At 45.8% G+C, this 56,823-nt stretch carries 59 protein-coding genes and 1 pseudogene (1 of these 60 only partly in view); 16 read left to right on the top strand and 44 right to left on the bottom strand.

Translation table 11 applies throughout. The annotated features are described in order from the left end of the window. A protein-coding gene (locus ACTRXH_RS07980; protein WP_474262922.1) for a LysR substrate-binding domain-containing protein crosses the window boundary here: on the bottom strand, nt 1–397 show its 5' portion. It extends 476 nt beyond the left edge of the window; 397 of the gene's 873 nt are visible here — the first part of the coding sequence; the start codon lies at nt 395–397; the stop codon falls past the left edge of the window. Nucleotides 398–505: 108 nt separating this feature from the next. Here ACTRXH_RS07980 and ACTRXH_RS07975 point away from each other — a divergent pair, with 108 nt between their 5' ends. Both ACTRXH_RS07975 and ACTRXH_RS07970 read left to right on the top strand, forming a co-directional pair. After that, nucleotides 506–1,498 carry a YeiH family protein gene (locus ACTRXH_RS07975; protein ID WP_474281561.1) on the top strand — a complete coding sequence of 331 codons (993 nt, stop codon included), beginning with the start codon at nt 506–508 and terminating at the stop codon, nt 1,496–1,498. An 81-nt stretch (nt 1,499–1,579) separates the two neighbouring features. Beyond that, nucleotides 1,580–2,449, top strand: coding sequence for a DMT family transporter (locus ACTRXH_RS07970; RefSeq protein ID WP_474281559.1), 870 nt, complete (start codon nt 1,580–1,582; stop codon nt 2,447–2,449). 52 nt (nt 2,450–2,501) lie between these two features. On the opposite strand, the gene ACTRXH_RS07965 is transcribed toward ACTRXH_RS07970, so the two are convergent. From ACTRXH_RS07965 to ACTRXH_RS07955, 3 genes are all read right to left on the bottom strand, one after another. Then, nucleotides 2,502–3,419, bottom strand: a complete 918-nt coding sequence (locus tag ACTRXH_RS07965; RefSeq protein WP_474281557.1) for a manganese-dependent inorganic pyrophosphatase — start codon at nt 3,417–3,419, stop codon at nt 2,502–2,504. 111 nt (nt 3,420–3,530) lie between these two features. Further along, nucleotides 3,531–3,677, bottom strand: a complete 147-nt coding sequence (locus ACTRXH_RS07960; RefSeq protein WP_474279113.1) for a hypothetical protein — start codon at nt 3,675–3,677, stop codon at nt 3,531–3,533. A 145-nt stretch (nt 3,678–3,822) separates the two neighbouring features. Then, nucleotides 3,823–4,071, bottom strand: a complete 249-nt coding sequence (locus ACTRXH_RS07955; RefSeq protein WP_474262913.1) for a hypothetical protein — start codon at nt 4,069–4,071, stop codon at nt 3,823–3,825. Nucleotides 4,072–4,434: 363 nt separating this feature from the next. Here ACTRXH_RS07955 and brnQ point away from each other — a divergent pair, with 363 nt between their 5' ends. Beyond that, the gene (brnQ, locus tag ACTRXH_RS07950) at nt 4,435–5,760 is read left to right on the top strand and encodes a branched-chain amino acid transport system II carrier protein (RefSeq protein WP_474281555.1); all 1,326 of its coding nucleotides are present in this window, start codon (nt 4,435–4,437) and stop codon (nt 5,758–5,760) included. A gap of 42 nt (nt 5,761–5,802) precedes the next feature. On the opposite strand, the gene ACTRXH_RS07945 is transcribed toward brnQ, so the two are convergent. The 7 genes from ACTRXH_RS07945 to ACTRXH_RS07915 all read right to left on the bottom strand — a co-directional run bounded on the left by ACTRXH_RS07945 (nt 5,803) and on the right by ACTRXH_RS07915 (nt 11,646). Then, complete coding sequence (locus ACTRXH_RS07945) at nt 5,803–6,642, bottom strand: formate/nitrite transporter family protein (protein WP_474281553.1); 840 nt, start codon at nt 6,640–6,642, stop codon at nt 5,803–5,805. Between the two features lie 98 nt (nt 6,643–6,740). Then, nucleotides 6,741–7,913 carry an iron-containing alcohol dehydrogenase gene (locus ACTRXH_RS07940; RefSeq protein ID WP_474262907.1) on the bottom strand — a complete coding sequence of 391 codons (1,173 nt, stop codon included), beginning with the start codon at nt 7,911–7,913 and terminating at the stop codon, nt 6,741–6,743. Between the two features lie 167 nt (nt 7,914–8,080). Then, the gene (locus ACTRXH_RS07935; RefSeq protein ID WP_474281551.1) at nt 8,081–9,151 is read right to left on the bottom strand and encodes a hypothetical protein; all 1,071 of its coding nucleotides are present in this window, start codon (nt 9,149–9,151) and stop codon (nt 8,081–8,083) included. A 52-nt stretch (nt 9,152–9,203) separates the two neighbouring features. Then, nucleotides 9,204–9,521: a hypothetical protein gene (locus tag ACTRXH_RS07930; protein ID WP_474262903.1), complete on the bottom strand. Its 318-nt coding sequence runs from the start codon at nt 9,519–9,521 to the stop codon at nt 9,204–9,206. A 204-nt stretch (nt 9,522–9,725) separates the two neighbouring features. Then, nucleotides 9,726–10,004 (bottom strand): SunI/YnzG family protein, encoded by a 279-nt coding sequence (locus ACTRXH_RS07925; protein WP_474262901.1) that lies wholly within the window; start codon nt 10,002–10,004, stop codon nt 9,726–9,728. 110 nt (nt 10,005–10,114) lie between these two features. Continuing rightward, nucleotides 10,115–11,056 (bottom strand): alpha/beta hydrolase, encoded by a 942-nt coding sequence (locus ACTRXH_RS07920; protein ID WP_474281549.1) that lies wholly within the window; start codon nt 11,054–11,056, stop codon nt 10,115–10,117. Between the two features lie 191 nt (nt 11,057–11,247). Next, a complete protein-coding gene (locus ACTRXH_RS07915) occupies nt 11,248–11,646 on the bottom strand; it encodes a VOC family protein (protein ID WP_474262897.1) in 399 nt (132 codons plus the stop codon). Between the two features lie 200 nt (nt 11,647–11,846). On the opposite strand from ACTRXH_RS07915, the gene ACTRXH_RS07910 reads away from it, so the two are divergent. From ACTRXH_RS07910 to ACTRXH_RS07900, 3 genes are all read left to right on the top strand, one after another. Continuing rightward, entirely contained in the window at nt 11,847–12,104 is a 258-nt protein-coding gene (locus ACTRXH_RS07910) for a hypothetical protein (RefSeq protein ID WP_474262895.1), read from the top strand. Nucleotides 12,105–12,323: 219 nt separating this feature from the next. Continuing rightward, complete coding sequence (locus ACTRXH_RS07905) at nt 12,324–13,883, top strand: BCCT family transporter (protein ID WP_474262893.1); 1,560 nt, start codon at nt 12,324–12,326, stop codon at nt 13,881–13,883. Nucleotides 13,884–14,004: 121 nt separating this feature from the next. Beyond that, the gene (locus ACTRXH_RS07900; RefSeq protein ID WP_474281547.1) at nt 14,005–15,297 is read left to right on the top strand and encodes an acetamidase/formamidase family protein; all 1,293 of its coding nucleotides are present in this window, start codon (nt 14,005–14,007) and stop codon (nt 15,295–15,297) included. A gap of 113 nt (nt 15,298–15,410) precedes the next feature. On the opposite strand, the gene ACTRXH_RS07895 is transcribed toward ACTRXH_RS07900, so the two are convergent. Further along, complete coding sequence (locus tag ACTRXH_RS07895; RefSeq protein ID WP_474262889.1) at nt 15,411–16,298, bottom strand: universal stress protein; 888 nt, start codon at nt 16,296–16,298, stop codon at nt 15,411–15,413. Nucleotides 16,299–16,559: 261 nt separating this feature from the next. Between ACTRXH_RS07895 and ACTRXH_RS07890 the strand changes: the two genes are divergently transcribed. Next, the gene (locus tag ACTRXH_RS07890; RefSeq protein ID WP_474281545.1) at nt 16,560–17,450 is read left to right on the top strand and encodes a universal stress protein; all 891 of its coding nucleotides are present in this window, start codon (nt 16,560–16,562) and stop codon (nt 17,448–17,450) included. Nucleotides 17,451–17,562: 112 nt separating this feature from the next. On the opposite strand, the gene ACTRXH_RS07885 is transcribed toward ACTRXH_RS07890, so the two are convergent. The 10 genes from ACTRXH_RS07885 to ACTRXH_RS07840 form a co-directional block, all read right to left on the bottom strand. Beyond that, nucleotides 17,563–18,612: a galactitol-1-phosphate 5-dehydrogenase gene (locus ACTRXH_RS07885; RefSeq protein ID WP_474281543.1), complete on the bottom strand. Its 1,050-nt coding sequence runs from the start codon at nt 18,610–18,612 to the stop codon at nt 17,563–17,565. A gap of 27 nt (nt 18,613–18,639) precedes the next feature. Beyond that, nucleotides 18,640–18,807, bottom strand: a complete 168-nt coding sequence (locus ACTRXH_RS07880; RefSeq protein WP_474281541.1) for a hypothetical protein — start codon at nt 18,805–18,807, stop codon at nt 18,640–18,642. Between the two features lie 122 nt (nt 18,808–18,929). Beyond that, entirely contained in the window at nt 18,930–19,961 is a 1,032-nt protein-coding gene (locus ACTRXH_RS07875; RefSeq protein ID WP_474262881.1) for a zinc-binding dehydrogenase, read from the bottom strand. Nucleotides 19,962–20,015: 54 nt separating this feature from the next. Beyond that, nucleotides 20,016–21,278, bottom strand: a complete 1,263-nt coding sequence (locus ACTRXH_RS07870; RefSeq protein WP_462869034.1) for a galactitol-specific PTS transporter subunit IIC — start codon at nt 21,276–21,278, stop codon at nt 20,016–20,018. A gap of 68 nt (nt 21,279–21,346) precedes the next feature. After that, nucleotides 21,347–21,631 carry a PTS sugar transporter subunit IIB gene (locus tag ACTRXH_RS07865; RefSeq protein ID WP_022794068.1) on the bottom strand — a complete coding sequence of 95 codons (285 nt, stop codon included), beginning with the start codon at nt 21,629–21,631 and terminating at the stop codon, nt 21,347–21,349. Then, nucleotides 21,631–22,119, bottom strand: a complete 489-nt coding sequence (locus tag ACTRXH_RS07860; RefSeq protein WP_474262879.1) for a PTS sugar transporter subunit IIA — start codon at nt 22,117–22,119, stop codon at nt 21,631–21,633. The genes ACTRXH_RS07865 and ACTRXH_RS07860 overlap by 1 nt, the downstream gene beginning before the upstream one ends. 36 nt (nt 22,120–22,155) lie before the next feature. After that, entirely contained in the window at nt 22,156–24,213 is a 2,058-nt protein-coding gene (locus ACTRXH_RS07855) for a BglG family transcription antiterminator (protein ID WP_474262877.1), read from the bottom strand. A 278-nt stretch (nt 24,214–24,491) separates the two neighbouring features. Continuing rightward, nucleotides 24,492–24,674, bottom strand: a complete 183-nt coding sequence (locus ACTRXH_RS07850) for a hypothetical protein (RefSeq protein WP_474262875.1) — start codon at nt 24,672–24,674, stop codon at nt 24,492–24,494. A gap of 237 nt (nt 24,675–24,911) precedes the next feature. Then, nucleotides 24,912–25,226 (bottom strand): L-rhamnose mutarotase, encoded by a 315-nt coding sequence (gene rhaM / locus ACTRXH_RS07845; protein WP_474281539.1) that lies wholly within the window; start codon nt 25,224–25,226, stop codon nt 24,912–24,914. A gap of 100 nt (nt 25,227–25,326) precedes the next feature. Then, complete coding sequence (locus tag ACTRXH_RS07840) at nt 25,327–26,634, bottom strand: MFS transporter (RefSeq protein ID WP_474262870.1); 1,308 nt, start codon at nt 26,632–26,634, stop codon at nt 25,327–25,329. Nucleotides 26,635–26,975: 341 nt separating this feature from the next. Between ACTRXH_RS07840 and ACTRXH_RS07835 the strand changes: the two genes are divergently transcribed. After that, entirely contained in the window at nt 26,976–28,217 is a 1,242-nt protein-coding gene (locus tag ACTRXH_RS07835) for a hemolysin family protein (RefSeq protein ID WP_474281537.1), read from the top strand. Nucleotides 28,218–28,407: 190 nt separating this feature from the next. After that, on the top strand, nt 28,408–29,226 hold the full coding sequence (locus ACTRXH_RS07830; RefSeq protein ID WP_474281535.1) for an undecaprenyl-diphosphate phosphatase: 819 nt from the start codon (nt 28,408–28,410) through the stop codon (nt 29,224–29,226). A gap of 42 nt (nt 29,227–29,268) precedes the next feature. Here the strand turns inward: ACTRXH_RS07830 and ACTRXH_RS07825 are convergent, their stop codons facing one another. The 11 genes from ACTRXH_RS07825 to ACTRXH_RS07775 all read right to left on the bottom strand — a co-directional run bounded on the left by ACTRXH_RS07825 (nt 29,269) and on the right by ACTRXH_RS07775 (nt 39,248). Continuing rightward, nucleotides 29,269–30,174: a type II secretion system F family protein gene (locus tag ACTRXH_RS07825; protein WP_474281533.1), complete on the bottom strand. Its 906-nt coding sequence runs from the start codon at nt 30,172–30,174 to the stop codon at nt 29,269–29,271. Between the two features lie 2 nt (nt 30,175–30,176). Continuing rightward, nucleotides 30,177–31,115: a type II secretion system F family protein gene (locus tag ACTRXH_RS07820; protein ID WP_474281531.1), complete on the bottom strand. Its 939-nt coding sequence runs from the start codon at nt 31,113–31,115 to the stop codon at nt 30,177–30,179. 1 nt (nt 31,116) lies between these two features. Next, the gene (locus tag ACTRXH_RS07815) at nt 31,117–32,526 is read right to left on the bottom strand and encodes a CpaF family protein (RefSeq protein ID WP_474281529.1); all 1,410 of its coding nucleotides are present in this window, start codon (nt 32,524–32,526) and stop codon (nt 31,117–31,119) included. After that, on the bottom strand, nt 32,526–33,350 hold the full coding sequence (locus tag ACTRXH_RS07810) for a CpaE/TadZ family protein (protein WP_474281527.1): 825 nt from the start codon (nt 33,348–33,350) through the stop codon (nt 32,526–32,528). The genes ACTRXH_RS07815 and ACTRXH_RS07810 overlap by 1 nt, the downstream gene beginning before the upstream one ends. Before the next feature lie 3 nt (nt 33,351–33,353). Continuing rightward, a complete protein-coding gene (cpaB, locus tag ACTRXH_RS07805) occupies nt 33,354–34,508 on the bottom strand; it encodes a Flp pilus assembly protein CpaB (protein WP_474281525.1) in 1,155 nt (384 codons plus the stop codon). A gap of 12 nt (nt 34,509–34,520) precedes the next feature. After that, nucleotides 34,521–35,417 (bottom strand): pilus assembly protein TadG-related protein, encoded by an 897-nt coding sequence (locus ACTRXH_RS07800; RefSeq protein ID WP_474281523.1) that lies wholly within the window; start codon nt 35,415–35,417, stop codon nt 34,521–34,523. A gap of 5 nt (nt 35,418–35,422) precedes the next feature. Next, complete coding sequence (locus ACTRXH_RS07795) at nt 35,423–35,794, bottom strand: TadE/TadG family type IV pilus assembly protein (protein WP_474262851.1); 372 nt, start codon at nt 35,792–35,794, stop codon at nt 35,423–35,425. After that, the gene (locus ACTRXH_RS07790) at nt 35,795–36,307 is read right to left on the bottom strand and encodes an A24 family peptidase (RefSeq protein ID WP_474281521.1); all 513 of its coding nucleotides are present in this window, start codon (nt 36,305–36,307) and stop codon (nt 35,795–35,797) included. A 77-nt stretch (nt 36,308–36,384) separates the two neighbouring features. Continuing rightward, entirely contained in the window at nt 36,385–36,564 is a 180-nt protein-coding gene (locus tag ACTRXH_RS07785) for a Flp family type IVb pilin (RefSeq protein ID WP_474281519.1), read from the bottom strand. Nucleotides 36,565–36,615: 51 nt separating this feature from the next. After that, nucleotides 36,616–36,981, bottom strand: a complete 366-nt coding sequence (locus ACTRXH_RS07780; RefSeq protein ID WP_474281517.1) for a DUF192 domain-containing protein — start codon at nt 36,979–36,981, stop codon at nt 36,616–36,618. Between the two features lie 167 nt (nt 36,982–37,148). Next, nucleotides 37,149–39,248 (bottom strand): LuxR C-terminal-related transcriptional regulator, encoded by a 2,100-nt coding sequence (locus ACTRXH_RS07775; protein WP_474281515.1) that lies wholly within the window; start codon nt 39,246–39,248, stop codon nt 37,149–37,151. Between the two features lie 299 nt (nt 39,249–39,547). Here ACTRXH_RS07775 and ACTRXH_RS07770 point away from each other — a divergent pair, with 299 nt between their 5' ends. Together ACTRXH_RS07770 and ACTRXH_RS07765 are read left to right on the top strand one after the other, a co-directional pair. Then, nucleotides 39,548–40,450, top strand: coding sequence for a sulfotransferase domain-containing protein (locus tag ACTRXH_RS07770; RefSeq protein ID WP_474281513.1), 903 nt, complete (start codon nt 39,548–39,550; stop codon nt 40,448–40,450). Between the two features lie 103 nt (nt 40,451–40,553). Next, complete coding sequence (locus ACTRXH_RS07765) at nt 40,554–40,712, top strand: hypothetical protein (protein WP_474281511.1); 159 nt, start codon at nt 40,554–40,556, stop codon at nt 40,710–40,712. A gap of 51 nt (nt 40,713–40,763) precedes the next feature. Here ACTRXH_RS07765 and ACTRXH_RS07760 read toward each other — a convergent pair whose 3' ends face one another. The 3 genes from ACTRXH_RS07760 to ACTRXH_RS07750 form a co-directional block, all read right to left on the bottom strand. After that, complete coding sequence (locus ACTRXH_RS07760) at nt 40,764–41,033, bottom strand: FmdB family zinc ribbon protein (protein WP_474281509.1); 270 nt, start codon at nt 41,031–41,033, stop codon at nt 40,764–40,766. A gap of 1 nt (nt 41,034) precedes the next feature. After that, nucleotides 41,035–42,219 carry a formamidase gene (fmdA, locus tag ACTRXH_RS07755; RefSeq protein WP_474281507.1) on the bottom strand — a complete coding sequence of 395 codons (1,185 nt, stop codon included), beginning with the start codon at nt 42,217–42,219 and terminating at the stop codon, nt 41,035–41,037. Nucleotides 42,220–42,329: 110 nt separating this feature from the next. Then, nucleotides 42,330–43,379: a class I fructose-bisphosphate aldolase gene (locus tag ACTRXH_RS07750; RefSeq protein ID WP_474262835.1), complete on the bottom strand. Its 1,050-nt coding sequence runs from the start codon at nt 43,377–43,379 to the stop codon at nt 42,330–42,332. Between the two features lie 240 nt (nt 43,380–43,619). Between ACTRXH_RS07750 and ACTRXH_RS07745 the strand changes: the two genes are divergently transcribed. Then, entirely contained in the window at nt 43,620–44,453 is an 834-nt protein-coding gene (locus ACTRXH_RS07745) for a GGDEF domain-containing protein (protein WP_474281505.1), read from the top strand. Between the two features lie 235 nt (nt 44,454–44,688). After that, a complete protein-coding gene (locus ACTRXH_RS07740; RefSeq protein WP_474281503.1) occupies nt 44,689–46,386 on the top strand; it encodes a methyl-accepting chemotaxis protein in 1,698 nt (565 codons plus the stop codon). A 44-nt stretch (nt 46,387–46,430) separates the two neighbouring features. Here ACTRXH_RS07740 and ACTRXH_RS07735 read toward each other — a convergent pair whose 3' ends face one another. The 7 genes from ACTRXH_RS07735 to ACTRXH_RS07705 all read right to left on the bottom strand — a co-directional run bounded on the left by ACTRXH_RS07735 (nt 46,431) and on the right by ACTRXH_RS07705 (nt 52,848). Continuing rightward, a complete protein-coding gene (locus ACTRXH_RS07735) occupies nt 46,431–47,972 on the bottom strand; it encodes an FAD-dependent oxidoreductase (protein WP_474281501.1) in 1,542 nt (513 codons plus the stop codon). 22 nt (nt 47,973–47,994) lie between these two features. Next, a complete protein-coding gene (locus tag ACTRXH_RS07730) occupies nt 47,995–48,753 on the bottom strand; it encodes a cytochrome c oxidase assembly protein (protein WP_474281499.1) in 759 nt (252 codons plus the stop codon). Between the two features lie 4 nt (nt 48,754–48,757). Continuing rightward, entirely contained in the window at nt 48,758–49,249 is a 492-nt protein-coding gene (locus ACTRXH_RS07725; protein WP_474281497.1) for a DUF2243 domain-containing protein, read from the bottom strand. Nucleotides 49,250–49,265: 16 nt separating this feature from the next. After that, on the bottom strand, nt 49,266–49,637 hold the full coding sequence (locus ACTRXH_RS07720; RefSeq protein WP_474281495.1) for a DUF2512 family protein: 372 nt from the start codon (nt 49,635–49,637) through the stop codon (nt 49,266–49,268). A 241-nt stretch (nt 49,638–49,878) separates the two neighbouring features. Then, nucleotides 49,879–50,706: a sugar phosphate isomerase/epimerase family protein gene (locus tag ACTRXH_RS07715; RefSeq protein ID WP_474281493.1), complete on the bottom strand. Its 828-nt coding sequence runs from the start codon at nt 50,704–50,706 to the stop codon at nt 49,879–49,881. Between the two features lie 122 nt (nt 50,707–50,828). Beyond that, complete coding sequence (locus ACTRXH_RS07710) at nt 50,829–51,407, bottom strand: cell wall hydrolase (protein ID WP_474281491.1); 579 nt, start codon at nt 51,405–51,407, stop codon at nt 50,829–50,831. A gap of 217 nt (nt 51,408–51,624) precedes the next feature. Then, entirely contained in the window at nt 51,625–52,848 is a 1,224-nt protein-coding gene (locus ACTRXH_RS07705; protein WP_474281489.1) for a hypothetical protein, read from the bottom strand. A gap of 188 nt (nt 52,849–53,036) precedes the next feature. Between ACTRXH_RS07705 and ACTRXH_RS07700 the strand changes: the two genes are divergently transcribed. Continuing rightward, nucleotides 53,037–53,762, top strand: coding sequence for an MBL fold metallo-hydrolase (locus tag ACTRXH_RS07700; RefSeq protein WP_474281487.1), 726 nt, complete (start codon nt 53,037–53,039; stop codon nt 53,760–53,762). A gap of 51 nt (nt 53,763–53,813) precedes the next feature. Here ACTRXH_RS07700 and ACTRXH_RS07695 read toward each other — a convergent pair whose 3' ends face one another. Further along, complete coding sequence (locus ACTRXH_RS07695; protein ID WP_474262813.1) at nt 53,814–55,391, bottom strand: BCCT family transporter; 1,578 nt, start codon at nt 55,389–55,391, stop codon at nt 53,814–53,816. A 405-nt stretch (nt 55,392–55,796) separates the two neighbouring features. Here ACTRXH_RS07695 and ACTRXH_RS07690 point away from each other — a divergent pair, with 405 nt between their 5' ends. Both ACTRXH_RS07690 and ACTRXH_RS07685 read left to right on the top strand, forming a co-directional pair. Further along, nucleotides 55,797–56,231, top strand: coding sequence for a universal stress protein (locus ACTRXH_RS07690; protein ID WP_474262811.1), 435 nt, complete (start codon nt 55,797–55,799; stop codon nt 56,229–56,231). Between the two features lie 404 nt (nt 56,232–56,635). Then, nucleotides 56,636–56,823: pseudogene (locus ACTRXH_RS07685) on the top strand (ectoine hydroxylase); the annotation flags it as partial.

Here is a 56,823-nt window from a genome sequence, read left to right as displayed (position 1 = left end):
TGATTTCCTCTGTATTAGCAATAGTCACTTCAAACTGAATCCCTTCATACTCACCCTGCATTCTGGCCATTACTTTTGGGAGCACGTATTCCCCAATCGTAAAGCTGGCCCCGATATGAATGGTTCCGCTCACTTCCTCGTGCATCGTATATATAGCTTCCTTCATATGGACGTATGTGCCCATCAACTGACGGGCATGATCCAAAAACACCTCACCCTCCCTTGTGAGCATCAATGACTTTGTTGTCCGCTGAAAAAGCGGAGCAAGAAATTCCTGTTCAAGATTTTTTATATGCACGCTTACAGTCGGCTGGGAGAGGGAGAGCACCTCCGAGGCTTTTGTGAAATTTTTTTCCTCCACGACGGTCAAAAAAGTTTTTAATTCGTCAATATGCATAGGCCCTCCCATTTATTAATAATATTAATTAATTTCATTATATATATTTGTTTTTATAATAAAAAGAGCAGGAGTACAATAGCGTTAATGATTAGGAGTTGAAGACTGATGAAACGATTTGTTTCTTCCATTCCCACGCTAACGTCCGGAATTATCTTTACGTTTATTGCTGCTGTGCTCAGCAGCGCACTAGCAGAGTCCGCTCCATTCTCAGCGATGGGCGCGCTTGTTACTGCAATACTTTTAGGCGTATGCTGGCGCTTCACCGCAGGAGTGCCCGATCGTGCGCTCCCCGGAATCACTTTTTCAAGCAGGCACTTGCTTAGGCTCGGCATTATTTTCCTCGGGGCCCGCCTGCATTTAGGAGATATTTACGAATCCGGATTTAACGCCTTTTTTATCGCTGCTTCCGGGTTACTCATTGCGCTTTTTGTCATTTACTTTGCTGCCAGAGCTTTAAAGATAGATAAAACGCTCAGTCTGTTAACAGCCTGCGGTACAGCTATCTGCGGAGCTTCAGCTATCGCAGCCATTGCCCCGATTGTAAAAGCAGAACATAAAACTACTACTGCGAGCATCGCGATTATCGCAGTGGTTGGTACTCTTTTTTCCGTTTCCTATGCTTTTCTGTTTCCGTTTTTGGGGATGAATGCATATGAATATGGCGTTTTATCCGGAGGAACTCTCCATGAAGTGGCTCACGCTGTAGCGGCATCTGAAGCCGGCGGTACAGTTTCGGAAGACCACGCCCTGATCATTAAATTAACGAGAGTTGCACTTCTCATCCCGGTAGCACTTGTAGTTGCCATGCTTCAAAGCCGTAAAGAAAAGCGGGCCTCCCATACAATTCCGGTTCCATGGTTTATTTTCGGATTTTTAGCAGTGAGTCTGGCCAATACCTTTAATCTGCTCAGCGATTCGGCAGCTGCTTTTATGGTCTCAGCTTCATATATTTTTCTTGGCATGGCTATGGCTGGCTTTGGAATGCAGATGCCTGCTGCCTCTTTTAAAACCATTAGTTCAAAGATGTTTATCGTGGCAGTTTGCGGATCGCTTTTATTATCCTTTTTCGGCTACGTTCTTATTGAAGTTATGCTTTAAACTGACCGTTGATGCAAAATCTGTTTGAAGCAGCTTCTTTAAGGGTAAACAATTATATTCACACTACCGCGGAGGCTGACCATGAAATTTTCAGGCACGATTTTAGTCGTAATGGCTGCGGTACTATGGGGTATTTCAGGTGGATTGGCAGATATACTATTACATAAGGGCTGGGACCCGTTAGTTATTTCATTTTACCGAGGGGCTGTAGGTTTTGTCTGTATTTTTATATGGTTCCTTCTACGGCTTCGGCAGACCGGGTCACCCTCCGCCCGCTTATTTATATGGGCCGCTCTTGCCGGGGCAGGCGTCGCCGGCAATTTCACCTTTTACTTTCTTAGTATCGAGGCCTCGAGCGTAGCAATTGCTGCTACGCTAATGTATACCGCACCTATATTTGTATTTTTGATTTCTTTTTTTCTAAAGCAGGAGCCCTCTACTTTTTTCAAATGGGGATGTATTGCAGTAGTGCTTGTAGGAATTTTTCTCCTGACAGGTGCTTATGACACAAGCGGTTCTTCGGTTACACTTGCAGGCGCTGCTGCCGGCCTCAGTGCCGGCCTTTCGTACGCGTTGTTTATTTTTGGATTTAAATACGCCTCTGCAGTCGGTAGACCCGAAACCTCTTTAACGATCGCTTTTTTTGTTTTTTGTGTAATTCTTCTGATGTTTGTCGACCAACAGGAAGCAGTATCCGTTTTAACATCCAGTGATATTGGATGGTTTCTACTGCTCGGGCTCGTTGGTGCAGGCATTTCCTTTGTACTGTACGTTATCGGTATCAAGCTGACTACTCCGGTTACTGCTTCAATGGTTGCCATGGCAGAGCCGGTCACCGCTTCTTTGTTTGGCGTGGTTCTGCTTGGAGATAGTCTGACCATCATTCAGGCCCTGGGTATCGTTATCATCCTTGTTTCTATTACTGCATTTAGCGTGCGCCAGTCAGCCTAAAAAAGCAGCTCCCAAAAGGGGGCTGCTTTTCGTTTGAGTAAAAGGCTTTATACTATATGCTCTGATGCAGGCCCGGAACTACCTGTTTTTTCCGTGATACCACTCCTGGAAGCTCCACCACCCCGTTCTGCAGCTTTTTCCCGAATGCCTCTGCGGCTTTCTCTTTCATTGTACCGGCCGCAAGAAGGGTGGAGTCCGCCTGCAGTACATCAGTGATCATTAATATATAAAGGTCCAATGCTTCTGCTTGCACAGCCTGCTCCATTTTTGCGAGCAGCCCTTCACCCCGGTTTAATATTGCTGCAGCTCCTACCGTATTCACTTGAGCAATACGTACCTTCAAGCCGTTCATATCAAAATCTTTCATGTCGGTCTGTATTAAATCAGTATCTTTCGTCGTACTCCAGTCTGTACCTGCCTTTAAAAGGCTGAGTCCATATGTTTTTATCTCTACCCCGGCAGCTGCTGCCAGTTCTTTCGCAGCCTGCCTGTCTTTTAAAGCAGTAGTTGGGGATCGAAATAACAGGGTATCGGAAATAATAGCTGAAAGCATCAATCCCGCTTCTTTTTCCGGTATCTCAACTCTGTTTTCCCTGTACAACTGGTATACGATTGTCGCTGTACATCCTACCGGCTCCGTTCGAAAGTATATCGGTTCTTTCGTTTCGATATTCGCAATTTTATGATGGTCAATTATTTCTTTAATACGAAAGCTTTCCAGGTCATTAATGCTTTGCTGTCGTTCGTTGTGATCCATTAGTATTACCGGTGTGTCTTCTTTAAGCCCGCGAATTAATTGCGGTTTTTTCTGTTTAAAGTATTCGAGCGCATAAGTGGTTTCGTTATTTATTTCTCCCAGTCTTCCCGCCTGGACCTCTTCGCCCAGCCTCTTTTTTAAATACGCGTAGGCGATAGGTGAAGCAATTGCATCGGTATCTGGACTTTTATGACCAAAAATAAATGTCGGCACAGACCTTACTCCTTGTGTTTTTTGACATTTTATTTAAATGAGTGCTTCTTTCTTTTTAAAATGATAAAAAGCCTCCCGCAGATAAGCAGAGAGGCCTGTATGGCACGTATATTATAAAAAACTGATGGAGGTAATGGATTTCATAATCTGCTGCACACCTGTCAGCATGGTCGGCATTTGCTCAATACTCATAAACGGCACAACAACGTAAAACATAGAAAGACCCATTACCATCATTAATACAATCGGGTTTCGCAAACTGCAGACCTCTTTTCTCCGAAATAATTAATTAAACACTATCATATCAACCCAAATATGATTTTTGTGTTTTATTATTCACTTGTAACGTAAACGTAATTTCTTTAATCTTTTATTCATCAAATGGTTATTTTTGTTACTTATTTTACCCGGAATTCATTCTTTGCTGGCTCCATGGAATTTTAAAACCTACAAGTTCAATCTGCAGTTGATCGATACGCTTGGTCTGACCTTCTACATATCCGTGGTCATGAAGAACATTAATAATTTCCTGTATTTCCTCCCACTGCTCATTGCTTGCTGTATAAGGCACTTCCAGAATAACAATGTCATCATGCTCTTCAACTGTAGAACAAAACTGATGGTTTTTAACCCAGTTTATACCTTTCCCCATAGTTCTCCCCTCCAAGTGATATTGGACCTATGAATATATACCCTTTCACCTATGATATACACTTGAAATTATTAAAAAATCGATTTTTTCTTTGTCTTTTTCCCAGCATTTCCGCGTATCCGTTTACATTTTTTTATTTGTCTTAATGCACGCTGACGGTTTACTTTCAGTCAGATCCGCGTTACATTATAGAATGATTATTAACCTTACATAATGCTTTTCCTTATATAGTCATTTTCTCACAAGATGATCCAGTACAGCATGATACTTCAAGGACTCTCTTAAGAATTTGACTCGTTTCCTTTTTGGGAACGGGTTTTTTGCGTTGTGTGGCGATATTACTTACGTTCAGGAGGTGCCGGCATGAAAAAGTCGCGTATTCTTTTTATTGGCTTTATGCTTTTTTCGTTATTTTTCGGAGCTGGAAATTTAATTTTTCCGCCATTTCTTGGCTATTCTGCAGGAGATAATTTCACACCTGCAATCCTTGGCTTCCTCTTTACGGGAGTGCTTCTTCCCATCCTTGCCATTATGGCTGTTGTGCAGGCACGATACGGACTTATCAGCATGGGCAGCAGAGTTCACCCCATGTTTGGCCTGCTCTTTGCCGCGCTGATTTATCTATCCATCGGAGCATTATACGGTATCCCAAGAGCTGCTAACGTAGCCTATGAGATCGGCTTCGTTCCAGCTGCAGGTATCGGAGCCTGGTGGACACTTTTACTTTTTTCCTTACTTTTTTTCGCAGTCACCCTTTGGCTGAGCTTAAACCCCGAAAAGATAGTCGATCGCCTGGGCCAGTGGCTGACGCCTATTCTATTCGTTACTTTAGCTGTTTTATTTGTACGGGCATTTTTTATTTTCGATACGAATCCTTCTCCAGCCGAGGCCCCTTATAATAGTTCTCCTTTTATTGGAGGATTTCTTGAAGGATACCTGACGATGGATGCTCTCGGCGCTCTTGCCTTCGGAATGGTTATTGTTAACAGCTTGCGTACGCACGGAGCATCCTCTAAGCGTGAACTGATGTCAGGCGCCGCAATAGCTACTATAGTAGCTGGAATTGGTCTTTCTATAGTCTATGTTTCGCTCGGGTGGATTGGCGCCCGGATGTCACAGCAGGAAGGAATTACGGACGAGGCCGGCATTCTTGAACCAGCCGCAGCCATGCTTTTTGGCCCATCCGGCAGCTTCTTTTTTGGACTGATCGTTCTGCTTGCCTGCCTGACCACGAGCGTCGGCCTGATAACGGCCTGCTCTGAATTTTTTCACAGCGTCATCCCTCGTGTCGCCTATAAATCGTTTGTCGTCTTTTTTACAGTCATCGGGATGCTCGTCACTAATTTAGGCTTGTCTTTAATTTTAAGCATCGCAGTGCCTTTACTTGTATTTATTTACCCGCTCGCTATTGTGCTCATTGTACTTTCGCTTCTCAGACCTATTATTGGTGAAGGCTCCCTAATGTATCAGCTCTCGATTACCTTTACAGGAATCTTCGCGCTTTACGAAGGGCTTTCAAGTGTAGGGGTCTCCGCCCCTGCTGTCACAAGTATTCTTCAGACCTCGCCATTTTTTGAGCAGGGGCTTGGCTGGGTGGTGCCTGCGATTATCGGTGCAGCCGCCGGATACCTTCTCGACAGACTGATGCCTTCACATTCCCCGCAAAAGACTTCCTTTAACGAAAAGTAATATTCCATAAAAAAACTGCCCCTTTTCAGGAGCAGTTTTTTTCTATTCAATGCCGTCACCATCGCGAAGCTCTTCCCGGTAGGCAAATAAGAACAGCAGAGAAACCAGGAGTGCACCGCCGATTAGGTTACCAATACTTGCAGGAATTAAGTTAAAAAGCAGGTATTCGTACCAGGCATGCTCAGTATCTGAAAATACGCCCATACTGAAGTAGCCCATGTTCGCGGCGCTGTGCTGAAAATTACCGGCCACAAATAAAATGACTGGAAGCGCAGTTGCCACTACTTTTCCTGTAACGTCTCTCGCGGCTGTAGTAAGAAACGATGCCATGCCGATTAGCCAGTTAGCCAGAATACCGGATAAAACAACCTGGAACCAGCCGATGCCGCCGGACTCTTTGAATTTCATTTTGTCCGATAAATACACCTGCAGCTCTCCGTAAAATTCCGGCGTCAAGGATCCGGAAAGCTGAATAACTGCAGCAACGAATAGCGCCCCGACCATGTTTCCGATGTATGTCGCAAACCAGAACCTTGCAATCGGCATAAAATAGACGCTGGGCTTTCGAAATAAGTAACTCGGGAGCAGAATATTGATTTCTGTAAATAATACAGCACCGGATAAAAACACCATAACATAAGCCGCTGTAAAACCAAGCCCCGAAAGCAGATAGTACAGCCCCTTCGCTTCTACACCTGTTGCAAGGAGAATCGAAAAAACCGCCCCGAAGGTCATAAATGACCCTGCCAGAATTGCCAGCAGAAACTGTGCCTTGAATTCCTTGCTTAAGTGGTTACGTCCATTTTCACCAAACGCCTGCACCACCTCGGGCGGTTCTTTATACTGCCGGTCGGCTGCCCCGAGCTTTTGTTCTTTCGGCATAATACATCTCTCCTTCTCCTGATCTCTGCTACAGGAGCAGTACAAAGGAAAAACCCCGAAGCAATCGGGGTTTCCGGTTTATCTTTTTCCTTTTATACTCAGCCTTTTACCAGAGCTTCTTTTCCGTAATATGAAGCTTTGAACAAGTCCTTCATCTGCTCGAAGGATGTTTCCCTCGGATTGGTGCCGGTGCATGGATCGCTTAGTGCATTCTGAGCCATTGTATCCAGGTGCTCCTCGAAATCCTTTTCAGGGACACCGAATTCTTCAAGCGTAACAGCCAATCCTAAATCTTTATTGAGTTCAAAAATATACTCTATAAGCGAATCTGTCAATTCTTTATCTGTCTGTCCTTCTAGGTGCAGACGGCGTGCAATTTCTGCATAGCGGTCTTCTACCACTGCACGGTTGAACTCAATAACATACGGGAGATAAATCGCGTTGGCATAACCGTGCGGAATATCGAATGTAGGCCCGCTTTTATGAGCAAGGCTGTGCACATTGCCAAGCACCGCGTTCGCAAACGCCATCCCGGCCATCGCCTGGATGCTGTGCATCTGTTTTCCGGCTTCGTGGTCGCCATTATACGATGCTTTCAAATTATCTTTAATCACTTCAGCACCGCCGAGAGCAAGAATGTTAGTATATAAAGTCCGCGGCTTGGCTACGTAAGATTCGATCGTATGGGTAAAAGCATCCATACCCGTGTAAGCGGCAATATGCTTCGGCAGATCTTCCACCATCACTGGATCAATAATAGCTATATCCGGCGTCAGACCAAAGTCTGCAAGTGGATACTTAACGTTTGTTTTTTCGTCTGCCACTACTGAAAGATTGGAAACTTCAGAACCACTGCCGCTTGTCGTAGGAATACCGGCAAATTTCGCCTTTTGGCGGAGACGCGGCAATTCAAAAGGTTTTGTTGCATCTTCAAAGGAAAGCTCAGGGTGTTCATAAAACAGCCACATCGCTTTAGCAGCGTCCATCGCGGAACCGCCGCCGATGCCTATAATCCAGTCAGGTGCAAAGGAACGCATTTCTTCTGCTCCTTCTTTGACCATTTTTGCGGTTGGCTCCGTATTATATCCTTCAAGAACTTCAGTTTCAATATCTGCTGCAGCAAGGTGCTCCTGAATGCGGTCTAAATTGCCGTTTTTTTTCACAGAGCCGCCGCCAATAACGAGCGTAGCTTTTTTTCCTTCAAATGTGCGCAGTACTTCAAGCGCGTTATCTTCAAAATAGATGTCTCTTGGAATCGTAAATCTGCTCATTAGTGAAGCCTCCTTAGTATTTTAAGCTAAACGAAGATGTCTGGTATGATTGATGAACATCTATTTTAACCACAGATTAGGTATTTCCTTTTAGTCCGGAAGATTAAACATGGCAGCCTTCTCTTCCATGTTTATAAGCATAAAAAAAGCCCGGAGACGGGCCTTTTTTATGCGGATTCATCTTTTGCGAGTACACTGTTCAAGTCTTTTTTGACACTTTCCATGACCTCAGACTTAATTTCATCCAACAGGTCACTTTTTGAATCACCGATCAATTCATCATGCAGCTGCTGCACTAATTCCTGCTTTACATCTTCATATAAATCATCTTTTAATTCGTCAATCAGCGAATGCTTTACATCTTCGACAAGCTGGCTGGTTGCTTCTTCGGAAATGAACGACGAACCTTCTTCTGCGTTGTCTTCTTCGGCTGCCGGTTCTTCCTGTTCCACTTCACCGTTGCTTTCTTCTGCTTTTTCTTCGTTGTCTTCTGATGAATTCTCCTGCTCCTGCGAGGAGTCTCCTTCTTCGTTTTCTTCCGCATCGTCGTCTTCTGCAGCCGGCTCTTCCTGTTCTTCTTCACCTGACGCTTCTTCTTCACTGCTTCCCGCTTCTGAAGAATCTTCATCCGCATCTTCCTCACTGTCCGCTGGTTCCTGCTCTTGTTCCCCAGAAGCCCCGTCTGTATTTTCTTCGGGCTGGTCCTCGCTTTCACCGCTGTTAACCTCGGCCATGATTTCATCAATCATTCCTTTTTTATCTGTAGAGGAGAGCTCAAGGCCGCTCTCTTCTGCAAGAGCCTGAATGTCTTCTATACTCTGCATATATAAATCAATTTCCTCATCTTCACCATCTTCATTCGTAATAACGACGTTTGCCTGGTCCTGATCCTTTTCTTCAGATGAGGAATTCTCCTCCTCATTTTCGCTGCTTGGCTCTTCCTGTTCTTCTTCCTCAGGAAGCTCTTCGTCGCTTTCTTCTTCCTGGTCCTGATTTTCTTCGTTTTCTTCGTCCTCCGACCCCTGGTCTCCCCCGCTGTCTCCATTTTCTACTTCTTCCATAATTTCGTTAATCATATCCTCTTTTTTGGTGGAGGATAATTCGAGGCCGCTTTCTTCAGCAAGAGCCTTGATATCTTTTACACTCATCATGTAAAGATCTACTTCTTCATCTTCACCATTTTCGTTCGTAATAACAACATTTGCCTGTTCTTCTGATGATTGGTCTTTTTTAGCCAATGCAATCCCTCTTTTCATTTCTCTCGTCCGAGAATATATTATTGGATTTTGTTCATACAAAATGGATGATAATCTGCCGGATTTCTTTTTGAAATTCTTCAGGAATGCGTTTTTCGTATCTTGTCGAAATTACGCAGTGATCCTCCCGCTGAATTTCTGTAATCGGATATTGAAATATCAGTTGGTCATCTTCATCTTTCACATAGAAAATCATGCGTGCCCGTTTTTTTACGCCGTTAGCATACCGTCCTTTACCCTGCCATTGTGGAAATCGAAACCCAAAGGTGTATTTGCCGTCTTTCTTCTCCCCCGAAGCCTGTTTATCCAATGGAATGCGGATATTTACTATTCGCCCAGGAAGAACTAACACGAGTAACATCTCCTTATTGAAGAGTGATTTTCACCGTGACGGATTTTCCAATTTAATTTTTGGCCTTATTAATATCATTACCTTTCCTGAAGGCTTTTAATCTTCTACTAAGGAACTAATTTTACGCTTCAGCATGTCACAGGCACCCATCTGGTGCTGTTTATAAAATAAAGCCCCCTGCAGATGTCAGGAGGCTTCGGGCTGTCAGACAGTATATTTATTATCTTCGATCATCTTCTGAATTCTGCGGGCATACTGTCTCTCATTATAAGTGAACAGCACATAATTTTTTCCTGTCGTTTCAATAAAAAGCTGACGCATAGTACCTCCCGGGACACCAATTCTTACAGCATCAGCTTCTGTCCCACTGTACGTGTTGTCAAAATAGAGGTTTGTAATAGTATTTTTGGGTATTTTTATTTTAGAAAACATCCACTTGATTACAATATTTTCTTTATCTTCTTTAATTTTAATTCCCAACATTACATTGCCTCCTTTTACAAAACTTTATCATTAACAATATTAGAAATAAATGTATTTAATAATCGGACTCATTAATAAAAATTTCTGCCGTCTATTACTTCATTACTGCTTTATAAATTTCTTTTTAAAGCATCTACATACCCTTTTACGGCCCGCTGGCTGACTTCTGCCTGCGGCGCAATGCCTTCAAAGCCGTGAAAGCACCCTGGATACAGGTGAAATTCTGCCTTTACGCCGGACTGGCTTAACCGAGAGATATATTCTATCGTTTCATCCCGAAACGGATCCACACTCCCCACCATAGTATAGGTAGGTGGAAGGCCGGAAAAATCCTCTGCCTGGGCTGGAGAAGCGTATGCAGGCACGTCCTCAGTAAGATCGCCGAGATAGGCTTGCCATGCCGCCTGGTTGGAATAATAATTCCATACCCTCGTATCCGTAATTTCCTGGCTGGAAACAGTAATATTTCTATAATCAAGCATCGGGCAAAGCGGCATCTGGAAAGCTACTCCCGGGCCGCCCCTGTCTCTTGCCATCAAGGATACAGCTGCTGTCAGTCCCCCGCCGGCACTGTGCCCTGCTACTCCAATGCGCTCTGCGTCTATACCGAGCTCACCAGCGTGCTCTGCCACCCACTTAAGCCCTGTATAGCAGTCCTCCACTCCGGCGGGATAAGGATGCTCCGGGGCAAGCCGGTACGCCACAGAGATAACTACACATCCTGCTTCGAGCACAAACCTTTCGCACAACTCATCATTCATCTCCGGAGTGCCGCTCAAATATCCCCCTCCATGAATCCAGTATAAGCCTGGAGAAATTGTTTTTACCGGCATGACCGGCTCATATATGCGAACCCGTATATTCTGCCCTTCCTCATGGCCGGGGATATGTTTATCTGTGACTCTTACTTTACTCCGGCTGATGGGAGCTTCCCCTTCAAAGGCCTGTTTTGTCAATACACGGCTGTTTCTGATTTCTTCACGCGTTGAAAACTTCATTTCCGGCAGCCCATCCAGTACTGTTTGCAATTCATTCTGAATTTTTTCTTTCATTTCCGGCTCTCCTGCTTTCTGCTGATGACATAAACTGTATTACAATAAACATTAATTGTATGCGCTTTCAAAAAATGCCAGAGGTACTGGCTATGCTGATATTTCAATTATAATGGCTGCTGTATTCATCTACAATCACTAAATGAAAAACAGAAAAAATATTTCAAAGCATAAATTTATTCAGACCTTTGTTAATCAGAAGGCAGGTTCAGCTGCCAGGAGACATTAAATTTATCCTGAATCCAGGCGAAGCGTTTACTGAACCCATAATCCTTTAAAGCCATCAGCTTTTTACCGCCCTCGGAAAGATGATTGTACAAGTACTCAATCTCCTGGTCGGATTCACAGTTAACAAAAAGCGAAAAGGAGGGTGTGAATGTAAAATCGTGCTTCACGTTACTGTCCATGCATATGAATTCCTGCCCCTGAAGAGAAAGTACGGCCTGCATAACATTTCCTTCTTCCCCGGATTCGTGCGGCCCATACCGGCTCAAGCTCACAATTTTTGCTTCATCAAGCAGGCTCGCATAATAATTAAGTGCTTCTTCTGCGTTCCCCTGAAACATAAGAAAAGGTTTTATTGCTGCCATCGGTACCCGCTCCTTTTATTTTAATTCTTTCTGTTTATGTTCCCTTGATGAGAATCTTTGAAGCAGGACTCCAGACTTAGTTTTTCTTTATTAACCAACAGGTATTGTTATCTTTGTAAAAAATTATATATATGGTCCTATCCTCCTTCAGTGCATGCTGCCTTACAATAAAAGAAAATTCAGTAGAATGGAGGGTGGCGGTGAATACGAAGATGACGATGCCATGGATCATAATGGCAGCAGCAGTGGAATTTCCAGTCCTTCTGCTGTCTGTCGGCTGCTTCTTTGCTCTTACGGGATTTCTGCATATCCCAGCCTACATCTCCCTGGTGAGTGTTTTTGTGATCCATTACTTTTACTATGAACAAATATTTCATAAAAAATGGCGGCAGGCCCTGTTCGTTGTCGTAAACACCTGCTGTATTACCGCTCTTCTCTTTTTTCTCGGATCGATTTAATAATAGTTTTTTCAAGCAGCGCTCGTCCCGCGCTGCTATTTTTTTGACATTAAATGCGCAAATAATATTCATGTTTTAGTTTATTCGGCTGTTTTTTGAGGAAGGAGAGGATTATTGATATTTTTCATATGGATATATTGTGATTTATTGCTTGTAGTTTCCTGCGTTTCTTAATTTTCACAGCCATCATGAAAAGACAAAATAAAAAGGGGGATATCAATGAGTGAACAGAAGGACAATCAGCAGTCAAAATTAAAGCTGATTGATTACAGTATTTTTGTACCGGCTCTTTTAATCATTATTGCCATCTGTATACCGCTTGCGTTATACGAAACACGCAGCATGGAAATTTTAAATGGAATTTTTGATTCCATTGTAGAAGTATTTACTTGGGGGTATCTCTGGTACGGTATAATTCTTCTTGCTGCCGGACTTTATTTTTCTTTTTCCAAATATGGAAAAGTCGTGCTTGGAGATCCATTATCAAAACCTCGTTTTTCTCTATTTGAGTACGCCTCGATTCTCATTGCTATGGGGCTCGGCTCCACTATTATGCGTACCGGAATGGTGCAGTGGACCTCCGTAGCAAGCGACCCGCCAAACGGCGTGGAAGTTGGTTCCACCGAGGCGCTCATGTGGGGGAACTCCTACAGCATGTTCCTTTGGAGCTTTCAGACATTTGCTATTTTCGTTATGGCGGCGCCGGCAATGGCGTACATTCTTCATGTGCGCAAACGTCCGTTGATGCGAATTTCCGAAGCGTGCCGCGTACTTTTTGGTGATCGATTCACCGACGGCATTGGCGGTAAATTTTTGGATGTAATTTTCCTGATCAGTATTCTGGCAGGTGCTGCAGTAACGCTTGGACTCGGGTCTCCGATCATTACCAACAACCTCGCAGAGCTGCTTGGAATCGAAATAAGCTTTGGCCTTACGCTGATTGTGACACTCGTTTGGGTGTTCATGTTTTCTGTAAGCGCCTATCTCGGCATTGAAAAGGGGATCAAACGCCTGAGTACGTTTAATATGTACTTAGCGGGGATATTCGCTCTGTTTATTATGATAGCCGGACCGGGAATATTTATCTTAAATTATTTCACAGGCAGCCTCGGCTTTCTTATGACTAACTACATTAACATTTCCTTTTATACTGAAGCCCTTTCTTCCGGTGAGGCCAGTTATATAAAGGGTAACACTGTATTCTGGTTCGCCTATAATGCTACATGGGCTATGCTGCACAGCGTATTTGCCGCGAAAATTTCCCAGGGCCGTACGGTCAAAGAAATGATTTTGACGTATCTGGCGGCTCCAACGATTATCTCCTGGGCAGCTACGGGAGTTCTCGGCGGACTTGGTGTAGACAGATTTTTAAATGGAAACCTCGACGTGCTGAGTATTGTGGAGAATCAGGGCAATATGGCAGCTATTCCGCAAATTTTGACTACACTTCCACTCGCTGGATTTGCATTGGTCATCTTTATGGTGGTCGCATTGATCTTCTTAACAACGACACTTGACTCTACCACTTATACTATCTCAGCGTATGCAAGCACCGAAGATATGAGTAAAAATGAGCCTTCTAAATTTCTTCGTATTTTGGTAGCTGTCATCATCACTACGCTGGCCTTGATCTTAATGAGAATCGGAGGCCTTCCTCCGCTCGAAGTTCTTTCTGGCCTGATGGGGCTGCCGATTATCGTCATCCAGTTTCTGACGATTGCAGCAGCGAAGAAAATGATGGATCAGGACAAAGCATGGATTCACAACGTAAGAGAATAAGAAAGCTTTTGCCGGGCCTCCTTATGGAGCCCGGTTTTTTATTAAGAAGAAGACCGTCAGCTGGGCTAATCCCCTCTTCCGTGTTAAAGTTAGAATATTCTAACATAGGGAGTGAATAGATATGGAGGCAAAGCAAACCGTATATGTTAATACCTTTACAGATGGCATGCTGGACCCGGCTCTTGAGTTGGAATATAAGGTTAAGGATGGTGGCCGGATTGTAGCCAATACCACCCCCGGATGCTGGGGGCCGATGATCACCCCTGCCCTGCGCGGCGGACATGAAGTAACAAAGCCGGTGTATGTCGAGGGCGCAGAAGTCGGCGACGCTGTTGCTATCCGGATCAAATCTATTGAAATCACCTCTCAGGCTACAGCCTCCGGCAATGACAAAGCGGTAGACGGCCGGTTTGTCGGTGATCCATTCGTTGCTGTGCAGTGCCCGGGCTGCGGGCAAATGCACCCAAAAACAGTGATTAAGGGCATTGGCCAGGAGGCGGTCCGGTGCGCCAACTGTAACCAGGATATCACTCCGTTTGTATTTACAAACGCCTATACTATGGCTTTCAACGATAATAAGTCGATTGGGCTCACCCTTTCACAGGAAGCGGCTGAAAAAATTGCCGTAGACGGAAAGAATTACATGAACACTCCCGAAAATTCGATTCAAAACCCAGTAGTAACCTTTGCGCCTCATGACATTATTGGTGCAGCAGCCAGAACCAGACCTTTTTTAGGCCAGCTCGGCACTACTCCATCACGAGCTCTGCCTGATTCCCATAATGCTGGGGACTTCGGACAGGCATTGATCGATGCTCCCCATGAGTACGCTATTACTAAAGAACAACTGGAAGAACGAACAGACGGGCACCTTGATATCAGCCGCGTCCGGGCCGGAGCTGTATTAATCTGCCCGGTTAAAGTCCCTGGAGGCGGCATCTATCTTGGTGACATGCATGCCATGCAGGGAGATGGGGAAATTGCCGGCCATACTACTGATGTTTCCGGCATTGTACATCTTCAGGCCGATGTTTTAAAAGAAGTAAAATTAGACGGCCCGGTACTGCTCCCCCTGATTGAAGACCTTCCCTATACGGCCAAGCCTTTTAGCGGGCAGGAAAAGAAAGAAGCCCTCGAGCTTGCCCAGCAATGGGGGGTTACTGAACTCGAAGAGGCTCACCCAATATCTTTTATTGGCAGCGGAGCGAGCCTGAACGAAGCGACGGAAAACGGAATGGCCCGGGCAGCCAAAGCGCTGGGTGTCACCGTGCCTGAAATTATGAATAGAGCAACCATTACAGGCTCTATCGAGATTGGAAGACATCCCGGTGTAGTTACTGTTACTTTTTTAGCGCCGGAACCACTTCTTGAAAAGGCCGGGCTTCTTCCTACGGTAAAACACACCTACGAGTAATGGCATACGTTTCTGCTTATTAGCAGCTTCCATTAAAAACCCCGGCTGGACGGCAGCCGGGGTTTCCTGTGTTATAAGCAAGCTTCACTGGCAAATTCAATTCGGGAAACATTTTAAATGTGTTCATTTCTGACAACGAGTACGTCGCACTCCGCTCTGCGGACAATGCTTTCCCCAACGCTTCCAAGCAGTAGACGCTCTGCACTGCTGACCCCGGAGGCGCCGGAGACGATTAAGTCTGCCTCGTATTTTTCTGCAGCATCCTTTGGAATCACCATTTTGGGTGAACCGTACTCCAAAGCAAATGAAACGTTGGGAACGTTGCTTTTTAACGCAAGCTCCCGGTATATCTCAAGCAGATTTCTGCCGTTTTTCTTAAATATTTCAATGACGTTGCTCCTGGACTGCTCTACTGACGATACGAGTGGTGTGTGAATAACGTGGGTAACCACAGCCTTTGCTTCTTCCTCCTCTGCCATCGCCAGACCGGCACGAAAGGCATTGGCTGACATTTCTGAGTCATCTACTGCGATCAGAATGCTATTATATTTTTCAATATCGCGTTTATTTCTAACTACCCAGGCGTCACATTCTGCATTCCGTACAATACCTGCAGAAACGCTTCCAACAATAAATCTTTCAAATGTTCCTATTCCTGAAGCCCCGCAGAGAATCAGATCCGCTTTAAATTTTTTCGCTATATCTTTTGGAATAGTAGTTTTAGGAGAGCCATTTTCTAAAAATACGGTTATATCCGTCAGTCCTGCATTTTCGGCTTCCTCTCTGGAGGAAGCGATAATTTCTTCCCCTTTTTCCTTTGAGGCCTGTAATAAATCCGTAGTATGAAGCCGGGCCTGGCTGTAATGGTTATAGTCAATAATGTAGCAGATCCCCAACGAACAATCATAAGCTTTGGCGAGCGCAATACCTTTTTTTAATGCAAATTCAGCTTCCACGGAGCCATCTGTTGCCACTAAAATACGATTGTACCTTTTTTCCATTTTGCCTGCCCCCTATCCATCATCGTCAAAACCAGGTGCTTCCGGAAATAATTTTTGCTTCCGTAAGCCCACCTATCTTCGTTCTCTCTCCATTATAGCATTATCTTCAGTTTTTCTATTGTACTTTTTTTGCCAAATTATACAGTGGAGTTCTTCGCCTATATGTTTCATAATAGACATAGATAGAGAGATATTACGCTTTTGTTTTAGGTCATTTCGTGCTCGACAAATCTATTTCTGTAAAGAAAGCGGGGCGTTATCATGATCAAACATTACCAGAATATTCTCACAGCTGTAGACAGCTCGGATGAATCCATGCAGGCATTCCGCCGCAGTCTCTCACTCGCCAGGAAACATCAAAGCCGGCTGACGGTCGCCCATGTCGTGGAGTACAGAACCTTGAACCGCCTGATTCAATATATACCAACCATTATGGAAACTGCGGGAGAACAGGGAAAAGTACTTTTAGACTTGTACAAAGCAGAAGCTGAAGGGGCTGGCATTGATATTCAGACCATCATGGAGACCGGCGTACCAAAAACCATCATCACTAAAGATCTCGCCCCGGATTATGACACAGACTTGATCATTACCGGCGCCTCCGGGGCTGGAACAGTTGGACGATTCATTATGGGGAGTGTTTCTACAGGGATCGTGCGCAATGCTAAATGCGATGTGCTCGTCGTCCGGAAAAAGGATTCAGACAGTGACTACAAAAGGATTATCATTGCCATTGACGGCTCTAAAGAAGCAGAGCACGCCTTTAACAAAGGAATTGCCCTGGCAATTGAAGAAAATGCAGCCGTGCTGATCACCCATGTAATTGATTCAGTTGTACTCACTTCCATGGAGCAGCATGACACCGGGCTGTTTATCGAAATGGAAAGCTATTCGGAAAAAATGCTCGAAGAATACCGGGAAAAAGCAGTGAAGGCAGGGATCGAACATGTAGAAGCTGAGCTTCATCATGGTGCTCCCAAGGTCGTTATAGCGGAAGATTTGGCTAAAAAGTATAAAGCAGACCTTATCATCGTTGGCGCTTCCGGTTTAAATACTACAGAGCGATTTTTCCTTGGAAGCGTCTCGGAAGGAATCGTGCACCGGGCCGATTGTGACGTTTTACTTGCCCGCCTCCCGGAAGAAGAACAATAAAATATAACCAGCAGGCCTTTCCCGGAGGAATTCCCGGAGAAGCGGCCTGCTGGTTATTTGTTCTTTATACTCTTCCCATGGGTACGCTGGCATTTATGCCTGAGCCTGTTTGTTATTTTTCGGGATGAAAAACAACCTTTACATAATTTCCTTTTCCGTTGATTAAATCATCAAAGGTTCCCGGTCCATCCGACAGCCCTGGCGTATGTGAGATCATCGGCTTTACATTGATCTGGCCGGTACTCATATAATGAAGCGCGGAGGTCCATTCCTTTCCGGGAAACGGTGACGATATCGCGTTCCAGGAGCCGAGTATCCGCAATTCATTGCGCACAATACGCTCGAAATAAAAACGTTCAATCGTAATATCTGCGTACGGGATGCCCATAAATACGACCTCACCGCCCTTCTTTGGAAGAGCAAGCACCTGCGCAGACGTCGCAGGTGCTCCTGCAGATTCCACTGCAAGATCCACCCCGTATCCTCCTGTGTGCTCCTTCACCTGCTCATGAGCCGGGCGCTGACTCGAATTGATCAATACATCCGCGCCTACTTCCCCGGCAGTTTGCAGCTTTACGTCATCGATATCAATCGCATACACCTTTTTCGCCCCAAATATTTTCGCCCACTGAACTGCCAAAAGGCCAATGCTTCCGCATCCCATTACGGCTACTTCCGCTCCGGGCTGGATACTCGTACGGTAAAAGCCATGAGCCACTACAGCTGCCGGCTCCACGAGGGCAGCTGTATCATAATCCACCTGACTCGGCAGCGGCAGAACATTTTCGGCGGGAAGTTTGACGTATTCAGCATAGGAGCCCGGGTGACGGGCACCGATCACAGTCAGATTTTCACAGCGTGAAAGCTCTCCTTTCTGACAGCTCAGACACTTCCCGCACCGAAACGTTGGACATCCTGCCACGCGGTCCCCCTGCTGTATCCCTGATACACCGGGACCGGTCTCCACGACCTCTCCTGCGAACTCGTGGCCAAAGATCATTCCTTCTACGTAAGGGCCCAGCTTTTTGTAGCGGGAAATGTCGGAGCCGCAAAGACCTGCAGCTTTGACTTTAATAACAACGTCATCAGCGTTTTCAACCGCCGGCTTTGACGCCTCTTCGAACCTTAGGTCCTGCTGCCCGTAAAGTTTTAGACTTTTCATGCTCTTCTCCCTTCAAAAGTAACGATATTACGATTCTGAATTCACTGATTCGTTTTTTACTTTTTTCTTTCCAAACAAAATTTTTATTAACGCCGCACCAACAATAATCGGGTTAAAAATCATTTGGTAGTCGTAATAAAATTCACCGATCGCACGCATTGGTCCCAACATAAAATCAAGCATTAATTCTGTCATAGTTTTCCTCCCTGATGCTTTTTCGCTGAGTATATTTCGCCTTTGACGGCGGGCAGGGAGCTCTTCCTTTTCCAGGCTCCCTGCCTTTCCATACATTAGTACCTGCATATTCCCACCAGGTACTAATCCACAGGCGTAAGCAGTACTTTAATAGCTTCTCCGTCTTTAATTTTTTGGTAGGCCTGGTCCCATTGTGTGATGTCAAATTCATGAGTGACCATTGCCCGGGCATTCACAAGCCCACTGTTCATCAGTTCAAGGGAAGGCTCCCAGTCCGCGGGCTTCTGGCTTCGGCTGCCGACCACACGAATTTCCTTTTGAATTACTTTATCAAAATCAAATTGAATATCCGGTGTTGTGAAAATACCCACCTGAGCGTATTGACCTTTTTTCCGCAGGAGGCCAATCGCCTGCTTGGCCGCTGGAACAGCTCCTGAGCATTCGAAAACGATGTCTGCCCCGTAGCCATCAGTTACGCTGTTGACGAATTCATGAAGATCTTCTTCCTGCGAATTCACAACGTAATCAATTCCAAGCTCTCTCGCTTTTTCCAGACGCACTTTATCATTTGTAAGCCCAGTAATAATAACTTTGGCTCCCCTGCTCTGTGCCACCTGGGCAGTAAACAGGCCAATCGGCCCCGGGCCGATAACGACCGCAATGTCTCCGTCCGAGATCTCTGTTTTAGCTACCGCGTGGTGTGTGCAGGCTAGCGGTTCTGTCATCGACGCCGACTGATAATCGACGTTTTCAGGGAGGTGGTGGAGACTCGCTTTCCGGGCGATTAAATACTTGGCAAAGGCTCCGTCGTACTGATTCCCAAGCCCTTTGCGCCAGCTGCATAAGTTGTAGTCGCCAGCCCGGCAATACCGGCACTCGCCGCAGATATAAAATGTCGTTTCGGAGGTGACCCGGTCCCCGGGCTTAAAATCACTGACTCCTTCACCGACTTCTACGACTTCACCGGCAAATTCATGGCCAAGCGTGACCGGCGCATTAACTTTATAATGACCTTCATAGGCATGAATATCAGTGCCGCAGACCCCGGCATATTTTACTTCGATTTTCACCTGGTCCTTCCCAGGTGTCGGCTCCTGTTTATCCTGTACTTCGATACTTCCGTGCTCTAAATCGGTTTTCACCAATGCTTTCATATTCTTTTCCTCCCGATGTGTTAATTTTCATGCATGTTTTGCCTGAGAGGGGAATTAGTTAAACAGCTCGAAGAATCTCCAGATGAGCCAGTTGATCAGGTTTCCGCCCTGGTCAATACTTGAAATTCGTGCGGAATCCTCCGGCATGTCGAAATCAGCGTTTTGAGCCATTGTTGTAAATACGTTGGCGATATCTGTAGCCATGTATAGTGAAAGGGCGATCATCACGGTACCTACCAGCACAGAGTGTATAATGTTACCTCTCGCTGCTCCGACGATAAATGCAACAACAAATGGAATAGTTGCAAGGTCACCAAACGGAAGCAGAGCGTTGCCAGGCAGAAATACTGCCAGTACGACCGTAATCGGCACGAGGATCAATGCAGTAGCGATAACTGATGGATGTCCCAAAAGAACGGCCGCATCCAGACCGATGTAAATTTCTTTGTTGCTGAAGTGTTTGTTCAACCAGTTTCTGGCTGACTCTGATACAGGCATTAAGCCTTCCATCAAAATCTTAACCATCCGCGGCATCAGAACCATAACAGCGGCCATAGCCATACCGATTTCAATTACTTCGCCTACACTGTAGCCAGCCAGGGCCCCAATTGCAACACCGAGGAACAACCCGATAAAGATGGATTCACCGAACACACCGAATCTTCTCTGAATGCTGTCCGGGTCGGCGCTCAGCCGGTTGATGCCGGGGATCTTCTGCAGGCCTTTTACAAGAAAGATACCTGGTGCATATGAAACGGTACTTCCTGTAGCAATCGATACGCCGGGGAGTTCATAGAAATCACTCACCATTGGCGCAGTCCAGTCAGCAATTTTCAAGGTGACAATTTGAAAGATAACTGCAGCGATAAGTCCTTGAATGATACTGCCGGATACGGTGTATACTACAGCAGCCATAAATGTATAATGCCAAAAGTTCCAGATATCCACGTTCATTGTTTTCGTTGTCTTTGTCAGAAGCATAACAACGTTCACAAGCAAGCCTAACGGAATAATAAAGGCTGCTACTGCCGTAGAAGCCCAGGCAATAGATGATGTCGCCGGCCAGCCGACGTCAATTACGTCCAGGTTGACTCCTAATCGATCAACCATTCCCTGCGCTGCCGGGCCTAAGTTATTAACCAGCAGGTCAACTACAAGAAATATACCTACAAATGCTACCCCAATCGTTAAGCCGGACCGGAAGGCTTTTCCCGGCTTCTGCCCGAATAATAAACCGAGCAAAAAGATAACCACTGGTAAAATTACTGTTGCCCCGAGATCTAAAAATCCCTGCACAAGATCTACAAATCCTTGCATGCCACTTCCCCCTCATACCTGTAATAATGAGCCCGGCTTCCCTTTTAAAACAGGAAACCGGAGCACTGTTATTTTTTCAATTCATCCAGAATTTCCTGTTTCGTATCTTCCATACCGATACCTGTCAGGAAGGAACGTGCATTGATTACCGGAAACGGATATTCCTTTTTGATCGTAGCTGTCGTTACCAGTAAATCAGCAGTATCAACATAGCTTTCTACTTCAGCTATTTTAATTTGTTTAAGGTCCACGGATAGTTTGTGTTCTTTAGCCATATCTTCAATAGCGCCGTTAACAACTGTGGAAGTTGCCACGCCTGCTCCGCATGCTACTAGTACTTGTTTTTTTGCCATTATTTTTCACCTCCTTTAAGGGATAACGCATCCAATTTTTCTTCCATGATATGCTTGATCTGTTTTTCATCCGACGTGCTGACAAGCTCATTTAAAACACTCTGATCCTGGAATACCTGCATAAGCTGCTGCAGCAGCTTCAGCTGGGAATGAGCCTCATCCATGGCAAGCATAAATACAATCTTGACCGGAACCGTTTCCGTGTCGTCTCCCATGACGATAAAGTCCACAGGCTCCTTCAGTATTCCTACACTGATTGCTTTTTGCTGTACATGCTCTACATCTGTATGAGGAATGGCAACTGCAATGTCGCCTGTCGGCAGGCCGGTAGCATATTCATTCTCTCTCTGGATCACTGCTTCAACAAAGCTTTGTTTTACCAGTTTGTTGTTCACTAAATTTTGTGCCATTGTCCGCAATACTTCTTCTTTGGATCCCCCGTCCATATCTAAAAGAATCACAGGAGTATCAAAATACAAATCGCTCATCAGGCCCCTCCTTGGTGAATTTGAAATCTTACCTGGTTAGTCTTTGGAATACGACTGAATAATTTTATATATATCTTTGATGGAATCAGCGGCTGTTATTTGATCTCTTGCGGTTTGTGAGCCTGCAAGCTTCATTAACTGCATCAGTGCGTGAATATGCTTCTGCTTATCCACAGCAGCAATGACGATCACCAGATTAATTCGGTATTCTTCGGAAAAAAGAACCCCTTCCTTCAGTCTTAACAAACTCATTCCTACTTCATTCACCCCATCTTCCGGAGAAGCGTGGGGAATCGCAATATTCGGCCCTATGACAATATAGGGATCTTCCTCGGTATAGTGCAGCATACTGTTTACATAGTCGCCCGTGATACTTCCATTTTCAAGCAGCGGAGCGGCAGCCGTTTTGACGGCCTCTTCCCAATTCTCCACGTTGCTCTCCAGGGTAATGGAGGCTGGAGTGATTAATTCATCCAGATTGTATTCAGCCTTGCCCATGCTGTAATTCACTGAGTTTTCATTATCCTTATTAATATAATTCTGAATATCTTCTATAAGTGCACTTTCATTATGAATATGAGCATGGCGGCCAATAATCTGTATGATTTCATCGATATCCAGGTGGTTTGGCAGATAGCCGTAAAGCTCGAGCATTACCTGCTTACGGAGCCGCTGCCGTTCTTCCCTGCCTAAAAATGTTTTTACTACGAACAGCTTCTTGTTGGTTTCAAGAAATGTTGGCGCAAAGACGATGTCATACTCCAGATGGTAATGAAGAAATTCCCGTACCGATAAAGAGTCCAGAAAAACAAATTCCGGAAAAAGCTCACTCAGCTCATTAAGCATCAGTCTTGAAACGGACACCCCTTGAGGGCATACCACGATGGCTTTTACTTTCTTTTCAATACTCTCGCCCTGTCTTTTCATCCAGCCCCCGATCAGCATTGTAATAAAGCTGCTCTCACTGTCCGGGATTCGGCTGCCGATCAACTGTTCAAGCGGTGCCGTGGATTGCTTTACGAGATGGTGCAGCGCTTTGAATTCTTTACTCAGCGGCACCTGTGTGGATGATGTCTCCGACAGCTGGTATTTGATACGGTAATAAGCAGGCTTAATGTGCTGAAGCAGCTTATTAAGCAGCTGGTCGCGCTCGTGTAAATACACACAGGCGCTTTTCTCAAACTGGCGCAGCATATCATCTGTGGCGGCGCCTAAATTCGGGACCACATCGTCCTCCATCGGAAAAGAGATGCTGTAGACACTTGCTGTCAGCAGGTGCAGTGTGACAAACAACCGCTCTTCCATCGGAATGTGTTCATTTTTTTTAAATATCTCTTCTGTTGCCTGATACTCTTTCGTATCCGAAAGCTCTTCATACTGGATGGAAAATGTATTAACAGCAAAGCCTTTTTTAATTCTTTTTAAAATTAAAGCTAATATATAAGGCATTGTTTCCAGCTTTTCATCAGTAAACTTCAGGCTGAGCTTGTTTTCGACATTTTCGATCCGTTGGCGGTAATCGTCGAGCTCTTCCTCGTCAATTCCAGCTATCCTTTTGATCCTCGCCGAGCCGTCCTGCATGAACAGCAGCTGGTACGTAACGTTCATCAACAGCTTCCGGATCTGAAATTCCTTTCCGTCAACCAGATAACCCTCTTTGCGGGAATACTTGATTAAAAGATGAAAGTCATCAAGATACTGCTGGGCTTCTTTCAGCTCATTCAAAACGGTATTTTTACTCAGCTGCAGCTCACTTGTGAAATGATTTAATGAAAGCGGCTCTTCGCTGCTGACAAGCATCATAATGAGATAATAAGTACGCTGCTTCCCAGTGAGTATTGGCTTTTCAGCTGCAATAATTTCTTCATCCATACCGAAGTTTGTGTAAACGGACTGGTCAATAATGAAATGCCCCTGGCGCGTTCTTTCAATAACCGGAAGGTCCTTGCTTAAAAGCCAGTCGTTTACTTTATTAATGCTGTATCCCAGCTGTCTTCTTGTCAGTTGATGCTTTTCTTCAAGCGCCATGCTAGTGACCGACGGATTTCGGATTAGTTCATTTAATATTTCATTATCCCGTTCACTTAGCGGCATTTCCTTCCCCCCTTTGGTTAATTTTTATTCTATCAGCCGTCGCAATCAAAATGTATACGTTTTCATCACAGTCTTTTGAACATTTGCTGTACAATATTGTGATTTACATTCCACAAACCAACTTCGTACATTGATACATTAGGCTTACTGGTATATGTATGTACTTGAATGGTTTAACAAATTCGGCGGCCTTCAATGTTTCTTTCAAGCAATAATTGTATATTTTTATCGACAAAAAGAACAGCCACCCGCGGCAGCTGTTCTTCTCACTACTATATTTATGCTTTTTCTTTAGAATCATCAGCTTCTTTTTTCTGCTTCTCCTGAGTGCTTTCATTTTTTTCCCTGTTAACTTTAGCCCGTTTTTTTATAAAATCCATTTCCACAGGAATATAGCCGCCTTCGTTCACCATGCGGTCTATTTCACGTTCATACTCTTCATCAATCAATCGGCGGTTCATTGGTACTCCCCCTTTTTACAGCTGAGTTTTATCACACGACTGAACCAGGGTTTTCTGCACCATTTACTTTATGATCTTCCATTCACAAAAGTGGCTATTCATCCGCATTCCCCCTCATGTCTTATATGTGGGTTTGAAGGCTATCATCTTTATACTTTTCTATTCCCGTTTTTCGGGATTTTGAACAAAAAAACTCCGCTGATAGGTTTTTTTCAGCGGAGAGAAGTCTGTGATTTTTCAATCGAGATGAAATACTTCTTCAAGCGGAGTGGTAATTGGGCTGTTATCTTCGTTTGTTTCCATTAACGGCGCCATTGCTTCCCACCACTTTTGATTGATGGAGGTCGATGCCATCTGCTGCCATCGTTCTTCACTCTCTATTTCAAGATAAGCAAACAGCCTGCTCGTTTCTTTTTCAAGGAAAATCGAATAGTTGGATGCCCCGTGCTCCTTTAACGCCTCTTTCATTTCCGGCCAGAGCTGATCGTGCTTTTTAATATATTCTTCTACTTTTTCCGGGTACACGTACATAATGAACGCCAAACGCTTCATATTCATGGTCCTTTCTTCAGCCGTTTTATTTCGGGAGATTCCTGCCGCTAACAATAGAAGGAAGGAAAAAATAAATTCCCCTTCCTTCAGTAACACTTGCTTATTTAACCAGGTCTTCTTTTATTTCTGCTTCTTCGGTTGTCCCGTATCGTTCGAGCTGTATTTCCTCAAGCGATTTGTTGCGTGTTTCCGGTGCAAGGGTTAATCCCACCACCATGTGCACTACCAAAAATCCGATCATAATCGCCCCGGCTGTCTGAAAACCAAACACCGTAATCAACGTTGGGATCGCGAGCGAAATCAAACCGACAAATACCCGGGCAGTACAGAAGAGAAGTCCCTGGGCTGCTGCACGGTATTTTGTATGAAACAGCTCGGCTGACCACAGACCGTAAAATGCCTGTGCACCAAAGCCTGCTGCAAGTCCCCAGAGAATAACGAAAACGAGCAATTCTAAAGTACCCATGCCACCGAATGAAAGTACTGTCCAGGCTACAATACCCATCACGGCACTTACTCCAAAGATAAGCTTACGGTTTACTCTGTCGCCTAGTTTAATGAATACAAAATAGGTGGATAATACGGTCAGTCCCCAGAGAAAAGCCTGCAGGAGATTAGCCTGGGCTCCCGAAAGCCCTCCTACCGTTTCGTAAATATACGGCATAAAATAACCCATTACGCCGGCAACCATATTCCAAAATGTATACACACCGACAAGCAGCGTGATCGCATGCAGGTTGGCACGATTCGTAAACAGCTCTTTCATGTTTTCTTTGCTGAAGATCCCGCCTTTATTTTTTGCACGATCTTCTTTCTTTTGTTTTTCCCAAATCGCGGACTCTTCAATTTTCCGCTGAAAGAGCCAGGTGATAAAAGCGATTACAAAAAGCTGAAAGAAAATAATCCGGCTTCCAAGCAGTCCTAATGGGGCCAGGATTACGGACAATATAAAGACGACCGCAGGGCCCATTGACCAGGCAAACTGTCCCCAGCCGACACGTGCTGCCCGTTCTTTTTCCGGCGCTTCCTCAGCAATGTACGTCCAGGAAGGCGGAATTCCCGCACCAACGGAAATACCGGTAATCACGTAACCGATAAGAAGCATCGGAAAGGAAAAAGAGAAAACAATTAGTAGAATACCGAGCATGTAAACCAGCAGATTATACTTATAAATAAACTTTCTCCCATATCTATCGACTAAAAAGCCGCTGACAAGCGCCCCAAGCGCAGCACCGAACCCGTTGGCACTGAGCGCTCCGAGCAGTCCCACAGTGGCATCTGTAAGGCCCAGATACTGAACCCAGAGAGTGAGCCCGGCAGCCCCGGCTACAATTGATCCTGCTTCGAGGTAATTCGACATGGACACCGAAAGGGTAGCAGCCAGACTGCCTCTTTCCACTTTTTTCATTCCGTTTCCTCCTTAAAAATTACAGACTTTTCAGCTGACCTCCTTACAACAAACAAAAAATCATTCATTTAATCATCGACTTTTTGTTTGTTTATGTTGTTTTTATTTGTATTTTTAATTGTAAAGGCTTACACAAATGAAAGTCAACATTTTTTTATTGTCCTTCTTCTTCTATTCTTTTTTATTTTTATTAAAAGCAAAATTGAGCAGAAAATCTTTTTGCATATTTAAATCTTACCGGACGCTTTTATGTTATTTTTAATGTTGGATAGTTGTTTGAAACGTTTAATTTACTGCAGCCAGGAAATAAAATATGAAGAAGACGCCAGTGGAGGGTACTTATGATAGCGGTTATTATATTATTTTTATTCGTTTCCTTCTTTTTATCCGGAAGTGAAACAGCTTTAACAGCAGCAAACCGGGCGCGAATGCAGTCCCGCGCCGACGAAAACGATAAACGGGCGAAAAATTTATTAAGGCTGACGAGAAAACCGGATGAGTTAATCACAGCCATCCTGATCGGAAACAACATTTCCAATATTATGCTTCCTACCCTCGTTACCGTGCTTGCCCTGAATTACAATTTTTCTGTCGGTATCGCTACTGCTATTTTGACATTTGTGCTTATCATTTTCGCAGAAGTTCTGCCTAAATCTATTGCTGCTACCTTTGCCGATAAGGTGGCCTACATAGTAGCCCCGGTGATTGCGGTGCTCGTATTCATTTTTAAGCCGCTCACATTTTTACTGAATTCTTTCACACGCGGGGTAATCAAACTGATTACCCGGGGCGAAGGGCCTTCACAGACATATTCTCGTGAAGAGATCAAAACCATGGTCGACGTAGCCTCTTCGGAAGGGACATTTGAAAAGCAGGAACAGGACCGGATTAAGCGTGTAATTGATTTTTACCGTAAGGATATACGTGACGTATTGAAGGTTCCGCGTATGGAGATTACCGGCATCCCAATCGAAAGCGATTTTCAGGAAGTGCGGGACATTACCATCAATCACAATCACACCCGGTACCCGGTGTATAACGATAATATGGATCATATCGTCGGTGTTTTTCATGCTAAGCTGCTGCTTATCTGGGCCGAACAAAGCGACAAAACCCTTAATGATTTTATTGATAACAACCCTTTGTATGTAGTAGAGACCAATTCTGTCGACAACGTGTTCAAACGTATGCTTAATGAGCAGAAGCACCTTGCCGTCGTGCTCGATGAATACGGCGGTACGATGGGTATGGTCACCCAGGAGGACATTATCGAAGCGATGATCGGCCAGGAGATTGAAGACGAGCACGATACCCGCTCTGAGCAGCTTATTGAGGAGCTGACCGACGAGGTTATTATCTGTGATGGGAAGCTCGCCATCAGCCGCTTCAACGAAATTTTTAATACCAGAGTGGAAGAAGAAGAGGATATCATTGCCGGGCTGCTTTACCGGGAATTTGATCATATTCCTGAAGAGGGAGAAACTCTCCAGTATGAAAATCTTCATTTTGAAGTGCTGACAATGGATAACAATCAGATCAAACGCGTACGCGTCGTAAAGGAAGAGGAAGAAGAGGAAGACTAATACACTTGAACCCGGAGAATTACTCTCCGGGTTTTTGCTTGTATAATACTGATGCATCAGTACTTTAAGCACGTAAACTTTTAGTAGCTTTTCCCAAAAAACGTGATAATCTGAAAGTAGCTGTAAAAATCGAAAACTTTTTCTGCAGGAACAGAAAAAGAAGCAAAGAAAGTGGAAGGTAAATCAGAATATGAGTATGTGGGAACTGTTTGTGGCGCTGCTGTTGGGTATCGTTGAAGGGCTTACCGAGTTTGCCCCTGTGTCTTCGACTGGTCATATGATCATTGTCGACGACATTTGGCTCCGGTCTCACGAGTTTTTAGGTACCGAGGTGGCCAATACCTTTAAAGTGGTTATCCAGCTGGGATCGATTCTGGCAGTTATCGTTGTGTTTCGCCAGCGTTTCCGGGACCTGCTTGGATTTTCCAAAAAAACAGAGGCCTCACACAGAAAACTTCGTTTAAGTCATATCATTGTCGGTCTGCTGCCTGCAGGCATTCTCGGTCTTTTGTTTGAAGACTTTATTGATGAGCACCTTTTTTCCGCGCGCACTGTTCTGATAGGTCTGGTAATCGGCGCCTTTCTCATGATTGCTGCTGATTTGTTCCAGCCAAAACAGGTTATTCAAAGCGTAGACCTTATTACATATAAAAAGGCCCTTCTGATCGGCTTCATTCAGTGTTTGTCGCTTTGGCCCGGCTTTTCCCGTTCGGGGTCTACGATTTCCGGCGGTGTTCTCCTCGGGCTAAGCCACCGGGCAGCAGCTGACTTTACATTTATTATGGCTGTGCCAATTATGCTCGGAGCAAGCGCCGTTTCTCTTGCAAGCAAGTGGGAATATTTCACCGCCGGCATGATGCCATTTTTTGCTGTCGGCTTTGTCAGTGCCTTTTTATTCGCTCTTGTGTCGATCACCTTTTTCCTGAAGCTTATCAACAGGATTCGCCTGATCCCTTTTGCTTTGTACCGCATTGTATTAGCTGCAATCGTATATATCGTTTATTTTTAAACATAAAAAAGGAGTCTTTTCCGCTTAAGGAAGAGACTCTTTTTAAAATGCATCCATAAACTGCAAAATAGCCGGACCGAGAAGCACGATAAATAACGTGGGAAATATAAACAGGACAAGAGGGAACATCATCTTGATCGGCGCTTTCATCGCTGCTTCCTCCGCGCGCTGACGCCGGCCTTCCCGCACATCCTCCGACTGAACCTTTAATACATTTACCATTCCAATACCAAGCTTTTCCGCCTGAATGATATTATATATAAAAGCGTTCAGTTCATCGACTGTGAGTCTTTCCTTCATACCGTTCAGCGCGTCTTTTCTCGTCCGGCCGAGCCGGAGCTCTTCCAGGCAGACTTTAAATTCATCAATCAGAACCCCGCTTTTCCTGGCGGTTACATTATTCAGGGCCGCGTCAAACCCGAGCCCGGATTCCAAACAAATGGTGAGGAGGTCCAGTACATCGGGGAGTTCTTTCAAAGCTTGTTTGTTTCGATTGGAGGCTTTCATTTTTAAATAATATCCCGGCACGAACCAGGCGAAGGCCAAAGCAAAAACAGTCATAAGGACCGCTGGAAGCATTGGTACCGCGGCCAGCCACAAAAAAACAGCGACCGCGAGAGGCAGAGTAACCATCAGAATTCCACGGAAGATATTAAAATCTACAGGGTTCCATCCAAAGGGACGTCCTGCCTGCAGCAGTCGGTGTTCAAGCTCTGTGACTTTACCACGGTTCATCCTGCGCTGATAAAGCTTTTTTAACTTTTTCCACCCAGGCTGCACGACGCGCTCGTAAAACGTTGAATTTTCTTCTGGCTCTTCTTGCCGGTCAGGATAAAAGTACGTCTGAATCCGGCGCTCGATCACGTATGCTTTGTCAAAGCGGTAGCTGAGCAGGGTGTAGACAGAGAGAGTTACAAAGGAAAAAAAAGCAGCATATAGGATGACCATTTCTACACCTCAATCGTTGTAATTTTCCGGACCAGGATAAAGCCTATGACTCCGCCAACTGCAGCTATGCCAAGCATAATTCTGCCGATTGGTTCGATAAATAAAGTCATTATATACTCGGGATTTATCACATAAATGACGGCTCCAATCCCCACCGGCAAAAGGCTGATAATAATCCCGGAAAGCCGCCCCTGAGCCGTGAGCGTCTTTACCTGGTTGGCTATTTTTTCCCTTTCCCGTGTCGTCTCTACAATTTTATCCAGCAGGTAGGCAAGGTTGCCCCCCACCTGACGCTGGATCAGCAGCGCTTCGACAAGAAGCTCCAGATCCCCGCTCGGCATACGCCGTTTCCAGTTGTTCAACGCCTCTTCCATAGTGCTGCCGTATTGGATTTCCTTCAGAACTAAATGAACTTCTTCTTTAATCGGCGGATCCGATTCCTCCGAGACCATCTTGAGAGACTGCTGGAAGCTATGACCTGCACGAAGAGAGCCAATGATTGTCGTCAGCATGTCGGGAAGCATCTGATTAAATTTTTGCAGACGCTTCGATTGTTTTTTCTTCAGCCATACCGACGGAATAGCATAGCCGATCACCCCTCCGATAGCCAAAGCCCCAATAAGATTTGTGAGCAGATAAAATATCCCTCCACTGATGACTACCGCAAACCAGCGAAACACCCGGAATTCTTCAGCTTTTACCGGGATCCCTCCCGCACTCAGCTGCTGCTCCAGAAGCTCTTTTTTTCTTGTCGGCTTTTTTTTACGGATCAAAAGCAGCTTGAGCTTTTCATTCGCTTCACGGAAAGCACCTTTTACAGAAAGCGGCTTTGCTGGTGCCTTTTCTTCCCCGGTATTAACTGAGGAAATGGCCATGCTCCCGGCGCTGAGCAGAAGAAAAAAGGTAAGAAATACACCTACAAACAGAAGGGGTAAAAGCATTCTAGTCCACCACCCGTTCTGTAAACAGGGAGGATGGAAGATGGATACCCCCGCGCTCCATCTGTTCATAAAAATGCGGGCGGACGCCGGTCGGAACAAGTTTTCCGATGATTTTTCCGTTGTCATCAACGCTTTCCTGCTGAAACATAAATATTTCCTGCAGGACGATAATATCGCCTTCCATTGCCTGAACTTCTGTAATGCTGGTGATCCGGCGCGTGCCGTCCCGCAGACGGGACTGCTGAATGATAACATCAAGAGCCCCTGCGATCTGTTCACGTATCGCCCTTATCGGCAGATCCATCCCAGCCATCAGCACCATTGTTTCAAGCCGGGAAAGCATATCCCGCGGGCTGTTCGCGTGACCTGTGGCAAGAGAGCCGTCGTGCCCCGTATTCATCGCCTGCAGCATATCGAGCGCCTCCCCGCTCCGGACTTCCCCAATCACAATTCGGTCCGGACGCATCCTCAACGAATTTCTCACCAGGTCCCTGATGGATATGGCTCCTTTGCCTTCAATATTTGGCGGCCGCGTTTCCAGGGAAACGACGTGTTCCTGACCTAGCTGCAGCTCAGCCGCATCCTCGATCGTTACAATGCGGTCTTCATTAGAAATAAAGGAGGACAGCACGTTCAGCGTTGTTGTTTTCCCCGAGCCAGTCCCTCCGCTGACAAATATATTCAGCTTGGCCTGCACACAGGCTTCAATAAAATCTGCCATTTCGCTGGTAAGCGTACCAAAGTTCACAAGGTCATGGATCGTAAAAGGGTCCTTGGAAAATTTTCTTATCGTTATAGTAGGCCCCCCAAGCGCAAGAGGAGGAATGATAGCATTCACCCGGGAGCCGTCCTGCAGGCGTGCATCCACCATCGGGCTGCTTTCATCCACCCGCCGTCCCAGAGGCGCCACAATCTTTTCAAGCACCTGCATCACATGTTCGTTATCCCGAAAGACAACATCTGTGAGCGTCAGCTTTCCGTTCCGTTCCACATATACTTTATCCGGACCGTTCACCATAACCTCTGACACGTCTTCATCCAACAGCAGCGGGTTAATCGGCCCATAGCCTGTTAAATCATTTTTAATATCTTCGATCAGGGCTCCCCGTTCGCGGATTGGCGGAAGCTGTTCGTTTTCTTCAATCACTTCCGAAATAATGTCTTCAAGCTCCGGGACGATGTCTTCCACATCGTCATTTTTCCGTTCCTTTAAGATGTATTTAAACACCAGGCTTTTCACTTCTGCATGGCCCGGGGGACTGACTGGTTTTGCCGGCTTTTCCTTAACCGTTTCTTTCTGCTCTGGTTTTTCCTGCGGCACTTCCGCAGAGGTTTTACGCTTTTCTCCCTGGGATGGCACGACCGTTGATTCGGGCTTATTTTTTGCTTCCAGGCGATTCATCAGCCCCATTATTGATCATCTCCCGGTGTCGATTTAGTTTTACGCAGCAGCCGATGGATGAGGCTGCTCGAAGAGGAAGCTTTTGCCTCTGGAACGGGCAGAAGCGTGTGCCCTATATGCTTTATCCTTTTCACAATTTCCGCTTTCGGATAGTCAATTACAAATGGCACCCCGGTGTCCATTGCTGTTACCACCCGGCTGCTGTCCTCCGGGAGATAAAAGATTTCCTTTACTGCAAAAAGATCTGAAAAGTCCTGCCCGGCCATTTTACCTTTGACGGTGGCCCGGTTGACCACGACGCTGCATTTATCCTTCATTCCCAGAGCTTTAAGGGTTTCGATCATCAGGCTTGTATTTTTTAATGAAGCCATACCGTTGGTGGTGACGATGAAAATATCATCCGCCTGTTCAATAAAAGAAAGGCTGCGGTCATTCAGCCCGGCTGCCGCATCCACTATTACCAGATCATTGTCGTTTTTCAATGAAGCCCCTACTGCAGAAAGCTGCGCCTCGTCTATAAGATCGGCATACTCCGGTCGGGCCGGCGCTGCCATTACGTGGAACCCTTTTTCATGCTTGATACAAAAATTCTGCAGACGGTCCTTTTGTACAGGCTTCGCTGCATCCAAAATGGTGGAATAAGGATCGATATCCAGTGCCAGCGCAAGATCCCCAAACTGCAGATCCCCGTCCACAGCCGTCACTTTCTGGTGCTGGGAAGCGAGATAAACAGCGAGGTTCGCCGTCAGCATAGTCCGTCCTGTGCCGCCGGAAGCACTGCATACAACAGCCATTCTCCGCTGCATTGGTCTGGTATCAGTTGTTTGTGCCACGCTCTACTCCCCGCTTTCCTCAAACTGGGTAATCCGGTTGCTGATCCACCCGGAGCCGTCTTCCCCGTATTCTACAAAAACCCACGTTCTGTTTTCCTCGTCCTGTTCAAACTGATTGGTGTATTCCAGACGGGTTCCGCTATCTACGATTTCCAGTACAGGAGCTTCGAGGCTAGGGAATTCCCGGATATTGGCGCGATACGTGTACGGTGAAAGTTCTATTGCCTGTTGAATATCTGCAGAAGAGTTGTTTTCTTCCGTTTCTGTCGGGGTTTCATCCTCTGGTATTGTTTCCCCGCCTGTATCATTATTTTCTTCTCCGGAAGAACCGTCATCATTTTCTTCAGGTACCGGTGTTTCCCCGGCTTCCTGATTACTGTCAGTGGCGTCGCTTTCATCTGAATTTTCTACTGAAGGGGCGGTGACCTCCACGGCGTTATCAGCCGATTCTCCCGGTCCATCCCCCTCCGTAGCCTGACTGTATATAGATAGATGGAGATCTCCATCATCCTGGTTGGCGTTGATGATTTGCGCTGAGCCCTCCTGCGTCAGCTCAAGCGTCACTGCCTGATACTCTGTCGTTTCTTCTTCCGTTCCTTCTCCTTCTTCATCAGGCGCAGCGGTTGACGTTTCCTGGAAGCGCTCGCCTACTGCAAGAACCCGGACCCTTTCAACCAGCACCTCTGTCTGCATTTCTGCATCTTCATTCATTCTGGTGGAAAGAACATCGACATAGTCGTCCGGCTCCAGCAGATACGACACGGATTCTTCATAATCCACGTTGACCGAGACTCCCCGTCTTCCCTCTTCCACCTGCTGGGCCAGCGGGGCATCACTGTCGTCAGCGCTCTGAAAATGATTTTCGAGAATAACTTCCTCATCCGCAAGATCCGATTTCGCGTAGGTGCCGGTTACATCTCCGGGCTCACGGACTGCATTCGGATGCATCTGCTCTTCCGCTATTTCCACTGCTTCCACCATGTCCCCTGTTATTCTCGTTCCTTCGTCAATCGCTTCTGTGGCAGCTACTACTTCGACCATCTGTACGTCTGTTTCTTCTGCTTCTTCCGGTGCGTCTCTTGTAATAAATATGTAGAAAATCACCGTCGTTATCACGCCGGCTATTAAAGCGAACAGCAGCAATCTTTTTGGCCTCATGTTATCCCGTCCCTACTGAGTCAGTCTGGTTGTATATGCCCCCCGGCTGGCACTACCTTCTACTATAGTACCCTTGCCCACCCGTTGAATAAATCTTCCCCGGACCGAATCGTCATTCTTACTCATTCGCTCCTCCAGGTAAAAATAGGCAAATCCTCGTATTTCCACTTCTCTGAAATTATCATCATTTCCAATCGGGGTATATACCGGGATAAGCATGACCCTGTCACAGTCACGGTCATAAATGTCGCCACTTGGACAATTATCGATGCGGTGATTGACTCCACGCTCTGTAGGACCGGAAATGTTTCCTGTCTGAGTGTTAACCACTTCTCCGACACGCAAAGGCTCATCGTAGCCTTCTTTTAATGTCTCTTCGTACGTTTTGGCCCCCGGGCCTTCCAGAGCCAGAATTCCGAAATTCCCACCTGTGGAATCGCCGGAATCGACCTTTAGATCATACGTTTCATTAAAAACCAGTTCCGTTTCTTCGTTGATGCCAAATGGAGCAGCCCCTGCCGCCTCCCCAATCGCAGCCACCTCTACATTGGCCGCAGCGTTAATATCTACTGTTTCCACTCCAAATAAAGAAGAAAAAAACACCTCAGTCGGACGCTCCAGCTCCACCCGCACCGACTGTTCTTCCGTAATGTCTGTATTAAATAAGCTTTCCGACTCTCCGTGTGCTCCCAGCACTTCATCCACTACATTGGAAACTTCTTCTTCAGAATTCATCAGTTCCTGGGCACCGGATAAAGCGGCTGCGTTTACTGTTTTCTGCAGGCTGCTCTGCGTCTTATATAAGTGTCCGCCATCAATGACTACTCCGCACATCGCTGTTGCTATACCGAGGCCAATCGCCATAAGAATTAACGCATTGCCCTTTTCATTTTTTATCCATATCTTCATAAAGGTCACTCCACCCTTATTGTTGAATTCGTTTCGATCGTATAGGGAATGGAATAATCACCGAGCAAATTAAAAATGGACGCCGGATACGCTGTCTCTACCGTCATGTATTCCCCGGAGCTTCGATCTCCCGGCGTTACTGTAACGGTAAGATCTGCCGGATTTCCGCTGTCAAAATTCTCCGTTACATAACTGTTAATTGCTTCATCGCTTTCTCCGAAGCTGCCGATCCGCACTGCTTCCTGGGTAATGAGCTCGAGCTCCTGGTGCGTATAGAGCACCCGCCCGAAATCAATCATTCCAATAAGCAGCGCGATAATAAGCGGAAGAACGAGCGCAAATTCAACGAGCGACTGTCCGTCTTCCTGCCTCCACATTTAAAACAGCATCCCTTCTGTAAATAAATTCACAGCGGCTCCCAAAGCTATAGCTACCCCGTACGGATACGTTTTTGAAAGTGATTGTTTCGACAATCCGCCGCCCGGGATCTTCGTTCCGTTTTTTATATGAGCCAGCCTGTAAAAAAATGATTTCAAAATATTTTTGTGGCGAAGCAGGACGATTAGTCCCATCAAGGCCCCGAGAAGCGCAATAAATATAAAGGACTGCAGCACGAATGTGCCGCCCTTCATTGCTCCCACTAGTGCCAGCAGCTTCACGTCACCCGCTCCCATGCCGCCCATGGCGTACGGAATAAACAAAAGGGCGAACCCAATCAAAAATCCAAGGAAGGAATGAAACAGCCCTTCCCATCCAGACACTGCGCCGTGGAAAACGAATGCGAGCAGCATGGATGGAAACAACACTTTATTATAGATTTTTCGTTCCTTTATATCTGTAATCGCACATATAAGTAATACGGCAATCAAAATCCAATCGATAAGTCCCAAGCTTCATCCCTTCCTTTCAGTTTTGACTTAGTTAATAAAAAACCCTCCCAAGTGTGGAAGGGCCATCAAATTCTTAATTATGCGCCTTCTTCTTCTGTAAGAGTATCTGTGATTTCCGTGAAGAAGTCACCGATTTGCTCTCCAAGAAGAACCAACGCCCCAATAACGCCAACCGCAATCAACCCAAGAATTAAACCGTACTCTGTCATGCCCTGTCCTTCTTCTTCCACTACCAAATTTTTAAAAATTTCGACCATTCTGAACACTCTCCTTTTATTGTAAGTAATTACTTGTCTGGGAGGACCGAGTCAACTGATCTGCCGGCTGGAAGCTTCTTCAAGAGCAAGAACGTCGCCGGGTGCAAGGTCTGCTGCCTGAATGCTTCCCGCAGGAAGCTCGATGACCGAGGCAGTACCTTTTACCTTTTTTCCGATTTTCCCTGGGCGCAGCTCTTCGTCCACTTCAAGCACTTCCATCTCCCGGCTGAGATAAAGCACATCTACAGGGAACTTCATCCAAAAGGTGTGAATCGATGGACAAGGGGAAATATGAAGGCCCGAATTAGCCGGGAAATGCTTTTTGAACATTAATCCCCTGAATCGCTGATAAAAATTGTATGCCCCTGTCACATTTTCCGCTATCACCTGTCTGGATTGAAGAACTACCAACTTCAAATGCCTGGCACCTCCTGTTAAACACGATCACTTCTTTAGAATCAAGCCTTTTGGCTTATGAATTGATTATACCTCGTAAACTTATTGTAAAATATCCCCTTACGTTCCTGTTATAAGGTATATTTAATAGGTTATAACTCCTACTTATGCTCCTATTTTTACTCATTTTAAAATCCTTCGTACTTTACCTGATACGCTTTCGAAATAGCCCGGGCCCGGTCCGGCACGTCCAGCTTTTTGAAAATTTTCGTAACGTGATTTTTTACCGTGTGATCACTAATAAAAAGCTTTTCAGCGATCTCGCGATTATTATCTCCTTTTATAATCAGTTCCAGCACTTCCTGCTCCCGGGAGGAGAGGGACGGTTTGTTTGGTACTGCCGGAATCGCCGATTCTTCTCCCACCTCTGCCGAATTCTGAAAAAACAGCTCCTGGTCATTGATAAACGTTTGCTCCAGGAAATTCAGAAAGCTGTCCTTCCATTCTTCCGAGATGTTTGTTATTGCTTTTATTTCCCTCCGATCCCCGCTTTCTGCATATACCATGGTCATGGCAAATATTTCAGCCTGTGCCCCTGTGCTCAAACGCGATCTGTTAACACCTTCCTTGAGAGAACGGCCTTCTTCCAACACTTCTCCGACCTGGCTGTCCGGCATTAATTCCTGGATGATCGCCGGGGAATAAGCAGACAGCCTGCATGCCCCTGTGATGGATGATACAAAGGAAGCAGAAAAATTTCCATTAGCAGTATACTGCTCAGCAATTTCCGCTGCCCGGCTCGACAGGGCGAAGGCTTCCGGATCAAATTGTTTTACCGCCAGATGCATGGCATTGAGCTGCTTGTGCACGCTAAGTCCCGACTCCTCTCCGGCGAGCTTCATGGACACACCGCCGATTACAGAGAGAGCTTCCAGAAATTCCTCCACCTGCCGGGTTCTCACTTCCAATGTACCTACGCATAGTACTCCAAGTATTTCCCCCTGAAAAACTAAAGGGCATTCGAGCACCGGCTCCTCCCACGGCGCTTGTGCCTGCTTCACTTTTTCACGCTCTGTATCCAGTCCAGAAAAGTATTCTGCCGCTGTGCTTTCTGCATAAAACTCCAGCTCCTGCCTGGAATATCCTCTTGAAATCATCCGGTATTTTCCGCGCTCTTTCTTTTTCAACAGCAGCATAGCGAAGGTTCCCTGACTTATGCTCAGGCTGGCATCTATAAGTATATAGCTGACTTTTTTTATATCCGGTCCGGCCGCCATCAGTCTGCCTATTTCGACCAGGGACCCCAGCTGTTGAATTTGACGATTATTTTCCTCTGCAAGCCAGTCTGTTTTCACTTTAGCTTCTATTATCGAAATCATGGTGAGTAAAAATTCTTTTCCCTTTCCGGATAAAAATCTGCGGGAAAAGCTCCCTCCAAAGATGACGGCGGAGGCTCCGTTAGTTTTCTGGATCGGCAGCGCAAAAAACAAGAGAGGCGAAAGTCCGTAGCGCTTCCAAAAATAACTTTGGGGGCGGTCTTTTAAATTTTCCAGAAACAAAGGCTCCTCTGACAGCAGCACTTTGCCAAGCGGCCCTTCCCCGGGGTGGAATGAGAGACTCTCTAACGCCTCCCTATGCTTTCCCGTCACGCATGTCGTTTCGTATACACCCTCCTGCCCCTCTTCAGCTATCCCCAGTACCTCTGCTTCTTCAAGACCATCGATGAGCAGTTCCAGTAATTCTTCCGTAGAATGCCGCTGAAGGGCCCGGTGCATTAACCGGGTATGATTTTCGGATGAAGACTGCCCGTCAAAGCAAAGCGCCAGAACATTTGCCGCCTTCTGGAAACGGTTAAGCCATTTTTCTCTTTCCTCGATATAAAAAGACGGTGTGTGCTTGATAATTTCCTTCCAGCCGCCTTTTTTTCCATACGCCGATTCAAGACTTGTTTCCACTGTTTTTTGTGCCCCTTCTTCAACCAGCAGTCCTGCCAGTAAAAAATGATTTGGACTTTCATTTTTTTGCAGCGGAACTACTGCTATATGAATCCCTGGAAAAAGATCGTAGAAAAAAGGCTCTCGTGCGTTTAACTTTCCTTTAAACATATGATTTATTTTATCTCTGAGCCCTGCCCCCGGGGCAGCATCGAGTGCTGCGAACAGTTCATTTTCCCCGTCGGTAAAAGCAGATTCGTTCCCCAGGCTGTCAACGACTAGCAATGTAACATTATATAAGGAAGTATACATCGCCTGTATTTCTTCCATTATCTCTGTACGCTGATCCCCCATAATACTGGCCCCCTATGCTTCGTTCTTGGCCCTGTGGCTGTCTATCAGCTGTGAAAAATAAGCTTTCAATAGGAACCAGGGACCTTTTGCCGTGTACTGTAGTCCTAATTTCAATGTATACGAATTCTATACCTTTATCGGGGGGAATTAAAAGCTTTTTTCGGGATTCCCGGGCAATTCAAGAAGAATTTACCCTTCTCCATGAATGCATATGCGACCAAACTCACTGGTCCTTTTACTTTGATTGCTCTTATGGATTTCGGTATGATGGATGCATTCATACCGTAGGAGGCAGGGCGATGCGCAAGACCATTTACATTCATGTGGGTTATCACAAAACAGCTACTACTTTTCTGCAGAAAAGCATTTATCCTAAATTGACGCACCAAATTACATATCTTTCCCGGGGGCATATACAGACGGATTTGTACAAAATACGCCATAAAAAATTATCGGATAAAGCTACCAGTGATTTACGTAACGAATTTGAGTCAATGATGGAGACGGGAAAACCGCTCCTCATTTCGTACGAGGGTCTCTCCGGCAACCCAATGTCCACGAAAAAAAAGGTCAAAGACAACTACGCCATTTTAGAGGATCTCCGCCGGATTTTTCCTGAAAAAAGCTATGACGTGCATATTATTGTTGGAGTACGGCGGCAGCTTGATCTCCTCACTTCCCTTTACGTGCAGTATATTCACCAGGGCGGCTACAAGCAGGCCGCCGTCGTGTTTGAGGAGTGGGAGCATCTGGGAGTACTCGACGGCTACTATTATTTCAGCTACATGGAGCGTGTCACGCAATTGTTTGGCAAAAGCAACTATTATCTCATGCAGTACGAGCGGTTCCGGCAAAATGAAATGCAGGAAATTAAAGGACTTTTGCAGTATATGGGAATTGAAAAAATGCCCTCCTACAGCAATACAAAAGTAAACCGGAGCTACGGCACTATGCAGGTGAAGGCTGCCAGAAAGATGAACTATTTTTTTAAAACTCCGTTTAATCCCGAAGCCCCTGTTCCAACAAAAAGAGGAAAGCCCCTATCCCGAAGGCTGTTGCAGAGCCGGGCAAGCTTTATGCTTCACCACCAAAAATATTTTCTCCCGGAGTCTCTTCAGAAGGTACTTCAGGCAAAGTACCAAAACGACAATCAACTGTTTTTTCATCATTACAGTATTGATTACACGAAGAAAGACATTTAAAAGACACAGTTTTCAACAGCTGTTTTCCAGCTTTCTTCTGTTTGTGATTAAACCGAACCTTTCCGGGGTAAGATTATTTAAACATCCTAAAGGAGGCTGAGATATGTATAAACGGGAGTCCAAGGACTCAGCTGACAAGCCCCACCGTTTATTTTTAAAAATCACTAAAAAACCTCTTCTTTCTTCTTCAATTGTTTATGGTGTCATGCTGGCCACCATAGCGATTATTGGCATAGCTGGAAAAGACAAAAATTCAAATTAACAGTAACTCAAAAATAGTTAAAGGAGACCCGTTTGTTCCGGGTCTCCTTCTTTAATGTCCTGCCTGCCAAGGGCGCGGTGTCCGCTGTATGGTCCTTTGTTTTGCGGGCAAATCCTTTTGCTGTACTGTTTTCGGCTGCATTCCGTTTTCAATCCTCGATTTTACTTTCGTATCCATCTTTGACAGGTTCACCGGCTGAAAGACTCTTCCGGCCACTGCCCCGCACATAGGGCACGGGGCTTCACTGACCCGGGCTCCTTTGGAGACAATCCAGCTTTCAAACGTACCGCACGTCCGGCATTCAAAGGTGAATTGGGCCATACTAATCAAGCTCCGGCAATATATTTTTATAAAATATATCCTTAGGCAGGGCGAGCGTGCAGCAGGCATTCGGTATATCTACGACGCCTGCTACAGTGCCCTGTACCGGTGCAGTACCCAGGAGCATATAGGCCTGCTCGCCTGTGTAGCCAAGTGTTTTCAGAAAATCAATCGCATTCAGGCACGCATTCCTGTAAGCGACGTTAGCATCCAGGTAGGTCTGCGCTCCCGAGAACTCGTTCACCGACACGCCTTCAAAAACCAGAAATTCATTATAATGCGGCATGACTGGTCCTGGCTTAAAGACAGGATTGCGCTTAATATGGTGTTTTTCCATGCCGTTCTTTATTACGTGTACTTTCAGGTCAATCCAGCCGGGCATTTCAATGCCACCGCAGAACGTAATTTCTCCGTCTCCCTGCGAGAAATGAAGATCTCCCACCGACAGCTTCGCTCCATCTACAAACACCGGAAAGTATACCCTTGAACCTTTCGAAAGATTCTTAATGTCGCAGTTGCCCCCATTTTCCCTGGGTGGCACCGTTCTTGCTCCTTCGGCGGCAACCCGTTCGAACTCTTCACCTTTGAGTTCACCAAGCACAACTGAATCCTTCGTTGGAAGATTCGCAAGCGGAGGCACCCGGTCAGGATTTGTATCCACCAGTTCCTTTTCTCTGCGGTTCCATTCATTCAGCATATCCTGTGAAGGAGCCACGCCGATCAGCCCCGGATGAATGATGCCTGCAAACTTTACATTCGGAACATGTCTCGAAGTCGCATAAATACCTTCAAAATCCCAAATGGATTTGGCTGCTTCCGGATAATGGTCCACTAAAAAGCTTCCGCCGTTTTCTTTGGCGAAAATACCGTTAAATCCCCATTCATGCGAGTGAAACGTTCCGATATCCAAAATATCAACAACGAGCAGGTCCCCCTCCTCCACTCCATTCACGTGCACCGGCCCGCTTAGTACGTGCACACGATCGAGGTTCACATGTTTTATATCCGAAGGGTCATCATTGTTGCTGATCTGCCCGTCGGTCCAGTCCAGGCATTCCATACGGAATGTCTCTCCCGGTTCTACAGAAAAAGCGGCAGGAATATCCGGGTGCCAGCGGTTATGCCCCGGCGTCGTCTGCTGGTCCATTGTTTTATTGAGGTCTACTTCAAACAGTTTTTTCGGCATATAAAATCCTCCTGTTTATAAAGGTAGCCAGAGGCACAGCATACGATGTTTAAATTTTCTGAATATATTAGATAAAAAAAAGGGGAAGGCTCTCCCCTTTTTTCTACTTCTTATGCTAAAGTAATCGACTCATCCGCATAGACGCTTTGCACAGAGCGGATAATCTCTATACCGTCCTTCATCGGACGCTGGAACGCTTTGCGTCCCATAATCAGTCCCATGCCGCCGGCACGCTTGTTAATTACCGCTGTTTTTACGGCATCCTCCAAATCCGATTCTGCAGAACCGCCGCCGGAATTGATTAAGCCAGCCCGTCCCATAAACGAGTTCATTACCTGATAACGGGTCAGGTCAATTGGATGGTCACTTGTCAGCTCTGAATAAACCTTGTCATGTGTTTTGCCGTAGCTGACAGCGGTGTAGCCGCCGTTGTTGGTCGGCATCTTTTGTTTCACAATATCAGCCTGCAGACTTGCTGATAAATGGATCGCCTGACTCGTCAGATCGGAGGCGGTGTGATAATCGGTGCCGTCTTTTTTAAAGCCAGGGTTACGAAGATAGGCCCAGAGAATGGTGCCAAGACCGAGCTGGTGAGCGCGTTCGAAGGCCTTCGATACTTCCTGAATCTGCCGGTCACTCTGCTCAGAACCAAAATAAATCGTCGCTCCAACCGCTACGGCCCCCATGTTATAGGCCTGTTCCACAGATCCAAACATGATTTGGTCATGTGTTTCCGGATACGTTAACAATTCATTGTGGTTAATTTTGGCAATGAAAGGGATTTTGTGCGCATAATCTCTTGCAATCGAGCCAAGTGCCCCGATCGTTGAAGCTACCGCATTACAGTTACTTTCCATCGCAAGCTTCACAATGTTTTCCGGGTCGAAATACATCGGGTTCGGAGCAAATGAAGCCCCTGCCGAATGCTCAATGCCCTGGTCGACCGGCAGAATGGACAGATAACCCGTTCCGCCAAGCTGTCCGTGATCAAACAGGCTCTGCAGGTTGCGCAGAACTACCGGAGAACGATCTGTCGATTTGTATACCCGGTCGACAAAATCAGGCCCCGGCACATAAAGGTTTTCTTTCGGCACCGTCTTGCTTTCATGATTTAATAAGTAATCCGCGTCTTGTCCTAATATTTCCTTCGTTGAAGCCATCATGATACCTCCTCACCATTTTAGGAAATTCTTCTTACCTAATTCCCTTTTTAGGGAAGAAAATAAACAAATTTTCGAAAGATTTTATGAAAGGATAAGCCTCCGAAAAATGTTTGTATGAATGATTTCCGCTTTAAGTATAAGACTTTTTAGGATTGTGACGATATATATAGCAAGTACTGCTTCTTAATTTAAACTTCTATAATGCAATCAACTTTTCCGCTGGAAAGGGCGTTTCTTATGAAAATAAATTATCTGTTTGTGATGTTTTTTTTGTATATGTTCCTCGGTATTTTCATAGGAGTCGGTTTTGCTGTTCTTATGCCGGTGGTCATTCCCATACCCGGTTCTTTTTTATACATGTTTTATATCGCTTCGATTACAGCCGGTGTGGCACTCGGGCTTTTGAATTATTTTCTTTTCTTCAGCTTTGTACGCAGATGCATCTTTCACTTTCAGGCTGTATTGACCTCTGTGCGAAACGGAGACCTGAGCGCCCGAGCCTCCTTTCAAAGTACCGGAATGATCGGTCGTTTAAATGCTGATTTGAACCGTACTATCGCCCACCTCGAAACGACCAAAGAAATGGTTGGCCGCGACGATTTAACCAAGCTGCCCAACCGTGTTGCCCTGCAGCAGTTTTTTCAGAAAACCTCCGATGCAGAACTTCCTTATCTTCTTTATTTTATCGACATTGATCAATTTAAAACCGTTAATGATACTTACGGCCATGTGACCGGTGATCGTGTGCTTCAATTTACTGCCAGCAGAATTGCCAGCGCCTGCTTTCCGGAACAGCATCTTTATCGTTTAGGCGGAGATGAGTTTGTCATTATGGAAAGAATCCGAACAAAAAGCGGGAAAAGCACACAGCTGACCCAAAGCCGGATAGACCAGCAGCTCCGGGTTCCCTATACAGATGGGGAAAACACTTTTGCGATCACCGTCAGCGTTGGAACTTACGAATTCCTGAACCAGCAGGAGGATTTCGCCACCGTGCTGCATAAAGCCGATCTGGCAATGTATAAAAACAAACGTCGAAAGCAAGAAAATACACTTCCCTCAAGTGAATAAATACGGGAAGCCTTATTCCGCCGAAAAATCCCTTCACAATTTCTTCATTTTTACAGTAACAATGGCCTATACTTTTCAGCCTAATTTATATCGATAAATGTCTGTAGAGTTAATTCTTTTTATCTGCTTAATATTTCCATTCCATCATTCTCATAAAAAGCAGAAACAAAAGAACAGCAGCTGTATTTTTCGCAAGGGGGAAGTATTACTACATTAATTTAGAGGGGTGTATGGAATGAAGGAATGGTTTAACTTCAAAAGTCTTCGCGCAAAAATCTTAACTGGTTTTTTGTCACTTGTGGTGCTCGTAACAGCACTCGGGGTCTATAATTTTTACGCTAACAGTAAAGCGAATGCTGAAACAGAAGGTATCGTTGAGGAGCAGCTTCCGCTGTTAATCGCTGACGAAAAGCTTGCTTTTAATATGGCCCAGCGTGTTGCTTTATCCCGTGGATACGTTTTATTCGGCGATGAGGAATTCAAAAGCAGCTTCATGGAATATACCGAGGAGAGCGCTGCGCTGGAGGAGGAAACGCTTGCCAATTTCGAATCCGCTGAATTAGAAGCACTAACGGAACAAAGCATTGAATGGGAGCAGATTATTACCTCAGAAGTTTTTCCAGCCTATGAGGCAGGAAATGAAGAAGAAGCTAAACAAATTTTAAACACAGAAGCCAAACCTCTAGCTCGCGAGATTATGACCGGCTTTGAAGAGTTAGCTACAGAGAGAGAAGGATTAATCACCACCGCAGGGGAAGAAATACTTGAAAGCGGCAGGAACATGATGACCACCGGCACAATTGTTTCCCTTCTGGTTATCATTGCCGGCTTGGCAATTGCCTTTTTCATGGCGCGCACGATTTCTGCCCCGATCAAAGCGGTTATGCATCGGATGCAGTCCATTGCCGATGGAGATTTGAGCCAGGAGCCGATGCAGACTACCGCACGCGACGAAACCGGCAAGCTCGTACTCGCTGCCAACCAGATGAATGACAACATGGCCCAGCTGCTTGCACAAATTAAAACGATGTCCGCGAACGTATCGGGTCAGAGTCAGAATTTAACCCATTCTGCAAACGAAGTGAAAGCAGGATCCCAGCAGGTAGCAGTTACAATGGAGGAGCTTGCTTCCGGGGCAGAATCGCAGGCCACAAGTGCCAGCAGCATTGCCTCCTTAATGAGTGATTTTACAGAAAATGTTTCTGACGCCCATACGAAGGGCGAAGATGTCCGCAATGCCTCGACTCATATTTTGTCTATTACAAATGAAGGTCGCGAGCTGATGGATAATTCGGTTCATCAAATGGAAAAAATCGATGCTATCGTGAAAAATGCCGCTGTGAAAGTGGAAGGACTTGATAAACAGTCCCAGGAGATTTCAAAATTAGTGTCTGTCATTAATGATATTGCTAACCAGACCAACCTGCTTGCTTTAAATGCAGCCATTGAGGCTGCCCGCGCTGGCGAACAGGGGCGCGGCTTCGCCGTAGTCGCTGATGAAGTGCGGAAGCTGGCCGAGCAGGTCTCTGCTTCTATCACAGACATTACCGGCATCGTGGAGGGAATCCAGAACGAATCGTCTTCCGTCACTGCCTCTCTGCAGTCAGGCTATAAAGAAGTGGAAATCGGCACCACCCAGATCCAGACTACTGGCGAAACCTTTAATACAATTAATACCGCTATTCAAGAAATGGCAGAAAACCTTCAATCTGTTACTCAAAATCTGGCAGCCATCTCTTCAAGCAGTCAGGAAATCAACGCTTCTATTGAAGAAATAGCTTCAGTATCCGAGGAATCTGCTGCCGGCGTTGAACAGACTGCAGCTTCCGTCCAGCAGACGAGCAGCTCCATGGAGGAAGTTTCCGCTAATTCGGAAAACCTTAACGATCTTGCCCGCCAGTTGAACGCTGAAGTAGATAAATTTAAGCTATAATACGAGTAAGAAGGCCCGGAGATTTTTTCTCCGGGCCTTCTTCGTTATTCAAGGTCTGTTTTACGCTTCAGCGGCGTTACTGCCGGCCCTTCAATAACTTCTCCGTCGTAGGAAAATCTCGAACCATGGCACGGACAATCCCAGCTCCGTTCTGCATTGTTCCAGGAGAGATCGCAGCCCATATGCGTACAGGTGGTGTCGACAACATACAGTCGGCCCGTTTCGTCCCTGTAAGCGCCCGCCTTTCCGTCTTCTGTATTAATTAAAGCTCCTTCATCATTTTCCAGGTTCTTTTCTTTATCCCCTCTGTTGGCCTTTCCTTTAATCATTTCTTTTCCTACGTCCATGTTTTCGGAAGCAAAGGATTGAATGTTTTTCTTTTTCAGCTCGGAACGTGTTGGATCAAAAGCCTCCTTATACACATTTTCATTACCGAGTACATAATCGACGAGCATCTTCCCTGCTGCTTCACTGTTACTCATGCCCCATTTCATAAATCCGGTGGCAGTAAAAATCTGTTCTTCCCCGGATGTCATTGGGCCCACATAGGGCATTTTATCCAGAGTGATCATATCCTGAGCCGACCAGCGGTAAGGCACCGTCTGCAGACCGAAGTACTCTTCACCAAAGCTGCGCAGTGCTTCATACCGTTCGAACGTATTCGTTTCATTTTTTCCGGACGTGTGTCCTTCCCCGCCAATTAAAAGCAGATTCTCCCCGTTTTCATCCTTTGCTGTACGAAGCGACCGCGAAGGGGAATCTACACTGATATACATATGCTTTGGCATTGTCTGAACTTTTGCCCCAATGATGTAGGAACGCTCCACATGCAGACGACTGTAGTATTTCCCCATACCGTCGTTAAAAGGGAAATGACTTGTGACCAAAAGGTAGTCACTGGTAACCGTGCTGTCGTTGTTTGTATTGACCACTACTTTCCCATTGGCTTTATTCACCTCAGCTGCACGTGTGTTCTCGTACACACGCCCGCCAAGACGAACAACTTCTTCAAGAAGGGCCCGGTAATAATGCACTGGCTGAAACTGAGCCTGATCGCGGATAACGAGCGCCCGTTCAACAGCGTATGGAAGATCATGTTCGTCAGAAGCATCGCCCCCGTTTACATTTAATAACCGGTACGCCTCTGCTTCCTTCTCCATCACTTTTTTCTGCTGCTCGCTTTTCGTATAAATAAAAGCGTTCCGCTCTTCCCATTCACAGTCAATATTAAGCTCAGTAACCCGCTTGCGCATATCGCTGATCGCCTGTTCGTTAGCTTCAAAGTACTGGCTGGTTTTTTCCCGGCCGTGATTCTGAAGCAGCTCATCGTACACCATTCCGTGCTGGGAGGATATTTTTGCCGTTGTATTCCCGGTTGTACCTTCGAGCACCCTGCCCGCTTCCAGCAGCACCACCTTCGTTCCGGCCTTTGCTAAATAGTAGGCTGCTGTGATACCGGCTGCCCCGGCTCCTGTGATAGTCACTTCAGCCGTGTCTTCTCCACTATGTGCAGGCATGTGTGTAGTTTTGCTTTCCTTAAGCCATAAAGAATTCGGATATAAAGGGACATGTTTATTGTTAGTCATTGCAGTTCCTCCTTATAGTTATTCAGGCTGCCGGTGCTTCTTCCTGCTTGGGGCGGGCCGCTTTATACCAGTGCCAGCAGAGAATCACCATAATGGCAATATCCACCGCATCCCCCCCGTAATACATCAGCATCGAACCCGCCTGAGCAGCTTCCTGCCCAATTCCGGGCGGCGGAGATGCATATAAATACTTGGACAAAATACCGTGGCCTGCAAGGGCTGTTACAAGCACCCCGGATCGAAACAGAAAAGAATACCGGTGCGGCGCCGGATCGATATAAATAATAGAAGCTGTAAACACATATCCCGCTAAGAAAATATGAATATGAACAGCTGTATAAACGAGCACGGACTCATGCATCAAAGCGTACAATCCAGTCGTATACAAAAGCCATAGGCCGCCAATATTTAACACCGAAGCCGTCACTGGATGAGATACTATCGCCACAAAGCGGCTCCGCAGTAATTTAGACAACTTTTTCGCTGAAGGCACCGGGAGAGTGCGGAGAGCAAGCGTCATCGGCGCCGAGAGCACCATACAAAGCGGGGCCAGCATACCAAGCAGCAAATGGCCGGTCATATGAATGACAAAGGAATCATGAGCCATCCGGGGAATCGGCCCAAGCACCGAAATGACTGCCGCCGCTGTACCGGCAGCAAACAGCCCAATGCGGTATACCGGCCATCCAGTGTCACGAAAGGCCGCAGCAAGATACAAGAGACAGACAACGACAAAAGGGGCTGCAAGCACGCCTTCTGCAAAATAATGTGAAGTAGTCATCAGTTTATACAGCTGCTCTCTGTTTTTTTATCCGCGAAGTTTGTCTCCATACGATTATCCCGGCAACAAGCAGTACGAACGCACTGATGTTCCATACCAGATCATATGGCAGAATATCTACTCCGTATCTTATTTGATGGATGCCCATCCACTTATGGTGAACGATCCCGTCATACAGCTGAAAGAAGCCGACCCCGGTTAACATTCCCCCGATCCACCGGCGCAGCCAGAAGCTCTGCCGGCGCCGGAGATCAGCAAACATAAACAGGGCAGCTACTGTAGCAAACCAGCTGAATGCATGAAAAAAACCATCTGAAACGATCCCGACAGCCGTGGTCGATAAATCATAAAAATGATGCCAGTTCAGAAGCTGATGAAAAACGGCTTCATCTATAAAAGCGATGAGCCCGAGACCGAAAAGAAGGCCGGATAACAGGTTTCTTCCGGCGTAATTCGCCTGATTTCTCCGAAGCATAGCTTCGTTTTTTTCTGACATGACTAAGCCTCCTACGTTACATATCTGTTTTCACACGATTGCTCGAAAAAAGCACGTGCGTGCCCAGATAAAAATGAAACATATATTCTGCTGTTCCCATCAGCACAGCGGCTGTTATTGCTGCAAGCAGCACCGGCCCTGAAAAGGAAATTACAGCACCTGCAATTAAAATAATCACAAACACAAGAACGGCATCCCCAATCGCTGCGATCAGGCTTTTTACACGGGGGAGCAGCATGAGATCACCGAGCGGATAGCTGATTGCGCCGATAATAATAGTGAGCACCAGCACACTCCAAACAGAGACCCCGTTTGCGATACCAAGCACCAAAAATAGCAGAGCCGCCGTCATCACTCCTTTTCCGGTTAATGCTTTAATGTGTTTCATGTTCTCCTCCTTTCTGAAGCTGGTTTATAAAACGCAAAAAGCCAGGGAAAGACGTATCTCTTTTCCTGGCTTACCGCAAGGCTTAATCCCGCGATTGCTGCCTTCGTTTATTCAGTTAATGCTGGGCTATCTCTCTATTTCCTTAAAACGCATTTACATAAACGCTCTTTTAATCACTCGAGCTAGCGCTTTGCGAGTGAGCACCAGGCTTAAGAGGTGGTTATATTCTTCTTTCGTTCTATTATGACTGGAAAAGATACTGCAGTTTTTCAAGCGACTTTTCGGCATATTCATTAACACAATCTATTCTGGACTTTTTTTCTTTTGAAGGAAATACATTCAATTCCGGTGCCAGGCATTCTACTGTAATCGTTCCATCGTACCCTGTTTCTTTAATAGCCTCAGCGATTGTCTCCCAGGGAAGTCTTCCGTACCCGAGACCCTGCCGATTAGTATCTGCCACATGTATATGGCTGAGGGCGGGGCCCAGATGATGAAAAGGCTTCTCCATGCTGCTCTCCTCAATATTCATGTGAAAAGTATCGAGCATCGTCGTCACAAATGGATGTCCGGTTTCTTCCACGAGCATAAGCGCCTGCCATCCGGTATTAATGATACAACTTTCGTAACGATTTAACGGCTCAATGACCAGAGCAACGTTTCTTTCTTCTGCATAGGGAGCTATTTCCTGAAGTGATAAAACGGCTGCTTCCCATTCTTCTTTACCGTTTCCTTCCGGCTTTGATTTGCCCGGGGCGCACGGGGAAAGCACCATATATTCTGCACCAGCCCGGTATGCACGGCTAATCTGTTCTTTAAAATAGTTTACAGCTGTTTTTCGCATAGTTGGATCAATCTGTGATAAATCTGTTTCTTTCCGCGGCCATCCTGCATCCGCACACAGACCCCGGATACGGATCCCGAGGGCTTCCGCCTGCTGGATTAATTCCTCCCAGTTATAGTCCTTCGCGTGAATTTCAATTTCATCGTACCCTATGGAAGCTGCGTCACGCATTGTCTGTTCAATTGGCTGGTCTCCAAAGATCCAGCTGCATATCGAAAATTTCATCTCGTTCTCCCCTTCACTATTATGCCTGCCTTCTAATATATTCCTTGCCCAGCTCTCCTGTAAGCATGATTTTGACCAAATATAAAACAAAAAAACCAGCGGTTTGTCACCGCTGGTCCTACTTAAACGTCTTCTGAAAAAACGTGTCCGCCGATTTCATAATCAACTGTCTTCGTTTCCCAGAGCCAGTTGTCTTTCGGCACATCTTCACTCCAGAAAAACAATGAATCCCCTACCGGCTCCGATCCATTCAGAGCCTCTTCCGTTGCTTCTTCTGCACGCTCGGAAGGAGATTCTTCTATGCTTCCGTTAGCTACTACCTGGAATTGATTTTCTTCGTATATGACACTTTCGACATCGTCTGGGAAGGTTTCGGATTCAATGCGGTTCAAAATAACACTTGCCACGGCCACCATACCTTCAAAAGATTCATCTTTGGCTTCTGCATGAACGGCCCGTTCAAGCAGTTCTTCATTTTCCACCTCAGGCACTTCACTCGAGGCGACTCTTTCTTCTTCCGGCTCCTGTTCAGGTGCCTCTGCTTCCTGTTCTGTCTCTTCTTCTGCAGCCTGTTGTTTTTCTTCTGCTTCCTGCTCGGCTGTCTGGCTTCGTTCGTGCACATTGTAGACTAAGAAGCCTAACACAGCAGCAAAAACAGCTAGCGATCCTATTACGGTGTAAATAGAATACTGCCTGGACATCGTAATCACCCTTTATCAGTGAGGCAAGATTATTGTTCCTATGATGGCGGCAAATGACAGGTCTGTCATCATTTTACCACTTCGCTTCAAGGAATAATAATTTCCACTGACGGCATATTCGGCTGTTTTTTGCTGTAACACTGGAAGAAAAGTCATAGGCACAGAAACAGGCATTGTAATTCCACGATAAAGGCACAGACGCCTTCCTGCGTCTTTTTTAGGAGGAAGACTCCTCCCGTTTTTCCGATTTCGCACGTTCATTGCGAATACGCTGGCGGTAGCCGTAGGTCGCTTTGAGCACCGTTTCTTCACTTTCAAGCCCTGCCCCAAGAGCGCCTCCAAGCGTGGCTACCGTGCAGGCAAGCCAGGATATTTTCAGGTACGTCGCAAATGTTACGGCCCCCTGTAAATTCAGTGCCAGCTGTGATCCTGGAATAAACAGCAGAGAAACAACTAAAAACATCACAAATAGAATAATATAATAATGAATAATGGCAATTCCAATGGTAGAAGCTGTAGCTTTATTGTAGGAACGGACTAAAAATTTAGATTCTGCCTTTGACTCTTTTTCCCACAAACCATGTGCAGCAATAAACCATACAGTCATAGCCACCATGGCCGTAAACATAACAGCAAGAAAGCGCCAAAAGCCATAGGTGTCGCTCAGCATCCAGAAACTAGGAAAAATCAGTCCATAAGCTCCGGTAGCAAAAGCTAAGGCAATTACACGCTTAAAGGCCGGAAAAATCGTCCAGGGCCGGTTTGCCAGCACCATGCCGGAAAGCAGCCTCGTGCGCCCTCTCATATTCAGGTTAGCATAGAAGCGGACATGCTGGCTTTCTTCTTCATTAGAATACACCGTCCGTTTAATTGGGGAAAAGCGCTCATACAAACGGCTGCCCATCAGTTCCCTCGATCCTCTTCCCCGGACCTGATAGGAATGTTCTTCTTCATGATCCTCAAGCTGCTCCTGATTTTCTGCGATACGCTCATTCTGCCGTTCGCGGTCTTCCTCCAGGCTTCCATGGTGCATTTCATTTACAAGCTGCATCATTGCCTCACGGACACGCTTTCTCATTGGCATTGCCCCTAGAGAGGGCAGGGAAATAAGGCCAATCTCCCGGTCTGAACTGGCATCAGCTATCACCAGTTTTTTGCCGTCTATAATTGGAAGGTCCGTAAAGCAGAGAGCATAATCCCATTCATTCTTTTGTTTATGTTTTTGTGCTTCCTCAATCACAGGCTCTGATTTTTCTATCACCCCGGCAAAAGGATCAAGAATCACTTCTACTTCCCAGCTTCTCCGGTCATCTACATAGTTTTTGAGCAAATCCGGCAGCTCTTCTGCCATCTCGTCGCAAATTTCCTTCGGCAGCTCCGGGGCGGCTATCAGCCCGAGTGTATAGCTGTCCGGGGAATGTTTGTTTTTTTTCGAAGCCATTGATACTCCTCCTTCCTCTGCACTGTCTTAGAAATAAGGCCAAAGATACAGTATCATACTTTCGCCTTTTTCCAAATGCACATATTTTTCTATTATGCACATGTTATAGATAAAAGAAAATGAGGAATATTTCTTTTAGGTTCAATATAATACAAGGAGGTGAACCGAAGCCAAGTGCTTCGGCCGCTATGAAGCTTACAGAAACCATTCACGTACTCGAGCTTTCCGTGCCCCGTGGAAAGGATACCATGGTATTACACTTAACCCTCATAAATAACGATGGCCACCTGATTCTCTTTGATACAGGCATGCCCGGATACGAAGAAGAAATATACGAATTGATACGACAGGAAAATTTAAACCCCGATCACCTTGATACTATTATTTTAACCCATCAGGACATTGATCACATCGGGAGCCTCCCGGAAATTCTTCACGACCACCCCAACCTGCGTGTCCTCATGCATTCTGAAGACAAACCTTACGTAGACGGGGAAGAACCGTTGATTAAATTCAGCAGTAACGCCAAAGCAAACCTGATCGACACCCTTCCGGAGGAAAAGAGGGACCGGGTTGGTTATATGCTCGATAAGAATGAATCCTCGCTCATCAATGAAACTATGGAAGAGGGAGATAAACCTGTGGCGGGGCTGACCGCAGTGCATACGCCCGGACATGCTCCCGGGCATATCAGCCTGTATCACGAAAACAGCCATACGCTTATTGCCGGCGATGCTTTGACTGCTGAAGACGGCGAGCTTTTCGGACCCCGGGCAGAAGTTACGCCAGACATGGAACAAGCCCACCGTTCTCTAGAAAAACTGCTCGATTTCGATATAACGACCGTAATTTGTTATCACGGAGGCGTAGTACACGGAGACATTAATCAAAAAATCCGGGGGATCTTATCCTAAACGAAAAAAGCACCTCCGCAGCTAGCGGGGGTGCTTTCGTTTGTGCTTTGATTAAGAGTTTTCGATATCCTCCCGGATCCGCTGCCGGCGCTCTTCTTCCTCCCGAAGTCTCGTTTCCTTGTAATCCTTTCGTACGGATTTCAGTAAGGAAATAGCGGAGATGAACAGGACAATAGAGAATGGCAGGGCCCCGATAAGAGAAACTGTCTGCAGTCCGTCAAGACCGGCACTGATAATCAGTACAGTAGCCAAACCGGCGATCAATGCGCCCCAGATTACTTTTAAGAGCATTGATGGGTTCGTATCCCCGTTGGATGTCATCATGCCCAGCACAAATGTGGCAGAGTCTGCTGAGGTTACCAGGAATGTAAACAGCAGGCATATCGACAGTATGGAGAGCAGAGTGCCAAGCGGTATGTTATCGAGCATGGCAAACATGGCCCGTGTCGTATCCTCCGCAACAATGCCCGCTATATCTGTGCCGTGGAATAAATCCAGGTTGATCGCAGTGCCGCCGAAAATACCAATCCAGATCATCCCGATAAACGGCGGAGCAACCATAACGCCAAGGACGAATTCCCGGAGCGTGCGCCCTTTAGAAATACGGGCTACGAACATCCCTACAAATGGAGACCAGGCAATCGTCCAGGCCCAGTAATAAATCGGCCAGTCCTGCACCCAGGTGCCGTCTGTATAGTTTTCCATACGCAGACTTGCCTGGAAGAAGTTTTGAACATAATCACCGAGACCCATGGTAATTGTTTCAAAAATAAAGCCTGTAGGACCGATAAACAATACAGCTATCATTAAAAACAAAGCCAGACCGAGGTTTACATTACTCAAATATTTTATTCCACGGTCCAGACCAGAGATGGTCGAAACCATAAAAGCTACAAACATGACGGCTACAATAGTAAACTGAGTCGTCGAGCTGGCAGGAATACTGAACACACTATTGAGGCCCCCGCTGATCTGCAGAACACTCAAACCAAGCGTAGTAGCCACCCCCATTACTGTAGCGATAACAGCAATGATGTCCACGCCATTACGGAAGCCTTTGCGGAGCGGGCGGGTGCCGTCCCCGATAACACCGTTCATTGTGTCACTGATAAGACTCCGCTCTTCCTGACGGTATAAAAAGTAGGAAATCGCAAGTCCCACAAATGTAAATGACGCCCACTGGTGGATGCCGTTGTTAAAAAATGCGTTCCACATTGCTTCTCTTGCCGCTTCCGGTGTCCCGGGATCTACGCTCGTCCAGGGAGGGGGAGTCTGAAAGTGGGTCATCGGTTCTGCCACACCCCAGAAAACGATACTTACACCAAATCCACAGCTGAACAGCATCGCGATCCAGGTGAAAAAAGGGTATTTTGGCCGGGCATCGTCGCCCCCGAGTCTGACACGCCCGTACTTACTAAACGCCATATAAAAGTTAAATAAGATCAGAAACAGCACAAACAGTAAATAAAACCAGCCGAACGTATCAGCAATAAAGCCGTATGTAAATTCGGCTTGTGCTTGCAGGGCCTGTGGTGCTAATGCCCCCCACAATGCAAATACAAAAATAATGATAAAAGAAATGAAAAAGATACTGTTGAGAAATTTAAATTTTTTCTCTTTTTCACTCATGATGCCTTCCTCCTTTCTTTGCTTAGGGAAACGAATTAACGAAACTTTAACATATAAGGCATCCCAACAACAGTTAGTTCCAAAAAAACTCTTGGAAATAGTATTAGGTTCAAAGAACTAATGTGAAGCAGCCTTTGGTTTGATTTACCCGAATTGCCTTGAAAATAATACACAAATTCACTGATTTAAGGAAATTTTCAATGAACTTTCTTAATTTTCATGACTATTTCACTAATTATTCATTTATTGGCGTCGTAAATGTCAAAAATATCATGTACAATGAATATAGAATATAATTCATCAAAGAACCGCATAAAACGATCTGCATTTGTCCTATTTCCTCTTTCCAGCTTTAGGTTTCAGGCAGGATGCCCCTGCTAATTCACTATATTAGGAGGATGTTCTATGCACACAATGAACGTTGTATTAGTGGCTGTCGACGGATCCGAGCAGGCTGAATATGCTTTTGAGACCGCTCTCCCTATTGCTAAAGCGCAGGAAGCCCAGCTTATAATTGCGAGGGTGATTAATAAAAACGCCTATCAGCCGATGAGCAGTTACGCTCCTTCCATTATTGAAAAAGTACAGGAGGATGCCAATGAACTGCTGGCAAAATACAAAAAACAGGCAGAAGAAGCAGGCATCACAGATGTAACTGTAGAGCTTTTATACGGTTCTCCCAAAACGAAAATCATCCGTGATATCGTACCGAAATACCATGTAGATTTAATAGTTACCGGGGCGACCGGCTTAAACGCTGTAGAAAAAATATTCATGGGCAGTGTATCCGAGCACATTGCAAAAGCGGCACCCTGCAGTGTCATGGTGGTCCGTTCTTAAAATTAAAGCTTTTAAAAGCAGCAGGCAAAAATTGCCGCTGCTTTTTTTTGAAAATTTATGTTTATTCCTTTTGTGAGCGGGAACAGTTTAAGTGTCCCCGATAGATTGAGGGATAAAAAATATATGCATGGTGGAAATGTTTGGACAATAGCGCCTAAAACATAAGCCAGAAAAGACCTGTCTCTTTTCTGGCTTTTTTGCGTGCAAAAGCCGATTTACTCCTCTCCCGGGCTTATTGTTCTTTTGTTTTCGCTATGCATTATTTTCATCTTTTGTTCTATATGCAACCAGGCATGAAGCCGGTGCACAAAAAGAATCATTATTTTTTCCACATCCACTTTAAAGCGGGATTCTACAGCCCGCACTCATTCTGTATTTTAAAAAATTTTTAGGAGGACTTGAAAATGGCAATCGATAAGTATCCATCCAGACAAGGCGATCATAAGGAAATCATGGACCGGAAGGACCCTGTTGTTCACGGCGGTTCGGATTTTGAGGGCCCGCTGCAAAAGGAAGAACTGGACTTTTACGACGAGAACGGCTACCTCATGCTCCAGAAGCTGTTTACCGATGAGGAAGTTGAAATGATGAA

This window comes from Marinococcus sp. LNHM5E3-2.1, assembly GCF_056034365.1.
The sequence above is the reverse complement of the archived record's forward strand: the minus strand, read 5'-3'. Positions and strand labels throughout refer to the sequence as shown.

Bases quoted from the DNA above. Each gene is read 5' to 3' on its own strand.
- ACTRXH_RS07975 (WP_474281561.1), top strand. From the start codon at position 506: ATGAAACGATTTGTTTCTTCCATTCCCACGCTAACGTCCGGAATTATC.
- ACTRXH_RS07970 (WP_474281559.1), top strand. From the start codon at position 1,580: ATGAAATTTTCAGGCACGATTTTAGTCGTAATGGCTGCGGTACTATGG.
- ACTRXH_RS07955 (WP_474262913.1), bottom strand. From the start codon at position 4,071: ATGGGGAAAGGTATAAACTGGGTTAAAAACCATCAGTTTTGTTCTACA.
- brnQ (WP_474281555.1), top strand. From the start codon at position 4,435: ATGAAAAAGTCGCGTATTCTTTTTATTGGCTTTATGCTTTTTTCGTTA.
- ACTRXH_RS07945 (WP_474281553.1), bottom strand. From the start codon at position 6,642: ATGCCGAAAGAACAAAAGCTCGGGGCAGCCGACCGGCAGTATAAAGAA.
- ACTRXH_RS07940 (WP_474262907.1), bottom strand. From the start codon at position 7,913: ATGAGCAGATTTACGATTCCAAGAGACATCTATTTTGAAGATAACGCG.
- ACTRXH_RS07925 (WP_474262901.1), bottom strand. From the start codon at position 10,004: ATGTTGGGAATTAAAATTAAAGAAGATAAAGAAAATATTGTAATCAAG.
- ACTRXH_RS07920 (WP_474281549.1), bottom strand. From the start codon at position 11,056: ATGAAAGAAAAAATTCAGAATGAATTGCAAACAGTACTGGATGGGCTG.
- ACTRXH_RS07915 (WP_474262897.1), bottom strand. From the start codon at position 11,646: ATGGCAGCAATAAAACCTTTTCTTATGTTTCAGGGGAACGCAGAAGAA.
- ACTRXH_RS07905 (WP_474262893.1), top strand. From the start codon at position 12,324: ATGAGTGAACAGAAGGACAATCAGCAGTCAAAATTAAAGCTGATTGAT.
- ACTRXH_RS07900 (WP_474281547.1), top strand. From the start codon at position 14,005: ATGGAGGCAAAGCAAACCGTATATGTTAATACCTTTACAGATGGCATG.
- ACTRXH_RS07895 (WP_474262889.1), bottom strand. From the start codon at position 16,298: ATGGAAAAAAGGTACAATCGTATTTTAGTGGCAACAGATGGCTCCGTG.
- ACTRXH_RS07890 (WP_474281545.1), top strand. From the start codon at position 16,560: ATGATCAAACATTACCAGAATATTCTCACAGCTGTAGACAGCTCGGAT.
- ACTRXH_RS07885 (WP_474281543.1), bottom strand. From the start codon at position 18,612: ATGAAAAGTCTAAAACTTTACGGGCAGCAGGACCTAAGGTTCGAAGAG.
- ACTRXH_RS07880 (WP_474281541.1), bottom strand. From the start codon at position 18,807: ATGACAGAATTAATGCTTGATTTTATGTTGGGACCAATGCGTGCGATC.
- ACTRXH_RS07875 (WP_474262881.1), bottom strand. From the start codon at position 19,961: ATGAAAGCATTGGTGAAAACCGATTTAGAGCACGGAAGTATCGAAGTA.
- ACTRXH_RS07870 (WP_462869034.1), bottom strand. From the start codon at position 21,278: ATGCAAGGATTTGTAGATCTTGTGCAGGGATTTTTAGATCTCGGGGCA.
- ACTRXH_RS07865 (WP_022794068.1), bottom strand. From the start codon at position 21,631: ATGGCAAAAAAACAAGTACTAGTAGCATGCGGAGCAGGCGTGGCAACT.
- ACTRXH_RS07860 (WP_474262879.1), bottom strand. From the start codon at position 22,119: ATGAGCGATTTGTATTTTGATACTCCTGTGATTCTTTTAGATATGGAC.
- ACTRXH_RS07855 (WP_474262877.1), bottom strand. From the start codon at position 24,213: ATGCCGCTAAGTGAACGGGATAATGAAATATTAAATGAACTAATCCGA.
- ACTRXH_RS07850 (WP_474262875.1), bottom strand. From the start codon at position 24,674: ATGAACCGCCGATTGATTGATGAAGAGTATGAACGTGAAATAGACCGC.
- rhaM (WP_474281539.1), bottom strand. From the start codon at position 25,226: ATGAAGCGTTTGGCGTTCATTATGTACGTGTACCCGGAAAAAGTAGAA.
- ACTRXH_RS07840 (WP_474262870.1), bottom strand. From the start codon at position 26,634: ATGAAAAAAGTGGAAAGAGGCAGTCTGGCTGCTACCCTTTCGGTGTCC.
- ACTRXH_RS07835 (WP_474281537.1), top strand. From the start codon at position 26,976: ATGATAGCGGTTATTATATTATTTTTATTCGTTTCCTTCTTTTTATCC.
- ACTRXH_RS07830 (WP_474281535.1), top strand. From the start codon at position 28,408: ATGAGTATGTGGGAACTGTTTGTGGCGCTGCTGTTGGGTATCGTTGAA.
- ACTRXH_RS07825 (WP_474281533.1), bottom strand. From the start codon at position 30,174: ATGGTCATCCTATATGCTGCTTTTTTTTCCTTTGTAACTCTCTCTGTC.
- ACTRXH_RS07820 (WP_474281531.1), bottom strand. From the start codon at position 31,115: ATGCTTTTACCCCTTCTGTTTGTAGGTGTATTTCTTACCTTTTTTCTT.
- ACTRXH_RS07815 (WP_474281529.1), bottom strand. From the start codon at position 32,526: ATGGGGCTGATGAATCGCCTGGAAGCAAAAAATAAGCCCGAATCAACG.
- cpaB (WP_474281525.1), bottom strand. From the start codon at position 34,508: ATGAGGCCAAAAAGATTGCTGCTGTTCGCTTTAATAGCCGGCGTGATA.
- ACTRXH_RS07800 (WP_474281523.1), bottom strand. From the start codon at position 35,417: ATGAAGATATGGATAAAAAATGAAAAGGGCAATGCGTTAATTCTTATG.
- ACTRXH_RS07795 (WP_474262851.1), bottom strand. From the start codon at position 35,794: ATGTGGAGGCAGGAAGACGGACAGTCGCTCGTTGAATTTGCGCTCGTT.
- ACTRXH_RS07785 (WP_474281519.1), bottom strand. From the start codon at position 36,564: ATGGTCGAAATTTTTAAAAATTTGGTAGTGGAAGAAGAAGGACAGGGC.
- ACTRXH_RS07775 (WP_474281515.1), bottom strand. From the start codon at position 39,248: ATGGGGGATCAGCGTACAGAGATAATGGAAGAAATACAGGCGATGTAT.
- ACTRXH_RS07770 (WP_474281513.1), top strand. From the start codon at position 39,548: ATGCGCAAGACCATTTACATTCATGTGGGTTATCACAAAACAGCTACT.
- ACTRXH_RS07765 (WP_474281511.1), top strand. From the start codon at position 40,554: ATGTATAAACGGGAGTCCAAGGACTCAGCTGACAAGCCCCACCGTTTA.
- ACTRXH_RS07760 (WP_474281509.1), bottom strand. From the start codon at position 41,033: ATGGCCCAATTCACCTTTGAATGCCGGACGTGCGGTACGTTTGAAAGC.
- fmdA (WP_474281507.1), bottom strand. From the start codon at position 42,219: ATGCCGAAAAAACTGTTTGAAGTAGACCTCAATAAAACAATGGACCAG.
- ACTRXH_RS07750 (WP_474262835.1), bottom strand. From the start codon at position 43,379: ATGGCTTCAACGAAGGAAATATTAGGACAAGACGCGGATTACTTATTA.
- ACTRXH_RS07745 (WP_474281505.1), top strand. From the start codon at position 43,620: ATGAAAATAAATTATCTGTTTGTGATGTTTTTTTTGTATATGTTCCTC.
- ACTRXH_RS07740 (WP_474281503.1), top strand. From the start codon at position 44,689: ATGAAGGAATGGTTTAACTTCAAAAGTCTTCGCGCAAAAATCTTAACT.
- ACTRXH_RS07735 (WP_474281501.1), bottom strand. From the start codon at position 47,972: ATGACTAACAATAAACATGTCCCTTTATATCCGAATTCTTTATGGCTT.
- ACTRXH_RS07730 (WP_474281499.1), bottom strand. From the start codon at position 48,753: ATGACTACTTCACATTATTTTGCAGAAGGCGTGCTTGCAGCCCCTTTT.
- ACTRXH_RS07725 (WP_474281497.1), bottom strand. From the start codon at position 49,249: ATGTCAGAAAAAAACGAAGCTATGCTTCGGAGAAATCAGGCGAATTAC.
- ACTRXH_RS07720 (WP_474281495.1), bottom strand. From the start codon at position 49,637: ATGAAACACATTAAAGCATTAACCGGAAAAGGAGTGATGACGGCGGCT.
- ACTRXH_RS07715 (WP_474281493.1), bottom strand. From the start codon at position 50,706: ATGAAATTTTCGATATGCAGCTGGATCTTTGGAGACCAGCCAATTGAA.
- ACTRXH_RS07710 (WP_474281491.1), bottom strand. From the start codon at position 51,407: ATGTCCAGGCAGTATTCTATTTACACCGTAATAGGATCGCTAGCTGTT.
- ACTRXH_RS07705 (WP_474281489.1), bottom strand. From the start codon at position 52,848: ATGGCTTCGAAAAAAAACAAACATTCCCCGGACAGCTATACACTCGGG.
- ACTRXH_RS07700 (WP_474281487.1), top strand. From the start codon at position 53,037: ATGAAGCTTACAGAAACCATTCACGTACTCGAGCTTTCCGTGCCCCGT.
- ACTRXH_RS07695 (WP_474262813.1), bottom strand. From the start codon at position 55,391: ATGAGTGAAAAAGAGAAAAAATTTAAATTTCTCAACAGTATCTTTTTC.
- ACTRXH_RS07690 (WP_474262811.1), top strand. From the start codon at position 55,797: ATGCACACAATGAACGTTGTATTAGTGGCTGTCGACGGATCCGAGCAG.